The organism is Allobosea sp. (assembly GCF_030695125.1).
In the GTDB taxonomy this organism is placed as follows: Bacteria; Pseudomonadota; Alphaproteobacteria; order Rhizobiales; family Beijerinckiaceae; genus Allobosea.
This window is the reverse complement of sequence record NZ_JAUYTP010000022.1, coordinates 1-53,407: the sequence shown is the minus strand read 5'-3', so window position 1 is coordinate 53,407 and position 53,407 is coordinate 1. Positions and strand designations below refer to the sequence as shown.

The 53,407-nt window shown below is 67.0% G+C and carries 67 protein-coding genes and 1 tRNA gene (1 of these 68 cut by a window edge); 16 read left to right on the top strand and 52 right to left on the bottom strand.

Going from position 1 to position 53,407, the window contains the following annotated elements; genetic code table 11:
* Both Q8S38_RS06630 and Q8S38_RS06625 read right to left on the bottom strand, forming a co-directional pair.
* Positions 1–175, bottom strand: partial view of an SDR family oxidoreductase gene (locus tag Q8S38_RS06630; RefSeq protein ID WP_305679632.1) — the start only. It extends 602 nt beyond the left edge of the window; only the first 175 of its 777 coding nucleotides appear in the window; its start codon is at positions 173–175; its stop codon lies off the left edge, out of view.
* Positions 176–321: 146 nt separating this feature from the next.
* The gene (locus Q8S38_RS06625) at positions 322–2,205 is read right to left on the bottom strand and encodes a putative bifunctional diguanylate cyclase/phosphodiesterase (RefSeq protein ID WP_305679631.1); all 1,884 of its coding nucleotides are present in this window, start codon (positions 2,203–2,205) and stop codon (positions 322–324) included.
* Between the two features lie 328 nt (positions 2,206–2,533).
* On the opposite strand from Q8S38_RS06625, the gene Q8S38_RS06620 reads away from it, so the two are divergent.
* From Q8S38_RS06620 to Q8S38_RS06610, 3 genes are read left to right on the top strand one after another with little or no spacing between them, the layout of a single operon-like run.
* Positions 2,534–3,685 carry an N-6 DNA methylase gene (locus tag Q8S38_RS06620; protein ID WP_305679630.1) on the top strand — a complete coding sequence of 384 codons (1,152 nt, stop codon included), beginning with the start codon at positions 2,534–2,536 and terminating at the stop codon, positions 3,683–3,685.
* A gap of 26 nt (positions 3,686–3,711) precedes the next feature.
* Positions 3,712–5,709 (top strand): type ISP restriction/modification enzyme, encoded by a 1,998-nt coding sequence (locus tag Q8S38_RS06615; protein ID WP_305679629.1) that lies wholly within the window; start codon positions 3,712–3,714, stop codon positions 5,707–5,709.
* Between the two features lie 11 nt (positions 5,710–5,720).
* Positions 5,721–5,996 (top strand): hypothetical protein, encoded by a 276-nt coding sequence (locus Q8S38_RS06610; RefSeq protein WP_305679628.1) that lies wholly within the window; start codon positions 5,721–5,723, stop codon positions 5,994–5,996.
* Positions 5,997–6,007: 11 nt separating this feature from the next.
* On the opposite strand, the gene Q8S38_RS06605 is transcribed toward Q8S38_RS06610, so the two are convergent.
* Positions 6,008–6,394, bottom strand: a complete 387-nt coding sequence (locus Q8S38_RS06605) for a DUF2147 domain-containing protein (protein WP_305679627.1) — start codon at positions 6,392–6,394, stop codon at positions 6,008–6,010.
* 161 nt (positions 6,395–6,555) lie between these two features.
* Between Q8S38_RS06605 and Q8S38_RS06600 the strand changes: the two genes are divergently transcribed.
* The gene (locus Q8S38_RS06600; RefSeq protein ID WP_305679626.1) at positions 6,556–6,960 is read left to right on the top strand and encodes a DUF2177 family protein; all 405 of its coding nucleotides are present in this window, start codon (positions 6,556–6,558) and stop codon (positions 6,958–6,960) included.
* On the opposite strand, the gene Q8S38_RS06595 is transcribed toward Q8S38_RS06600, so the two are convergent.
* From Q8S38_RS06595 to lipB, 3 genes are all read right to left on the bottom strand, one after another.
* Positions 6,919–7,536, bottom strand: a complete 618-nt coding sequence (locus Q8S38_RS06595; RefSeq protein WP_305679625.1) for a hypothetical protein — start codon at positions 7,534–7,536, stop codon at positions 6,919–6,921. The two genes, Q8S38_RS06600 and Q8S38_RS06595, sit on opposite strands and share 42 nt — an antisense overlap.
* A 158-nt stretch (positions 7,537–7,694) precedes the next feature.
* Entirely contained in the window at positions 7,695–9,302 is a 1,608-nt protein-coding gene (locus tag Q8S38_RS06590) for a carboxyl transferase domain-containing protein (RefSeq protein ID WP_305679624.1), read from the bottom strand.
* Between the two features lie 112 nt (positions 9,303–9,414).
* Positions 9,415–10,125 (bottom strand): lipoyl(octanoyl) transferase LipB, encoded by a 711-nt coding sequence (gene lipB, locus Q8S38_RS06585; RefSeq protein WP_305679623.1) that lies wholly within the window; start codon positions 10,123–10,125, stop codon positions 9,415–9,417.
* 122 nt (positions 10,126–10,247) lie between these two features.
* Here lipB and Q8S38_RS06580 point away from each other — a divergent pair, with 122 nt between their 5' ends.
* From Q8S38_RS06580 to Q8S38_RS06545, 8 genes are all read left to right on the top strand, one after another.
* Positions 10,248–10,517 (top strand): FliM/FliN family flagellar motor switch protein, encoded by a 270-nt coding sequence (locus Q8S38_RS06580; RefSeq protein ID WP_305679622.1) that lies wholly within the window; start codon positions 10,248–10,250, stop codon positions 10,515–10,517.
* Between the two features lie 98 nt (positions 10,518–10,615).
* A tRNA-Leu gene (locus tag Q8S38_RS06575) sits at positions 10,616–10,700 on the top strand.
* Between the two features lie 200 nt (positions 10,701–10,900).
* Positions 10,901–12,307: a magnesium transporter gene (gene mgtE, locus Q8S38_RS06570; protein ID WP_305679621.1), complete on the top strand. Its 1,407-nt coding sequence runs from the start codon at positions 10,901–10,903 to the stop codon at positions 12,305–12,307.
* A gap of 95 nt (positions 12,308–12,402) precedes the next feature.
* Positions 12,403–13,341, top strand: a complete 939-nt coding sequence (locus Q8S38_RS06565; protein WP_371125843.1) for a glycoside hydrolase family 25 protein — start codon at positions 12,403–12,405, stop codon at positions 13,339–13,341.
* 138 nt (positions 13,342–13,479) lie between these two features.
* A complete protein-coding gene (locus tag Q8S38_RS06560; protein ID WP_305679620.1) occupies positions 13,480–14,406 on the top strand; it encodes a glycoside hydrolase family 25 protein in 927 nt (308 codons plus the stop codon).
* Between the two features lie 112 nt (positions 14,407–14,518).
* Positions 14,519–15,529: a CorA family divalent cation transporter gene (locus tag Q8S38_RS06555; protein ID WP_305679619.1), complete on the top strand. Its 1,011-nt coding sequence runs from the start codon at positions 14,519–14,521 to the stop codon at positions 15,527–15,529.
* A gap of 150 nt (positions 15,530–15,679) precedes the next feature.
* The gene (locus tag Q8S38_RS06550; protein WP_305679618.1) at positions 15,680–16,852 is read left to right on the top strand and encodes an isovaleryl-CoA dehydrogenase; all 1,173 of its coding nucleotides are present in this window, start codon (positions 15,680–15,682) and stop codon (positions 16,850–16,852) included.
* A gap of 206 nt (positions 16,853–17,058) precedes the next feature.
* A complete protein-coding gene (locus tag Q8S38_RS06545; RefSeq protein WP_305679617.1) occupies positions 17,059–17,574 on the top strand; it encodes a gamma-glutamylcyclotransferase family protein in 516 nt (171 codons plus the stop codon).
* A 24-nt stretch (positions 17,575–17,598) separates the two neighbouring features.
* Here Q8S38_RS06545 and Q8S38_RS06540 read toward each other — a convergent pair whose 3' ends face one another.
* The 3 genes from Q8S38_RS06540 to Q8S38_RS06530 all read right to left on the bottom strand — a co-directional run bounded on the left by Q8S38_RS06540 (position 17,599) and on the right by Q8S38_RS06530 (position 19,413).
* Positions 17,599–18,537 (bottom strand): sensor histidine kinase, encoded by a 939-nt coding sequence (locus Q8S38_RS06540; RefSeq protein WP_305679616.1) that lies wholly within the window; start codon positions 18,535–18,537, stop codon positions 17,599–17,601.
* 268 nt (positions 18,538–18,805) lie between these two features.
* Complete coding sequence (locus Q8S38_RS06535) at positions 18,806–18,988, bottom strand: hypothetical protein (RefSeq protein ID WP_305679615.1); 183 nt, start codon at positions 18,986–18,988, stop codon at positions 18,806–18,808.
* On the bottom strand, positions 18,985–19,413 hold the full coding sequence (locus tag Q8S38_RS06530; protein ID WP_305679614.1) for a rhodanese-like domain-containing protein: 429 nt from the start codon (positions 19,411–19,413) through the stop codon (positions 18,985–18,987). Before Q8S38_RS06530 ends, Q8S38_RS06535 begins: the two co-directional genes overlap by 4 nt.
* Before the next feature lie 109 nt (positions 19,414–19,522).
* On the opposite strand from Q8S38_RS06530, the gene Q8S38_RS06525 reads away from it, so the two are divergent.
* Positions 19,523–20,215: a DUF599 domain-containing protein gene (locus tag Q8S38_RS06525; protein ID WP_305679613.1), complete on the top strand. Its 693-nt coding sequence runs from the start codon at positions 19,523–19,525 to the stop codon at positions 20,213–20,215.
* Positions 20,212–20,517, top strand: coding sequence for a DUF3253 domain-containing protein (locus tag Q8S38_RS06520; RefSeq protein WP_305679612.1), 306 nt, complete (start codon positions 20,212–20,214; stop codon positions 20,515–20,517). The genes Q8S38_RS06525 and Q8S38_RS06520 overlap by 4 nt, the downstream gene beginning before the upstream one ends.
* 4 nt (positions 20,518–20,521) lie before the next feature.
* Here the strand turns inward: Q8S38_RS06520 and Q8S38_RS06515 are convergent, their stop codons facing one another.
* The 9 genes from Q8S38_RS06515 to crcB form a co-directional block, all read right to left on the bottom strand.
* Positions 20,522–21,310: a YdcF family protein gene (locus Q8S38_RS06515; protein ID WP_305679611.1), complete on the bottom strand. Its 789-nt coding sequence runs from the start codon at positions 21,308–21,310 to the stop codon at positions 20,522–20,524.
* Positions 21,311–21,378: 68 nt separating this feature from the next.
* Positions 21,379–21,909: a lysozyme inhibitor LprI family protein gene (locus Q8S38_RS06510; RefSeq protein WP_305679610.1), complete on the bottom strand. Its 531-nt coding sequence runs from the start codon at positions 21,907–21,909 to the stop codon at positions 21,379–21,381.
* A 52-nt stretch (positions 21,910–21,961) separates the two neighbouring features.
* Positions 21,962–22,582, bottom strand: a complete 621-nt coding sequence (locus tag Q8S38_RS06505) for a glutathione S-transferase family protein (RefSeq protein ID WP_305679609.1) — start codon at positions 22,580–22,582, stop codon at positions 21,962–21,964.
* Between the two features lie 204 nt (positions 22,583–22,786).
* Positions 22,787–24,787, bottom strand: coding sequence for an acetyl-CoA carboxylase biotin carboxylase subunit (locus tag Q8S38_RS06500; RefSeq protein ID WP_305679608.1), 2,001 nt, complete (start codon positions 24,785–24,787; stop codon positions 22,787–22,789).
* Positions 24,788–25,043: 256 nt separating this feature from the next.
* Positions 25,044–25,442: a hypothetical protein gene (locus tag Q8S38_RS06495; RefSeq protein ID WP_305679607.1), complete on the bottom strand. Its 399-nt coding sequence runs from the start codon at positions 25,440–25,442 to the stop codon at positions 25,044–25,046.
* Positions 25,443–25,767: 325 nt separating this feature from the next.
* Positions 25,768–26,493, bottom strand: coding sequence for an HAD-IA family hydrolase (locus tag Q8S38_RS06490; protein ID WP_305679606.1), 726 nt, complete (start codon positions 26,491–26,493; stop codon positions 25,768–25,770).
* Between the two features lie 43 nt (positions 26,494–26,536).
* Entirely contained in the window at positions 26,537–27,037 is a 501-nt protein-coding gene (locus tag Q8S38_RS06485) for a hypothetical protein (protein WP_305679605.1), read from the bottom strand.
* Between the two features lie 153 nt (positions 27,038–27,190).
* Positions 27,191–28,570, bottom strand: coding sequence for an RluA family pseudouridine synthase (locus tag Q8S38_RS06480; protein ID WP_305679604.1), 1,380 nt, complete (start codon positions 28,568–28,570; stop codon positions 27,191–27,193).
* Entirely contained in the window at positions 28,567–28,950 is a 384-nt protein-coding gene (gene crcB, locus Q8S38_RS06475) for a fluoride efflux transporter CrcB (RefSeq protein ID WP_305679603.1), read from the bottom strand. Before crcB ends, Q8S38_RS06480 begins: the two co-directional genes overlap by 4 nt.
* A gap of 123 nt (positions 28,951–29,073) precedes the next feature.
* Between crcB and Q8S38_RS06470 the strand changes: the two genes are divergently transcribed.
* Positions 29,074–30,408, top strand: coding sequence for a hypothetical protein (locus tag Q8S38_RS06470; protein WP_305679602.1), 1,335 nt, complete (start codon positions 29,074–29,076; stop codon positions 30,406–30,408).
* 178 nt (positions 30,409–30,586) lie between these two features.
* On the opposite strand, the gene Q8S38_RS06465 is transcribed toward Q8S38_RS06470, so the two are convergent.
* The 4 genes from Q8S38_RS06465 to Q8S38_RS06450 all read right to left on the bottom strand — a co-directional run bounded on the left by Q8S38_RS06465 (position 30,587) and on the right by Q8S38_RS06450 (position 35,973).
* Positions 30,587–30,769 carry a hypothetical protein gene (locus Q8S38_RS06465; protein WP_305679601.1) on the bottom strand — a complete coding sequence of 61 codons (183 nt, stop codon included), beginning with the start codon at positions 30,767–30,769 and terminating at the stop codon, positions 30,587–30,589.
* Between the two features lie 110 nt (positions 30,770–30,879).
* Entirely contained in the window at positions 30,880–32,943 is a 2,064-nt protein-coding gene (locus Q8S38_RS06460) for a hypothetical protein (protein WP_305679600.1), read from the bottom strand.
* A gap of 114 nt (positions 32,944–33,057) precedes the next feature.
* The gene (locus tag Q8S38_RS06455; protein WP_305679599.1) at positions 33,058–34,368 is read right to left on the bottom strand and encodes a replication-associated recombination protein A; all 1,311 of its coding nucleotides are present in this window, start codon (positions 34,366–34,368) and stop codon (positions 33,058–33,060) included.
* A 174-nt stretch (positions 34,369–34,542) separates the two neighbouring features.
* On the bottom strand, positions 34,543–35,973 hold the full coding sequence (locus tag Q8S38_RS06450) for a Do family serine endopeptidase (RefSeq protein WP_305679598.1): 1,431 nt from the start codon (positions 35,971–35,973) through the stop codon (positions 34,543–34,545).
* A gap of 139 nt (positions 35,974–36,112) precedes the next feature.
* Here Q8S38_RS06450 and Q8S38_RS06445 point away from each other — a divergent pair, with 139 nt between their 5' ends.
* Positions 36,113–36,532: a BLUF domain-containing protein gene (locus Q8S38_RS06445; RefSeq protein WP_305679597.1), complete on the top strand. Its 420-nt coding sequence runs from the start codon at positions 36,113–36,115 to the stop codon at positions 36,530–36,532.
* A gap of 17 nt (positions 36,533–36,549) precedes the next feature.
* Here Q8S38_RS06445 and Q8S38_RS06440 read toward each other — a convergent pair whose 3' ends face one another.
* The 30 genes from Q8S38_RS06440 to Q8S38_RS06295 all read right to left on the bottom strand — a co-directional run.
* Positions 36,550–37,515, bottom strand: a complete 966-nt coding sequence (locus Q8S38_RS06440; protein WP_305679596.1) for a tripartite tricarboxylate transporter substrate-binding protein — start codon at positions 37,513–37,515, stop codon at positions 36,550–36,552.
* Positions 37,516–37,673: 158 nt separating this feature from the next.
* Complete coding sequence (gene rplQ, locus Q8S38_RS06435; protein WP_069055524.1) at positions 37,674–38,090, bottom strand: 50S ribosomal protein L17; 417 nt, start codon at positions 38,088–38,090, stop codon at positions 37,674–37,676.
* A gap of 117 nt (positions 38,091–38,207) precedes the next feature.
* Positions 38,208–39,224, bottom strand: a complete 1,017-nt coding sequence (locus tag Q8S38_RS06430) for a DNA-directed RNA polymerase subunit alpha (RefSeq protein ID WP_305679595.1) — start codon at positions 39,222–39,224, stop codon at positions 38,208–38,210.
* 88 nt (positions 39,225–39,312) lie between these two features.
* Positions 39,313–39,702, bottom strand: coding sequence for a 30S ribosomal protein S11 (gene rpsK, locus Q8S38_RS06425; protein WP_054144247.1), 390 nt, complete (start codon positions 39,700–39,702; stop codon positions 39,313–39,315).
* A gap of 170 nt (positions 39,703–39,872) precedes the next feature.
* Positions 39,873–40,241: a 30S ribosomal protein S13 gene (gene rpsM / locus Q8S38_RS06420; protein ID WP_305679594.1), complete on the bottom strand. Its 369-nt coding sequence runs from the start codon at positions 40,239–40,241 to the stop codon at positions 39,873–39,875.
* 256 nt (positions 40,242–40,497) lie between these two features.
* Positions 40,498–41,208 (bottom strand): tetratricopeptide repeat protein, encoded by a 711-nt coding sequence (locus tag Q8S38_RS06415; RefSeq protein WP_305679593.1) that lies wholly within the window; start codon positions 41,206–41,208, stop codon positions 40,498–40,500.
* Entirely contained in the window at positions 41,208–41,789 is a 582-nt protein-coding gene (locus tag Q8S38_RS06410) for an adenylate kinase (protein WP_305679592.1), read from the bottom strand. The genes Q8S38_RS06415 and Q8S38_RS06410 overlap by 1 nt, the downstream gene beginning before the upstream one ends.
* Positions 41,789–43,126 carry a preprotein translocase subunit SecY gene (gene secY, locus Q8S38_RS06405; protein ID WP_305679591.1) on the bottom strand — a complete coding sequence of 446 codons (1,338 nt, stop codon included), beginning with the start codon at positions 43,124–43,126 and terminating at the stop codon, positions 41,789–41,791. Before secY ends, Q8S38_RS06410 begins: the two co-directional genes overlap by 1 nt.
* Positions 43,127–43,247: 121 nt before the next feature.
* Positions 43,248–43,727, bottom strand: coding sequence for a 50S ribosomal protein L15 (rplO, locus tag Q8S38_RS06400; protein ID WP_305679590.1), 480 nt, complete (start codon positions 43,725–43,727; stop codon positions 43,248–43,250).
* A gap of 13 nt (positions 43,728–43,740) precedes the next feature.
* Positions 43,741–43,938, bottom strand: a complete 198-nt coding sequence (gene rpmD, locus Q8S38_RS06395) for a 50S ribosomal protein L30 (RefSeq protein ID WP_305679589.1) — start codon at positions 43,936–43,938, stop codon at positions 43,741–43,743.
* Positions 43,939–43,948: 10 nt separating this feature from the next.
* Positions 43,949–44,509, bottom strand: coding sequence for a 30S ribosomal protein S5 (rpsE, locus tag Q8S38_RS06390; RefSeq protein WP_054211954.1), 561 nt, complete (start codon positions 44,507–44,509; stop codon positions 43,949–43,951).
* A 143-nt stretch (positions 44,510–44,652) separates the two neighbouring features.
* Positions 44,653–45,015: a 50S ribosomal protein L18 gene (rplR, locus tag Q8S38_RS06385; protein WP_305679588.1), complete on the bottom strand. Its 363-nt coding sequence runs from the start codon at positions 45,013–45,015 to the stop codon at positions 44,653–44,655.
* 5 nt (positions 45,016–45,020) lie between these two features.
* A complete protein-coding gene (gene rplF, locus Q8S38_RS06380; protein WP_305679587.1) occupies positions 45,021–45,554 on the bottom strand; it encodes a 50S ribosomal protein L6 in 534 nt (177 codons plus the stop codon).
* Between the two features lie 33 nt (positions 45,555–45,587).
* Positions 45,588–45,983 carry a 30S ribosomal protein S8 gene (gene rpsH / locus Q8S38_RS06375; protein WP_082359449.1) on the bottom strand — a complete coding sequence of 132 codons (396 nt, stop codon included), beginning with the start codon at positions 45,981–45,983 and terminating at the stop codon, positions 45,588–45,590.
* Between the two features lie 12 nt (positions 45,984–45,995).
* Positions 45,996–46,301: a 30S ribosomal protein S14 gene (gene rpsN / locus Q8S38_RS06370; RefSeq protein WP_054211870.1), complete on the bottom strand. Its 306-nt coding sequence runs from the start codon at positions 46,299–46,301 to the stop codon at positions 45,996–45,998.
* A 36-nt stretch (positions 46,302–46,337) separates the two neighbouring features.
* Entirely contained in the window at positions 46,338–46,904 is a 567-nt protein-coding gene (gene rplE / locus Q8S38_RS06365; RefSeq protein WP_054211871.1) for a 50S ribosomal protein L5, read from the bottom strand.
* Entirely contained in the window at positions 46,897–47,214 is a 318-nt protein-coding gene (rplX, locus tag Q8S38_RS06360; RefSeq protein WP_054144258.1) for a 50S ribosomal protein L24, read from the bottom strand. Before rplX ends, rplE begins: the two co-directional genes overlap by 8 nt.
* Positions 47,214–47,582 (bottom strand): 50S ribosomal protein L14, encoded by a 369-nt coding sequence (rplN, locus tag Q8S38_RS06355; protein WP_069692145.1) that lies wholly within the window; start codon positions 47,580–47,582, stop codon positions 47,214–47,216. Before rplN ends, rplX begins: the two co-directional genes overlap by 1 nt.
* Positions 47,583–47,791: 209 nt before the next feature.
* Positions 47,792–48,034 (bottom strand): 30S ribosomal protein S17, encoded by a 243-nt coding sequence (gene rpsQ / locus Q8S38_RS06350; RefSeq protein ID WP_305679586.1) that lies wholly within the window; start codon positions 48,032–48,034, stop codon positions 47,792–47,794.
* Between the two features lie 11 nt (positions 48,035–48,045).
* Complete coding sequence (rpmC, locus tag Q8S38_RS06345) at positions 48,046–48,258, bottom strand: 50S ribosomal protein L29 (RefSeq protein ID WP_305679585.1); 213 nt, start codon at positions 48,256–48,258, stop codon at positions 48,046–48,048.
* 13 nt (positions 48,259–48,271) lie between these two features.
* Positions 48,272–48,685 (bottom strand): 50S ribosomal protein L16, encoded by a 414-nt coding sequence (gene rplP / locus Q8S38_RS06340; RefSeq protein WP_069055533.1) that lies wholly within the window; start codon positions 48,683–48,685, stop codon positions 48,272–48,274.
* Between the two features lie 19 nt (positions 48,686–48,704).
* Positions 48,705–49,412, bottom strand: a complete 708-nt coding sequence (gene rpsC, locus Q8S38_RS06335) for a 30S ribosomal protein S3 (RefSeq protein WP_054144263.1) — start codon at positions 49,410–49,412, stop codon at positions 48,705–48,707.
* Between the two features lie 10 nt (positions 49,413–49,422).
* Positions 49,423–49,806, bottom strand: a complete 384-nt coding sequence (gene rplV / locus Q8S38_RS06330; RefSeq protein WP_305679584.1) for a 50S ribosomal protein L22 — start codon at positions 49,804–49,806, stop codon at positions 49,423–49,425.
* A 3-nt stretch (positions 49,807–49,809) separates the two neighbouring features.
* Entirely contained in the window at positions 49,810–50,088 is a 279-nt protein-coding gene (rpsS, locus tag Q8S38_RS06325) for a 30S ribosomal protein S19 (RefSeq protein ID WP_054144265.1), read from the bottom strand.
* 8 nt (positions 50,089–50,096) lie between these two features.
* Positions 50,097–50,939: a 50S ribosomal protein L2 gene (rplB, locus tag Q8S38_RS06320; protein WP_305679583.1), complete on the bottom strand. Its 843-nt coding sequence runs from the start codon at positions 50,937–50,939 to the stop codon at positions 50,097–50,099.
* A 15-nt stretch (positions 50,940–50,954) separates the two neighbouring features.
* The gene (locus Q8S38_RS06315) at positions 50,955–51,263 is read right to left on the bottom strand and encodes a 50S ribosomal protein L23 (RefSeq protein WP_056714531.1); all 309 of its coding nucleotides are present in this window, start codon (positions 51,261–51,263) and stop codon (positions 50,955–50,957) included.
* Positions 51,260–51,880 (bottom strand): 50S ribosomal protein L4, encoded by a 621-nt coding sequence (gene rplD, locus Q8S38_RS06310; protein WP_305679582.1) that lies wholly within the window; start codon positions 51,878–51,880, stop codon positions 51,260–51,262. Before rplD ends, Q8S38_RS06315 begins: the two co-directional genes overlap by 4 nt.
* A complete protein-coding gene (gene rplC, locus Q8S38_RS06305) occupies positions 51,880–52,605 on the bottom strand; it encodes a 50S ribosomal protein L3 (protein WP_305679581.1) in 726 nt (241 codons plus the stop codon). The genes rplD and rplC overlap by 1 nt, the downstream gene beginning before the upstream one ends.
* A 74-nt stretch (positions 52,606–52,679) precedes the next feature.
* Positions 52,680–52,988 (bottom strand): 30S ribosomal protein S10, encoded by a 309-nt coding sequence (rpsJ, locus tag Q8S38_RS06300; RefSeq protein ID WP_043237115.1) that lies wholly within the window; start codon positions 52,986–52,988, stop codon positions 52,680–52,682.
* Between the two features lie 82 nt (positions 52,989–53,070).
* A partial coding sequence (locus Q8S38_RS06295) for an EF-Tu C-terminal domain-related protein (protein ID WP_465247594.1) occupies positions 53,071–53,407 on the bottom strand: 337 nt, incomplete at its 5' end.

Here is a 53,407-nt window from a genome sequence, read left to right as displayed (position 1 = left end):
CCGGCGCGACGCCCGACAGCGCGATCGTCTCCTCCAGCGCATCGCTGCGGCGGCCCGCCAGCACGGTGCGGTAGCCGTCCTTCAGGAAGGCGAGCGCCACCGCCCGGCCGACGCCCGAGCCGGCTCCGGTGATGATGGCGACCTTGTCATGCGCGGCGGTGCTGTCGGAAGGCATGGCGTATCCTCTGGTTTCTTGGTTGTTCAACCGTTTCAGTCCGGTGCGCGCGAGCATAGCAGCGCGCTGCGCCGACGGAACAGGCTTTCGCGACGGCTGGATGCGCGCGGGTGGTCTGGCGCGGGCGGCGCCCTGCGGCAGCCGTCCTAAACCGCCGCCTTGGCGGGGCCGAGCCAGGGACAGCTGACGGCGGTCTGCGGCGTTGCGACGGGCCGCCCGACCAGAAAGCCCTGGAAGCAATCGATGCCCAGAGAGAGCAGCGCGGTCGCCTGTTCGAGGGTCTCGACCCCCTCGGCAACGATTTCGAGATCGAAGCGCCGCGCGATCAGGGCCGCGCCCTCGATCACCGACCGGGATTTCCCGTCGATGTCGGCGATGAAGGACTTGTCGATCTTGATCTGACGCATCGGGAAGTCGCGCAGCCGCGCCAGCGACGAGTAGCCGGTGCCGAAATCATCGACCGCCAGGCGAATGCCGAACCCGTCGAGCTGGCGCAGGACCTGCAGCATCTGGGCGTCGCTGGCCGGCAGGAAGACCGATTCGGTGACCTCGATATGCAGCCATTTGGCGGCGAGCCCATGACGCTCCAGCGCCGCGCGCACGATCCCCACGGCGTCGGGCTGCGCCAGTTGCCGGACCGAGCAGTTCACCGCCACGGCCGCCCGCAGGCCTGATTTGTGCCAGTTGGCCGCGGCCCGGCAGGCCCGATCGAGCACCCAGGCGCCGAGCACCGCGATATGGTTGCTCTCCTCGGCGATGGCGATGAACTCGTCGGGGGCGAGCACGCCCAGCGTCGGGTGGTCCCAGCGCAGCAGGGCCTCGAACGCCGTCAGATCACCCGACGCGGCATTCACGATCGGCTGGAACGCCAGCCAGAACTGCTCCTGCTCGACCCCGGCCACGATATCGTCGGCGATCTGCTCGCGCCGCTGCAGGGCCGCCGCGAGCGAGGGATCGTAGAGGCACGGCGCACCGGACTGCCGCCGCTTCGCCTCGTTGGCGGCGAGGTCGGCAGCCCAGATCAGCTCGTCGAGGCCCGGCCCGTCCTCCGGACAGCGCGCCACGCCGATGCTGGCGCTGATGTCGAGCGTCTGGCCGTAGAACAGGAAGGGCGCGTCGAACAGCGTCTCCAGTTCGCGAGCGACCGGGCAGACCGGGCCCGCGACCGGGACCACGACGACGAGCTCGTCGCCACCCCAGCGCGCGATCATCGCCTCGTTGTCGAGCGCCGCCAGAAGCCGCCGCGCGACCTCGCGCAGCACATAATCGCCGGCCTCGTGGCCGAGCGTGTCGTTGATCCGCTTGAAGCGATTCAGATCGAGGAAATAGACCAGCCCGTGCAGGCTGCCGGCCGCGCCCTGGACGAAGCGGTCGGTCAGGCCACGCCGGTTGAGCAGACCGGTCAGGAGATCATGCGTGGCCTGATGCTCGAGGGTTTCGGTGCGCTCTCTGACCTTGTTTTCCAGCGTCTGATTGGCGTCCAGAACCTCCGCCATCAACTCGCCATTGCGCTGCCCGAGCTCGACCGATTGGATCAGCAGGATCCGGTTGGCGCGGTGGCCGACCATCATCACGCCGGCGAAGATCAGCGCGAGCACCCCGATCACGGGCTCCGCGTTCGGCAGAAAGAGCAGTCGGATCGCGCCGGGTACCATCACCAGCGCGATGTAGAACGGCCCGACCCGCGGAAACGGCGCCAGGACGCCGGTGGCGCCGGCCGCCATGCCCGCCAGGATGATGCTGGTGCTGTACCGCAGCAGAGGATCGGCGTCGGCGAGCAGGATCCAGGCCAGGACGCACCAGCATGCGCCGCCCACGAGCATGCCCTGCCCGGCGATCCGAATCTGTCGCGCGGCCTCGGCTTCGGCCAAGGCAGGGTCGCCGGCCGGCAGGGGCGTTCGGCCCATCGCGTCATGGATCACGAACCGCACGACCGAGACGAGCGTGACGGCTCCCAGCCACCACCACACCCAGGTCACGCCCGACGAGAACGCGAGAAGGGCCACCGCCACCGAGGCCGCGAAATTCACGAACAGAGACGGCAGGTAATTGCGTCGAACGATCGGGAGCAGCGCCGCAGCGACCTGACTCGACTGACGCAGAGGCGCGTGGGGATGCGATATCAACCGGAACGTCCAGTTCGAGAGGCCCATTCTTGACGCGTCAACAATACAGGCCAATCCGTAGCCAAACGTAAAGACCCATCCCTGGAATTCGACGATCAGGCCCGCAGGAATGTCATGCGGTGTCTTGGCGGGGGACGGCGGCGGGGGGACGACGGCCATTCGAGACCGGACGCGACAGGGCGGCTGGCATTTCCCCACCCCTCACTTATGGTTGCGACAACGGGGGAATCGCATGGCCGGCCTGACATTGGAGAGCATCGTCTCCGCCTTCGGGCAGTCGGCGAAGGCCAAGCTGTCGAACCCCGCCATCACCGGCTCGCCCGAGGACCAATTGCGCGGCCCGCTGGAGGCGCTGGTCGCGGGGCTCGCCGCCCTGACCGGCCTGCCGCCGCAGGCTGTCCATCTCGTCGGCGAAACCCATATGGCCGATATCCGCACGCGGCCGGACTATGCCGTGACGCGGTCGGGCGCGCTGATCGGCTTCATCGAGCTCAAGGCGCCCGGCAAGGGCTGCGACCCCCGCCGCTTCACCGATCCGCACGACAAGGACCAATGGAACCGGCTGAAATCGCTGCCGAACCTGCTCTACACCGACGGCAACGGCTTCAGCCTCTGGCGTGACGGCGTCCTGGAGGGCGCCATCGTCCGGCTCGACGGCGACATCGAGAACGCCGGCGCCAGGCTCGCGGCGCCCGATACGCTGGTCGCGCTGCTCTCGGATTTCCTTGCCTGGGAGCCGATCCCGCCGAAATCGGCCCGCCGCCTCGCCGAGGTCAGCGCCAGGCTCTGCCGCCTGCTGCGCGACGAGGTCACCGAACAGCTCGCCCGCGAGAGCCCGGGCCTCACCGGCCTCGCCGAGGACTGGCGCAAGCTGCTGTTCCCGCAGGCCGACAACAAGCAGTTCGCCGATGGCTATGCCCAGGCCGTCACCTTCGGCCTGCTGATCGCCCGCACCCGCGACATTCCCTTGAAGGACGGCGTCGATCGCGCCGCCAACGAACTGCGCAAGACCAGCTCGCTGATCGGCACGGCGCTCGGCCTGCTCACCGACAGCGCCGACAACAAGGAGGCGCTGAAGACCTCGCTGGGCACCATGGCGCGCGTCTTCGACACGGTGAACTGGCACGATGTCAGCAAGGACGATCCCGAGGCCTGGCTCTATTTCTACGAGCACTTCCTCGAGATCTACGACAACACGCTGCGCAAGAGCACCGGCTCCTACTACACCCCGCCCGAGGTGGTGAATGCGATGGCCCGGCTCGTAGACGAGGTCCTGCGCGGCCCGCTCTTCGAGCGCCCGCTCGGCCTCGCCGCGACGGATGTGACGGTGGCCGATCCGGCGGTAGGCAGCGGCTGCGGCTGCTGGCCGAATTCCAGGCGCTGATGGGCTCAGGGAGCACGCCGCCTGTCTTGAAGCTCTTCATCACAGACACGCTCGGCAACCCCTTCGTCGAGGAGGACTGGCTGCCGCAGGTGATGCAGCCCGTGGCAAAATCGCGCCGCGACGCCAATGCGATCAAGAAGGGCCAGCCTATCACCGTCGTCATCGGCAACCCGCCCTACAAGGAAAAGGCGAAGGGGCGCGGCGGATGGATCGAGCAGGGCAGCGCAGGCTTCCAGCCGCCCATGGCGCGCTGGGAGGCGCCGCCGTCCTGGGGCGTCGGCGCCCACGGCAAGCATCTCAAGAACCTCTACGTCTATTTCTGGCGCTGGGCGACCTGGAAGGTCTTCGGCTCCGGCCAGCATGCCGCCACCGGCCTCCCCGACACTGACGAGGAAGGCATCATCTGCTACATCACGGTGGCGGGCTTCCTCAACGGGCCGGGCTTCCAGAAGATGCGCGCCGATCTGCGCGAAAGCTGCTCCGACATCTGGGTGATCGACTGTTCGCCGGAGGGGCACCAGCCCGAGGTCGCGACCCGCATCTTTCAGGGCGTGCAGCAGCCGGTCTGCATCGTCATCGCCGCGCGCCAGCGCGGCAACGACGACAAACGCCCGGCGCGGCTGCGCTACCGCGCTTTGCCCGAAGGCCGGCGCGAGCAGAAATTCGAAGCGCTGGCCGCGCTCTCGCTCGACGATGCCGGCTGGGTCGAGGGCGCCGATGGCTGGCGCGACTCGTTCTTGCCCGAGGCGACGGGCGCCTGGGCGGAGTTTCACGAGCTAAAGTCGATTTTTGTTTACAACGGCTCCGGCGTCCAACCTGGACGCACGTGGCCTATAGCACCCGATAAGACAACTCTCGAGCAACGGTGGCAGCGCCTAATTCGGGAACCAAATGACGTTGAAAAAGAACGTCTGTTTCATCCTCATCTGCGTGCCGGCCTACCTGGCGATCGGCATATTCGCAAACAGCTAGCAGCCGGATTACAAAATCAGGCGCAATCACTCACGCCGATCATAAATGAAAAGAACGATATCGTGCCGCCAATACGGTACTCGTTTAGAACGTTTGATCGTCAGTGGATTGTCCCGGATGCCCGACTGATCAGTCAACCAAATCCCGGCATGTGGGCCGCCCACTCTTCATCTCAGATTTATCTGACTGCTTTGGAACGGGCGTCACCATCCAGCGGACCTGCCCTGTCGATCGCGGGGAACATCCCAGACTACGATCACTACAAGGGCTCCTTCGGCGGTCGCGTTTACCCCCTTTGGCGCGACGCCGCCGCGACGCAGTCCAATATCCGCCCTACCGTCCTTGCCGCGCTGTCGGAAACCTATGGCATCGAGGTCGTGCCCGAGGATGTCCTGGCCTCTATCGCGGCGCTGCTCGCCCACCCTGCCTACACCGCCCGCTTCCAGCGCGATCTCGTCCAGCCCGGCCTGCGCCTGCCGCTGACGGCGGATGCCACGCTGTTTGCTGAGGCCGCGGCGCTCGGCCGCGAGGTGATCTGGCTCCACGCCTATGGCGAGCGCTTCGCAGATCCCGCCGCCGGCCGCCCAAAGACGCCGCCGCGTCTGCCCCCCGAGCAGGCGCCGCGCATTCCTGCCGGCGGCGCGATCCCGATGGCGCCCGCGCCCTTGCCGGAGGAGATGGCCTACGACCCCGCCACGCGGCGGCTGACGATCGGCGACGGCTTCGTAGACAACGTCATGCCGGAAATCTTCGCCTATGAGGTCTCGGGCAAGCCGGTGCTGCGGCAATGGTTCAGCTATCGCCGCCGCGACCGCACCCGCCCCGTCATCGGCGACCGGCGCCCGCCCTCCCCACTGGACGCGATCCAGCCAGAGAGCTGGCTGCCCGAATACACCACCGACCTGATGAACATGCTGCATGTGCTCGGCCGGCTCGTGCTGCTGGAGGACAGGCAGGCCGCGCTGCTGCAAAAGGTTCTGGACGGCATGCTGATCCCGGTTGAACGGCTCGGCGGCAGCGCCGATGATGGCGACGATTCCTCGCCCGCCTGATTTAAAAGCGCATGAGCAAAGCCCAGTTCGATCTCTTCGCCCGCCAGGGCGACCTGCTGCCTACGGAGCCGGCCTCCTACCGCCCGGACCCCGCGAAGGTGCGAATCAAGCTGTTGCGCCTGCTCGACCAGGCGCGCGCCGCCGACACCCTGCCCTGGGACCGCAAGACCACGCGCTACTGGCAGACGGTGTTTCCGCAGATGGCGAACTGGCTCCCCGAGGACGAGGCCAACCAGCTCCGCCTTGACTTCCGGCACGAATTGGAGCGGCTCGACCGCGCCGCCTGAGGCAGCGCCCCCTACTCCGCCGGCGTCCAGTTCACCGTCTTGCACAGCACGCCGATGATGCAGCCGCGCGTCGACAGCCCGTCGGGCTTGACCGTCAGCGTCATCGCGAAGCGGCGGTTGCGCTTGGGGTCGAAGGCCTCGCCGCTGAGCTTGTCGGCGCTCTCGGGCCTGAGCGTCAGCACCAGCCGGTCGCCGACCTCCTCCCCGCCGCTGCTGTCCCGGATCCAGAGATTCGTCGCGCAGATATTGCCGCCGCAGGGGGCGATCCGCACCCTGGCATTGCCGTCGTCGCGCATCCAGACCCCGCTGGGATCGGGGCTGTTGGCGCGCGCCGGCAAGGACGGCAGCGCCGCGGCGAGCGACAAGGCGAGGACGGCCACAGGCGTTTTGAACGTCATGAGCGGATCTCCTAATCTATCTGAGGGGCGATACGCCGCAGCACCGGGATCGGTTTCGCGATCACGCGCAATGTGATCGCCGGGCCCGATCGCGCCCCCCCGGTGATCCCGACTCACGCGCAGGGCGTAGGTTCCCGCAGACATTCACCCGGAGACGCGCCTTGAAAACCCTGCTCACAGCCTATGCCGCCGCCGCCCTCGCCTTCCTCGCTGTCGACGCGGTCTGGCTCTCGACCATGGCGGATCTGCTTTACCGCCCGCTTCTGGGCGATCTGCTGGCGCCGCAGTTCCGGCTGGGACCGGCGATCCTGTTCTATGTGATCTATATCGGCGGCATCGTTTTCTTCGCGGTCCGCCCGGCCCTGGCGACGGGGCGGCTGTCGACCGCAGCGCTGCAGGGCGCCGCGCTCGGCTTCGTCGCCTACGGCACCTATGATCTGACCAACCACGCCACGCTGCGCGACTGGCCGGCGATCATCACCGTCGCCGACATGATCTGGGGCACGCTGCTGACGGCGACCGCCTCAATCGCGGGCTATGCCGCCGCCCGGCGCGTTGCCGCCTGAGGCCGCCTCGGCGTCGGCCAGCAAGGTCGAGAAGACGAGCGCGGTGCAGGCGGTCAGCCCCGCCGCGCTCATCATGTTGAGCCGCAGCAGCGCGGCATATTCCGCAGCGCCATAGAGATGGGCCGGGGCGCCATAGGCGTCGTGGAACAGGAAATAAGCCAGGAAGCAGAAGCCAGCGAGCGGGAAGGCGGCGATCCAGCGCTCGCTCGGCCGGAAGATCAGCAGCGCCAGGACCGCGCAGGGGATCAGGAAAATCTCGACGCCGGAGGCCACGCCGAAGACCTTCGCGGAGAGCAGCGTGTTGGCGATGCCCGCGATCGGCAGCAGCGCCCGGCCCAGAACCGTGTTCCAGCGCGCGACCGCCGGAACGGCCAGGAAAAACGGCGTCGACAGGAAGGTCCAGACGGTGGGGCCGATCTCGGGACCGACCGTCCAGTAGAAATACAAGGGATAGAAGGGCTGGTTGGAGGCCACCAGCAGCGCGAAGAAATTCGCGGTGGCGACACGCGGATCGGGGTGGTGGGCATAGGCCTTGAGCGCGGCCATGCCGCTCTCGAGCCAGGCGGGAAGCGGCATGATGATCGGCCTCGTATGGTGGCGGCTGCGCATCATCTACGGCGCGAGGACGCGATCGGGTCACCCGGATGTCGTCATGGCGCGCGCAGCGAAGCCATCCGGAGCCACCTGCTCCAAGTCCTGGATGGCTTCGCTGCGCTCGCGATGACGGTGGGACGCTACATCCGGAACACGCCGAATTTCGTCTCCGGCACCGGGGCGTTGAGGCAGGCGGAGAAGGCCAGCGCCAGCACGCGGCGGGTCTCGGAGGGCAGGATGATGCCGTCGTCCCAGAGCCGGGCGGTGGCATAGTAGGGCGAGCCCTCGGCCTCGATCTTGTCTCGGATGGGCGCCTTGAAGGCCTCTTCCTCCTCCGCCGACCAGCTCTTCCCCTCCGCCTCGATGTTGTCGCGCCGGACCGTGCCGAGCACGCTCGCCGCCTGCTCGTGCCCCATCACCGAGACCCGCGAATTGGGCCAGGAGAACAGGAAGCGCGGCGAATAGGCCCGCCCGCACATGCCGTAATTGCCGGCCCCGAACGAGCCGCCGACCAGCACGGTGATCTTGGGCACGCGGGCCGAGGCGACCGCCGTGACGAGCTTGGCCCCGTCCTTGGCGATGCCGCGGGTCTCGACATCGCGGCCGACCATGAAGCCGGTGATGTTCTGCAGGAAGAGGAGCGGGATGCGCCGCTGGCAGCACAATTCGATGAAATGCGCGCCCTTCAGCGCGCTCTCCGAGAACAGGATGCCGTTATTGCCGATGATGCCGACGGGAATGCCGTGGATGCGGGCAAAGCCGGTGACCAGGGTCGTGCCATAGAGCTTCTTGAACTCGTCGAATTCCGAGCCGTCGACGAGCCGGGCGATGATCTCGCGGATGTCGTACTGCTTCTTGAGGTCGGTCGGGACGACGGCCTCGAGTTCGGCGGGGTCGTAGAGCGGCTCGACGGCTTCCGCGATGTCGATGTCGGGGCGCTTCAGGCTGTTGAGGTTGCCGGCGATGCGTCGTGCGATCGCCAGCGCATGGGTGTCGTCGCAGGCGTAATGGTCGGCGACCCCCGAGAGCCTCGCATGGACGTCGGCGCCGCCGAGGTCCTCGGCGCTCACGACCTCGCCGGTGGCCGCCTTCACCAGCGGCGGGCCGCCGAGGAAGATCGTGCCCTGCTGCTTCACGATCACCGTCTCGTCCGACATCGCCGGCACATAGGCGCCGCCGGCCGTGCAGGAGCCCATCACCACGGCGATCTGCGGAATGCCTTCGGCCGAGAGCGTCGCCTGGTTGTAGAAGATCCGGCCGAAATGCTCGCGATCGGGGAACACCTCGGTCTGGTGCGGCAGGTTGGCTCCTCCTGAATCGACCAGATAGATGCAGGGCAGCCGGTTCTCCCGAGCGATCTCCTGCGCCCGCAGATGCTTCTTCACCGTCATCGGGTAATAGGTGCCGCCCTTGATGGTGGCGTCGTTGCAGACGACCATCACCTCGCGCCCGGCGACACGGCCGATGCCCGCGATCATGCCGGCGCCATGGACGTCGCCCTCGTACAAGCCGTAAGCCGCGAGAGAGCCAATCTCGAGGAACGCCGAGCCCGGATCGAGCAGCCGCAGCACGCGCTCGCGGGGCAGAAGCTTGCCGCGGGCGGCATGGCGCTCGCGCGAGCGCTCGTTCCCGCCCAGCGCGGCGACCGCGCGCCGCGCCTCGAGCTCCGCGCGCAGACCCGCCCAGGCCTCGCGGTTGGCGCCAATCTCGGCCGCGTTCAGATCGACCTTGCTCTCGATGACCGGCACGGCGCGCTCCCAGGCAAACATCTCTCGTCGGGTTATGGCGCGGCCCGCCGCAAACGCCAACCGGCGGGGATGCTCACAAGGGGCAAGCAAAACTGCCCCGCTCGGCGCTGAGCTACACCGTCGGCCCGAAGATCCGCTCGAACTCGCGCCGCAGGGCGACATCGACATCCGCCATCGTCAGCGGCAGGCCGAGATCGACCAGCGAGGTCACGCCATGCTCGCTGACGCCGCAGGGCACGATGCCGTCGAAATGCGACAGCTCCGGCTCGACATTCAGCGAGATGCCGTGGAACGAGACCCAGCGACGCACGCGGATGCCGATGGCGGCGATCTTGTCCTCGGCCATGGCGTGTCCGCCACGGGTCGCCTTCTCCGGCCGGCGCACCCAGACGCCGACGCGGTCCTCGCGGCGCTCGGCCCGGACGTTGAAGCCGTCGAGCGTCGCGATCAGCCAGGATTCGAGCGCGGCGACGAAGCGCCGGAGGTCCGGCTCGCGCCGCTTCAGGTCGAGCATGACATAGGCCACGCGCTGGCCCGGTCCATGATAGGTGAACTGCCCCCCCCGGCCGCTGCGATGCACCGGGAAGCGTTCGGGCGCGATGAGATCGGCGTCCTTCGCCGAGGTGCCGGCGGTGTAGAGCGGCGGATGCTCGACCAGCCAGACGCGCTCGGGCGCCAGCCCGTCGGCGATCAGCGCGGCACGGCTCTCCATCTGCGCCACCGCGTCGTCATAGCCGACGAGGCCCTCCGCCACGACCCATTCGACCGGCGCGCAGCCAGCCTCGCTCCAGAACAATTCGGCGAGCGTCTCGCGCGTCTTCACTGCGCATTAACCCTGTTGCGACCAACCTCGGGACTGAGGCGACCGCCAGCCTCATGCTCCCCGTTGGGAGAACAGGCAAGTTTCGTCGGTCGGATTTTGAAGTAGGGTTTCGGAGGCACGACTTGAAGGCCGATCTCGACCACGTCCCCGTCGAACTGACCGTCGTTCTCGGCTCAGCCCGGATGCCGATCTACAAATTGCTGCGCATGGGCCGCGGCGCGATCATCGAGCTCAACGCCAGCGAGACCGACGAGGTCCAGATTCTCGCCAACAACCACCCTTTCGCCAAGGGAATCGTCGTCGTCAGCGGCACCAAGATCTCCGTCGAGATCACGCAGATGCTGAAACGGCCGACAGTCTACACCCTCCAGAGCGTGGCGGCGGCGGCCTGATCGCCTTTTCCTGCGCAGGGCCCCTTGTGGCGACGGATTCGATTTGCTAGACCCGCGCCGCTCCGGAGTTGCCCGCCACGGCGGAAAACTTCAGCGCCGCGGTCATGGCGGAATTGGTAGACGCACTACCTTGAGGTGGTAGCGGGGAGACCCGTGGAGGTTCGAGTCCTCTTGACCGCACCAGATTGAGGGCACCAGCCCGGCGAACGGCGACCCGCGAGGGTCGCCGTTCGCGTTTGGCGCCTGCGTGTCGCTTTTCGCCGCGAAAGCGCCTTGCTGCATTGCAACCGCCGGAACCCGCTGACACAAGGGCGGGCAGCACCGCGCCGAATCCCTTTCGGCCATCGCTATCCAGTCGACAGCGGCAACCACGGAGCGGGCCCATGACGGACACCGACAAGGCTCCGGTCGAGACGCTCGAGCGCCCGATTCGCGACGAGGACGGCGCGATCGACGCCGGCCTCGTCGAACAGGTCTCGCAGGCGCTGCTGCTCTCCGACCTGACGACGCTGCGCGCCGTCGTCTCGGACATGCACGCGGCCGATCTCGGCGCGCTGATCGAGGCGCTCGATGCCGAGGAGCGCACGCGGCTGATCTCGCAGCTCGGCCGCGACTTCGACTTCACCGCCCTGACCGAGGTCGACGATTCGATCCGCGAGGAGATTCTCGAGACGCTCTCGGCGCAGACGGTGGCCGAGGGCGTGCGCGATCTCGACACCGACGACGCCGTCTACATCCTCGAGGACCTCGACGAAGCCGACAAGAACGAGGTGCTCGACCGGCTGACCCCGGCCGAGCGGATCGTCCTGCAGCAGGGCCTGGATTATCCCGAGGGCAGCGCAGGCCGGCGCATGCAGAGCGAGATCCTCGCCGTCCCGGCCTTCTGGACCGTCGGCCAGACGATCGACCATCTGCGCCAGACCGACAATCTGCCGGAGCGCTTCTTCGAGATCCTGGTCGCCGACCCCGCCCATCATTTCGTCGGCTCGGTGCCGCTCGACCGGCTGCTGCGCACGCAGCGCCCGGTGGCGATCGCCACCCTCGTCGACGAGGACAGCCGCGCCGTGAAGGCGACCGACGACATCGAGGATGTGGCGCGGCTGTTCCAGCGCTACAACCTGATCGCGACGCCCGTGGTCGACGAGGCCGAGCGGCTCGTCGGCGTGATCACCATCGACGACATCGTCGATGTGATCGAGGACGCCGCCGACGACGACGTCAAGCAACTCGGCGGCGTCCGCGCCGACGAGGAGCTGTCCGACCCCGTCCGCCAGATCGCCCGCAGCCGCTTCAGCTGGCTCTTCATCAACCTCTTCACCTCGTTTCTCGCCGCGGCGGTGATGAGCCTGTTCGAGGCGCAGCTGTCCCAGGTCGTCGCACTCGCCATCCTCGCGCCGGTGGTGGCGAGCCAGGGCGGCAATGCCGCGACGCAGACGATGACCGTGGCGGTGCGGGCGCTCGCGACGCAGGAACTCGGCTCCTGGAACCTGCGCCGGTTCATCACCCGCGAGCTGATCGTCGGGCTGATCAACGGCGTCGGCTTCGCAGTGATCACCGGCTGCGTCGCGGCCTTGTGGTTCGGCAGCCAGGGCCTCGGCGTCGTCATCGCGATCGCGATGGTCGTCAACCTCATGGCAGCCGCGGTCGCCGGCGTGGCGATTCCCGTCATCCTCGATCGTTTCGAGGTCGATCCGGCCATCGCCTCGGGCACCTTCGTCACCACGGTGACCGATGTCGTCGGCTTCTTCTCGTTCCTCGGCGTCGCCGCGATCTGGCTGGCGCAGAGCTGAACGCCGCTGAGGCGAACCCGGGAGCGCGATTTTCGTTAGCGTAAACGGGCCGTCAAGTTTTCTCCACGATCTTGCGCGACATGGACCCTCGCCGCATGACATCCTTCAAGCCCGCATCCATTCTCGCCGCCGCCGCTGCGCTCGCCATGCTGGGCGGCTGCGTCGCGATGGAGGGTCATTACCCCGCCAAGGGCGATGCGCGCCCTCACCCGGGCGTGGCGGAGGCGCACCGCTATCCGATCCAGGGCATCGACATCTCGCGCTGGCAGGGCGAGATCGACTGGACCGCGGTCAAGGGCGCCGGCACCCGCTTCGTCTTCATGAAGGCGACCGAGGGCGGCGACCACATCGACCCCGCCTTCCAGCGCAACTGGGAGGGCGCGCGCCGCGCCGGCATTCCCCGTGGCGCCTACCATTTCGTCTATTGGTGCCGTCCGGCCCATGAACAGGCGATCTGGTTCAAGCAGCATATTCCCAATGATCCCGACGCGTTGCCGCCGGTTCTGGACGTCGAGTGGAACGGCCACTCGAAAAGCTGCCCCAAGAAGATCGCGCGCGACCTCGCCCTGGAGAAGATCCGGCTGATGCTGACCGAGCTCGAGCAGCTCACCGGCAAGAAGCCGATCATCTATACCGACATCACCTTCCACAAGGACGTGCTCGAGGGCGAGTTCGACGATTATCCCTACTGGATCCGCTCGACCGCCGGCCTGCCCGAGACGCGCTACGCCAACCGGCCCTGGGAGTTCTGGCAGTTCACCACGACGGGCCGGGTGCCCGGCATCAAGGGCGACGTCGACCGCAACGCCTTCTTCGGCAACGAGGGCGAATTCGTCGGCTGGCGCACCGGCGAGTTCGACATCGGAACACGGCGCTGGAGGCGCGAAAAGCCGGTGCCGCCGCAGCCGAGCCCAGGCCCCGAGCGCCCGGTGGCGGCCACGCCGGCGCCGATGGCCAGCCGCATCCCCGGCAGCGCCACGGCCATACCCTCCTCGTTCCAGCCGCCCGACGACGAGGTCGCCGAGCCGCTGTGAGCGATCCTCCGCCGCGGCGCGGCCGGCCCTGCCGGTTAACCAAAGCTGAAACAAGCCCCGCGCATTCGCGCCAAATCTAACCGGCTCTTAACCAGCGCCTCCCCATGTCGAAGAGCCATGCAGGAGAGGGAGACGCCGGTGCGATTGGGTTTTGTGAAGCGGGCGGCGCTGGGTGTCTTGACGCTCTGCGGCCTGCTGACCGGCCTGGCGGGCCCGGCTGCGGCGCTCTATCCCAAGAAGAGCGATTCGTCGCCCCATCACGGCGTCCGCGAGGCACGCCGCCAGGCGATCCAGGGCATCGATATCTCGCGCTGGCAGGGCGAGATCGACTGGGACAAGGTCAAGGACGCCGGTACCCGCTTCGTCTTCATGAAGGCGACCGAAGGCGGCGACCATCTCGATCCGAATTTCCGGCAGAACTGGGCCGGCGCGAAAAGGGCCGGCATCGCGCGCGGCGCCTATCACTTCGTCTGGTGGTGCCGCCCGGCACACGAGCAGGTGCGCTGGTTCAAGCGCCATATCCCGCGCGATCCAGACGCCCTGCCGCCCGTCCTCGATGTCGAGTGGCAGCATGGCTCGCAATGCAACCGCAAGGTCTCCCGCGCGCAAGTGCTGGAGAAGATGCGCATCATGCTCGCAGCCCTGCAGGAGCACACCGGCAAGAAGCCGATCATCTACACCGACATCAACTTCCACGAGGACATCCTCGAGGGCGAGTTCAACGACTATCCCTATTGGCTGCGCTCGACCGCAGCACCGCTGAAGCATCGCTACAAGCGCGAGCAATGGGAGTTCTGGCAGTTCACCACCACCGGCCGGGTGCCGGGCATCACCGGCGACGTCGACCGCAACGCCTTCTTCGGCAGCGAGAAGCAATTCGCCGCCTGGCGCGAGGGCCGCTTCGACATCGGCACGCGCCAATGGCTCGCCAGCGAACCGAGGGTCGCCGGCCGAAAACCGCCGACGACATCGGCCGGCTCGCGCGCGCCGAAAGCCGCCGGGGGAACGCCCCTGCGCATGGCGCCGCCGGCCAGGATCGGGCAGCGCACCGCCCACAGCGACTGAACGGGTCCGCAACGGGGCTGCCATCTCCCTGCCCCCGCAGCCGTCATCGAACTGTCATGCGGCGGGCGCAGGGCTCGCGGCGTCGCCAGCGAGTTCCCCGGCCAGCAACACGATGACCGCCCCGCATTCCATCACCGATGCGCAGTCCCGCATGGGCATCGTCTGGGCCTATCGCTTCGACGCCGCGGGTGTGCCCGGGCTGATCGACCGCGAGACCGTGCCCGGTGTCGCGCCGGAAGACGGTTTCGTCTGGCTCCATCTCGATCTCGTCCACAGCCGCGCCAAGGCCTGGATCGCCGAGCAGACCTGGCTGCCGGCCGGCGCCGAGGAAATGTTCATCTCGCCCGAGAGCCATCAGCGGCTCGACCATTCGGCCGATCTGGTCTGGGGCGTCTCGCACGACCTGATCCGCGACGTCGCCGCCGATTCCGACCTCGTCGGCCCGCTCTACTGGATCGTCGGCGAGCGCCTGCTGCTCACCGGCCGGCGCGACGCGCTGCAGTCGATCCGGCTGGCGGCCGACGCGCTCAACCGCGGCGAGGCCGTCGAGGGGCCCGCCGGGCTGTTCGAGCAGATCATCGAGCACATCGTCGACGACGTCACCCGTGCGGTGGTCCGGCTGATGGACGAGACCGACAGCGTCGAGGACCATATCCTCGCCGACCGTTTCGACGACGCGCCCGCCCGCGTCGGCGCGGTCAGGCGCATGGCGGTCCGGCTGCATCGCCAGCTCGGCGGCCTGCATCTGCTGTTCCGGCGCTTCGCCGAGACCCATTCCGGCCGCAAGGCACCCGAGGAGGTCAAGGCCGCCGCCGCCCGGCTGCTGCAGCGCATCGACGGGCCCCATTCCGATGTCCAGTCGGTGCAGGACCGCGCCAGGCTGCTGCAGGACGAGATGACCGCCCGCACCGCCAGCCAGACCAACCGCCAGCTCTATGCGCTCTCGATCCTGACGGCGCTGTTCATGCCGGCGACCTTCATCACCGGCTTGTTCGGCATCAATGTGAAGGGCCTGCCCTGGATGGAGCACGATTTCGGCGCGTTCTTCGTCGCTCTGGCCTGCCTCTGCGCCGCGCTTCTGACGCTCGTGCTGCTGCGGCGTCGGGGCGTGATCGGCGGCTGAAGGTCAGGCGCGGATCGACCAGCGCGCAGCCTCCCCGCATCGATGCCCAACCGCCTGCGCGCCCGCGCGCACTGACTTGCCCGTGATCCGCGCTATAAGTCGGGGAAACGCCAGGCGCCTTCGCCGCGCCGGCTCCTCGGGAGGTCCACCATGCTCGCCAACGCGCCCCGCCCCTTCAATTTCGACCTCGGCGAGACCGCCGACGCCATCCGCGACACGGTCCATGCCTTCGCGCAGGAGAAGATCGCCCCGCGCGCCCAGGAGATCGACCAGACGAACCAGTTCCCGCGCGATCTCTGGCCGCAGATGGGCGCGCTCGGCCTGCACGGCATCACGGTGAAGGAAGAGGATGGCGGCGCGGGCCTTGGCTATCTCGAGCATGTCGTGGCGATCGAGGAGGTCAGCCGCGCCTCGGCCTCGGTCGGCCTCTCCTACGGCGCCCACTCGAACCTCTGCGTCAACCAGATCGCCCGCAACGGCAACGCGGCCCAGAAGGCGAAATACCTGCCGAAGCTGATCTCGGGCGAGCATGTCGGTGCGCTCGCCATGTCGGAGCCCGGCGCGGGCTCCGACGTCGTCTCGATGAAGACGAAGGCTGTGAAGACGGGCGACCGCTATGTCCTCACCGGCAACAAGATGTGGATCACCAACGGGCCGATCGCCGAGACGCTGGTGGTCTACGCCAAGACCGACCCCGAGGCCGGCTCGAAGGGCATCACCGCCTTCCTGATAGAGAAGGGCATGAAGGGCTTCTCGACCCACCAGAAGCTCGACAAGCTCGGCATGCGCGGCTCCGACACCTGCGAGCTCGTCTTCGAGGACTGCGAGGTGCCCGAGGAGAACGTGCTCGGCGCGGTCGGTCGCGGCGTCAACGTCCTCATGAGCGGGCTCGACTATGAGCGCGTCGTGCTGGCGGCCGGGCCGCTCGGCATCATGCAGGCGGCGCTCGACGTGGTCATGCCCTATGTCCACGAGCGCAAGCAGTTCGGCCAGGCGATCGGCGAGTTCCAGCTCGTCCAGGGCAAGATCGCCGACATGTATGTGATGATGAACGCCTGCAAGGCCTATGTGTACGCTGTGGCCAAGGCCTGCGACCGCGGCGAGACCACCCGCGAGGACGCCGCCGGCGCGATCCTGATCGCAGCCGAGAAGGCCACCCAGATCGCGCTCGACGCCATCCAGCTGCTCGGCGGCAACGGCTACATCAACGACTATCCGACCGGGCGCTTGCTCAGAGATGCCAAGCTCTACGAGATCGGCGCCGGCACCAGCGAGATCCGGCGCATGCTGATCGGGCGGGAGCTGTTCCAGAAGACGAAGTGAGGTCGAAAGCAGTGAGGCCAGGCGAAAGGCGCGGGGAACCCCTCTCCTGTAAGGAGAGGGGCAGGGGTGAGGTGTCGGCCCCTGGACACCGCTGCCGTAACCTCACCGCGGCCTGACCCGCGCCCCACGGGTCGAACGGCCTACACCTCACCCTACCCTCTCCTTACAGGAGAGGGTTCCGCGTCGCGGTTCCGGAGCGCGTCTGAATGCCCCTCTACTTCGCCTACGGCCTCAACATGGACCCCGCCGGCATGGCGCAGCGCTGCCCGCGCTCCAAGGCGCTCGGGCTCGCCCGCCTGCCGCGGCACCGCTTCCTCGTCACGACGGATGGCTACGCCTCGGTCGTCCGCGACCCGCGCGAAGAGGTTCATGGCGTGCTCTGGGATTGTTCGCTTGGCGATATCCGCACGCTCGACAAGTTCGAGGACCTCTCCAGCGGGCTCTACGTCAAGATCAGCCAGCCGGTGATCGTGCCCGGCGGCGCCAAGCGCGCGCTCGTCTATATCGGCCGCTCGGGCGACCCGGGCCGGCCCAAGCCCGGCTATATGGAAGCCGTCATCGCCAGCGCGAAACACTGGGCCCTGCCAGAGAGTTACGTCGCCGGCCTGAATCGGTTTCTGAGCAAGCCGAATCTGGATCTGAAGGCGCCGCCGGCAGCGGCCGAGGAACTGCCGCCCGGACCGGTGCCGGGCGTGCGGCCGCGCGCGCTGGCGCCGAAGTGACGCCCTTGCAGGGCCCCGTGCTGGTCAGTCGGCCGTCAGCGCCTCGACGGGGCCGCGAAGCGTGAAGACGATGCCGGTCACGGCATAGTCGACCGATGTGGTGCCTTGGAAGTAGCCCGCCATGGCGCGCTCGATCATGCGCGAGCCGAAGCCGAGACGGGTCGGTGGCTGGACAGGCGGCCCGCCACTTTCCCGCCACTCAAACGCAAACGCTCCGTCCATCACCGACCAGGCGATGTCGATGCGCCCGCTTTCCTGCGCGAGCGCCCCATACTTGATCGCGTTCGTCGCCAGTTCGTGCAGGGCCAGCGCCATCGCGAGCGCGGTCCTTGATGACAGCTCGACCGTCGGGCCCTCGCTCCGAAAGCGGGACATGTCGCTATGGCCCTTCAGCGATTCCCCGATCAGGTGAGCGAGGCTTGCCTTCGCCCAGACCGTTTGCGTCAGGATATCCTGCGCGATCGCCATGGTGGCGAGCCGCGCCGTGAACGCCTCCTTGATGGCCGCGACCTCCGGCCCGCCGCGAATCGTCTGGTTCGCGATCGACTGGATCATCGCGAATGTATTTTTCATCCGGTGTTTCAGCTCCAGCGCGAGCAGATGCTGCCGCTGCTCGGCTTCCTTGATCAGCGTGATGTCGCGCGACACTGAGAGGATGGCCTCGGGCTGGCCATCCGCGCCGATGATGGGACCGACCTGGACATCCCAGTAGCGCGGATTGCCCGCGAAGGTGTTGGCAGCCCCCTGAAATCGAGCGCTGCGGCCCTGTCTGGCGGCCTCGATCGCGGATCTGGCCTCGGCGTTGCCTTCGCCTTGCCAAAAGTCCGGCCACGGGCAGCCCTTGACCGCGTTGAAGTCGCTGACTTCCATGACGCGCTGGCCGCCCTCGCTCATGAAGGCCAGCTTGCCGTCAAGATCGATCACCTTGATGCAGTCATCTGACGCCGCCAGAAGGCTGCGCATAAAGCGAGCGTCACGAAATTCCGGGGTCACGGTGGTTCCCACGATGATAGCATCCATTGCGACAGCTTATCGCATGGCCCAATCACGCGACCAACCGGATGTCCCTGTCTTTTGATGGTCCATGAGAACATTGCAGGTCCGGCCCGGATCGGCCGAGCAGGCAAGCGTCACGGTCGAAGCTGGGTGGAACCGCGCCTTGCGACGCGCCCCGAGACCACGAGCCCGCCAGTCCGGCGCGGCTTCCTCGGGCAGCCGCGCACGGATCGCTTCACTTCCACAGCAGCGCCGCTAGCCGGATCGCGATCACCAGCGCAAAGCCCGCGATGATCGTGCCGATGATGCGGTGACGCTTCGCCCGGTCGGGAAACTGCCGGTTGAACAGCCGCCCCAATGGCTTGCGAAACAGGAAGGCGACGACCAGCAGGACGACGACGACATTGACCGGGCTCACGCGGTCGCCTTCGACGCCGGATCGCGAGGCTCGGCGGCGTCGAACGGCGCGCCGGCCTTCTTCCAGGCGCCGAAGCCGCCGGCCATGTGCGCCACGGGCTTCAGCCCCATCTCCTGCGCCACCTTGGCCGCCAGCGCCGAGCGCCAGCCGCCCGCGCAGAAGAACACGAACTGCTTGTCCTCCTGGAAGACCGGCTTGGCATAGGGGCTCTCGGGGTCGATCCAGAACTCAAGCATGCCGCGCGGGCAATGGAACGCCTCGGGCATCCGCCCTTCCCGCTCCAGTTCGCGCGGATCGCGCAGATCGACGAAGACGACGTCGTCGCGCCCGAGCAGCGCCTGCGCCTCCGCGACGCTCAGCGTCGTCACCACAGCCTCGGCTTCCGCCAGCAGCGCCTTGTAGCCCTTGGTGATGGTCTGCGGCATCGCGGCCTCCTCTCGAAACGGACGGCACCGTGGCCAGAGTTGCGCCTTGCGTCAATCGCGCCTTGCCGCTGGCACCGCAGCGCAGCACTGTGCGCGCCGGAGGCAAGGCATGATCGGATTCGGCACCCTCGACATCATTGGCGCAGCCTTCTTCGCCGCCGCCTGGATCGGCTATCATTTCGCCGTCGAGATGGGCCCCCATGCCGGCAAGAGCCTGAACATGAAGATGAATCTGCGTCGCGCCCGCTGGATTCGCGAGGCGATGTCGCGCGACAACCGGATCGTCGACACGCAGATCATGAACGGCCTGCAGAACGGCACGGCCTTCTTCGCCTCGACCTCGCTGATCGCCATCGGCGGCACGCTGACCCTGCTGCAATCGACCGACCGCGTCGTGGCGCTGTTCTCCGATCTGCCCTTCGGCACGGCCCCCACCCGCGCCGCCTGGGAACTCAAGGTGATCGGGCTGGCCCTGATCTTCGGCTATGCCTTCTTCAAATTCGCCTGGAGCTACCGGCTGTTCAACTACTGCGTCATCCTGCTCGGCTCGCTGCCGGCCGCCAAGAACCACGACCCGGACGACGCGCAGCGCGCGGTGCATGAAGCGACCGAGATGAACATCGCCGGCGGACGGCATTTCAACCGCGGGCAGCGCGCCTTCTTCTTCGCGCTCGCCTATATGGGCTGGTTCCTCGGGCCCACCACCTTCATCCTGTTCACCGGCGCCGTCCTCGTGGCGATGTACCGGCGCCAGTTCGCCTCCGACGCCGCCCGCGTCTTTCGCTATCCGGACGCATCATGACCCATCAGCCAGACGCCACGCCCGCAACGAGCAAGCCCAAGCCTCACGACGACGATCTCGCCGCGACGATCCTGAAACTGGCGGGCGAGCGCGGTGAAGGCCGCACGATCTGCCCCTCGGAAGCCGCGCGCGCGCTCGGCGGCGACCATCCCGATGGCTGGGGCCCGCTGATGCAGCCGATCCGCCGCGTCGCGGTGCGGCTGATGAAGGAAGGCAAGGTCGTCATCACCCGCAAGGGCCGCCCCGTCGACCCCGACGATTTCCGTGGCGTCTACCGGCTCAGGCTGCCGGAGGGAGAATAACCCCTCACGGCCCCGGAAACAGCGCGTCGGTATAGCCGGCCAGGCGATAGGCCACGAGCCCGACCCATTCCTTGAAGCCGTCATCGGCGATCATCAGACCGCGTGGCGCGCGCCCCGAAACGCGCACGAATTCCGACGCATTCTCCTCGGTGAGATAGTCCACCGGGAAGGCCTCGACCGCGAAGCCAGCCTTGCGGAACACGCCCATCGAGCGCGGCATGTGCCAGGCGGAGGTCACCAGCAGCCAGCGCTCGCCCGGCTTGGGATCGACCAGGAGCTTGGTCAGAACCGCATTCTCGCGCGTGTTGCGGGATTTGTCCTCGAGCACGATCCGCTCGCGCGGCAGGCCCAGCCCCTCGAACAGCACGCTGGCACCGTCCGATTCGGTCTTGGTCACCGGCGAGATCAGATTGGCGGCGCCCCCGGTGAAGACGATCTTCGCCTGCGGATGCAGCCGCGCCAGTTCGACCGCCTTGGTCATGCGCGCGGCGGCGCTGGTCAGAACCACGTCGCCGCGGGCGACCCCGATCGCCCCGCCCAGCACGATGATCCCGGCGACGGGGCCCTTTTCGGCCGGCTGCTGCGGAAAGCGGTTCTCCAGCGGCCACATCACCAGCCGTGGCAGCGGGCTGAAGGCCATCAGCGCCAGGAACGACAACGCCACCACGCCGAGCCAGCGCGCCGCCCGCGCAAAGCGCGTGAAGGCGAGCAGCGCCGCCAGCAGCGCCAGCAGGATGGCCAGGTTCACCGGCGACAGGACGAACCAGACCACCTTGGAGAGGACGAAGAACATGGGCGGCTTTCCGGCTGCGGCGACGGACCGCTTCTAGCCGACGAAAGCTGACGGCGCGTGAACGCCGCTCACCGGATGATCTGCGGCGGTTGCGAGGGACGCCGCGCCGGGGCCTGCGGCGCCGCCGCACGTTCCAGTTCGAGCGTCCGTGTCGCCACCTCCCGCAACTCGCAGCCGGCCTGGCGCCCGAGTTGGAAACCCTCCCGCTGCGTCGCACCGTAGAACGCGCATTTCTGGGCGATGAACCCTTCCCAGGAGAGCTGCAGCGCAATCAGGCGACTGCGCTGGCCGGCGTCGAGCGTCCGGCCGCTCTGCTGGACCGCCTGGATCAACCGCTCGCGCCAGACCGCCTCTTCGCGACGGGCACAGCCGATCTCGGCGCCGCGCCGGTCGGCGCTGGCGGTGCCGACGCAGGCCACCGCGATCGACCCGATGCAGGCGGAAGCCGCGGCGCGGTTGTCGCGCAGACAGGCCGACAGCTGCGCCCGGTCGGCCACCAGCGGCGCCGGAGCAGGCGCCTGTGCCCAGACCGTTCCAGCGCCCCCCAACGATGCGAGGCAGCAGACCCATGACAGCAGCGCGAAACGAAGGATCATCATGCTGCCCATCTTGGCACCGATCGCAGGCGGATCAAGGCACCTCGCGATCATGTCAGGCGACCGGCAGGACCAGCGCGGGCTTGGCGGCCGGGCGGGCGTAGATCGCCTCGTACCAGCGCTGGACATGAGGCCGTGCGATGCGCTCGACCGGCATGTGGAGCCAGCGATGCGCTCCGCAGCCGACGACGATGTCGGCCATGCCGAAGCGCTCCCCGCCGAGGAAGCTGCGCTCCGCGAGATGCTGGTCGAGGATCGCCATCAGCGCCTCGGCCTTGGCGACGCCGGCCGCAACCGTTTCGGGCGCGGTGTATTCGGGAACCTTGCGCACCAGCCCCCACAGCACGGGCATCAGCGCCGGCTGCAGGGAGGACTGCATCCAGTCGAGCCATCGGTCGGAATCGGCCCGGCGCGCCGGGTCCTCCTCCCAGATCCAGCCCGCGCCATAGCGCGCCGCGAGATAGCGCACGATGCTGTTGGACTCCCAGATGCAGACCTCGCCGTCTTCCAGCACGGGGATCTGGGCATTGGGGTTCTTCGCCAGGAACATCGGCTCGCGCAGCCCGCCGAACGGCCCGCCGCAATCGATGCGCTCGAAGCTCTGGCCGACTTCGCCGGCGGCCCAGACCACCTTCTGGACATTGATGGAGCTGATGCGCCCCCAGATCGTCAGCATGTCAGATCGTCTCCATCTCGGTCTCTGGCAGCAGCTTGCCCACACAGCGTCATTCCGGACAAGCCGCGCCAGCGGCGCCGCTCCGGAATCCATCGGAGGGCCTTGTCTGGGACGGAGGCGCCCTGCGATGGATTCCGGGTCTTCGCTGCGCTCGCCCGGAATGACGGTGCGGGAGCGGACGACGGTTGGCTTGTCCGATGCGCCTTAGGCGAATTCCATGATCACCGCGTCGACCGCGAGCGATTCGCCCTCCTTCGCCAGGATCTTGGCGACGGTGGCGTCCTTCTCGGCGCGCAGCACGTTTTCCATCTTCATCGCCTCGACCATGCACAAAGCCTCGCCGGCCTTGACCTCCTGGCCAACGGCAACCGAGATCGCCTTGACCACGCCGGGCATCGGGCAGAGCAGCACTTTGCCGGTGTCGGCGGCGACCTTCTCGGGCATCAGCGCGGCGAGTTCGGCCTCGCGCGGCGTACGGACGATGGCGTCGGCATAGGCGCCGGCATGGCCAAGCGCGAAGCCGTTCAGGATCGCGCGCACCTGCGCCGCCACCGCAACGCCGTCCAGCGTGCCGCGCCAGACCGGCTCGCCCGGGCGCCAGTCGCTGACGACGGAGAGGGTGCGGGGACCGAAGCCGATCATCACCGCCTCGCCCTGCTCGCTGACCTCGCCCTCGAACCGCTCCCCGCCGAGCACGACGACGCGGGTGCGCTCGAATGACACCCGGCGCCAGCCCTCCATCTGCGCGCTGACATGGCGCTTGCGCTGGTTCAGCCGGTGGTCGCAGGCGATCGCGATCGCCGCCATGCGCAAGGCGACCTCGCCCTGCGGGACCGGCAGCGAAAAGCCCTCGGGAAACTCCTCGGCGATGAAGCCGGTGGAGAGATCGCCCGCGATCCAGCGCGGATGATGCATCAGCGCCGAGACAAAGGGGATGTTGTGGCGGATGCCGTCGATCGCAAAGGCATCGAGCGCGCGGCCCTGCGCCTCGATGGCGGCCAGCCGCGTCGGCGCATGGGTGACGAGCTTGGCGATCATCGGGTCATAATGGATCGAGATCTCGCCACCCTCGAACACGCCGGTGTCGTTGCGCACGATGGCGTCGCCGTCTGGCCCCTCGGCCGGGGGTCGATAGGTCACCAGCCGCCCCGTCGAGGGCAGGAAATTGCGCGTCGGGTCCTCGGCATAGACGCGGCTTTCCACCGCCCAGCCGTTCAGCTTCACATCGGCCTGGGTGAGCCGCAGCTGCTCGCCATAGGCGACGCGGATCATCTCCTCGACCAGGTCGACGCCGGTGATCATCTCCGTCACCGGATGCTCGACCTGAAGCCGCGTGTTCATCTCGAGGAAATAGAAGGATTTGTCCTGGCCGGCGACGAACTCGACCGTGCCGGCGGAATCGTAGTTCACGGCCCGGGCCAGCGCGACCGCCTGCTCGCCCATCTTGCGGCGCGTCGCCTCGTCCAGCAGCGGCGACGGCGCCTCCTCGACGACCTTCTGGTTGCGGCGCTGGATCGAGCATTCGCGCTCGCCGAGATAGATGACGTTGCCGTGCTTGTCGCCCAGCACCTGGATCTCGATATGGCGGGGGTCGACGATGAATTTCTCGACGAAGACGCGATCGTCGCCGAAGGAGGACGCCGCTTCGGACTTCGCCCGCGCGAAACCCTCGGCGACCTCCCCGGCGGAATGGGCGATGCGCATGCCCTTGCCGCCGCCGCCGGCGGAAGCCTTGATCATGACGGGATAGCCGATCGCATCGGCGATGGTCACCGCATGCTCGGGGCTCTCGATGATGCCGAGATGGCCCGGCACGGTCGAGACGTTGGCAGCCGCGGCCGCCTTCTTCGATTCGATCTTGTCGCCCATCGCCGCGATCGCCCCGGGATTGGGACCGATGAAAACGATGCCGTTGTCCTTCAACGCCTGGGCGAAGGCCTCGCGCTCGGACAGGAAGCCATAGCCGGGATGCACGGCCTGAGCGCCGGTCGCCTTGCAGGCGGCGATGATCTTGTCGATGACGAGATAGGACTGGGCGGCGGCGGGCGGGCCGATCAGAACGGCCTCGTCGGCCATCTCGACATGCAGCGCGTCCCGATCGGCTTCGGAATAGACCGCCACCGTCTTGATGCCCATGCGCCGCGCCGTCTTGATGACCCGGCAGGCGATCTCGCCGCGGTTCGCGATCAGGATTTTCGAGAACATGCGTGGCGCCTCCCCGGCCGTCGACGAGCCCGAAGCATGCCGGGGTCCGCTGCAGGACCCGGTTCTGGCGGCACGCTTGCAAGCCCAGTTAGAGCATGTCCGGCAAAACCGGCTACCGGTTTTTCGCACAGCCCCAAATGGCGAAACCCGAACCGATGCGCCTGTAGGCGTGTCGATCCGGGTCTGGGGTGTAGGGGACACCGTGGGCGGCGTCCACCGATGCGAAAGTCGGTGATCGAGGGGCGCCGCCGCGCCGTCAGCTGGCGAGCAGCACCCGCTCGGGCCAGAAGCGCGCAGGCTTGGCATGGCCCTTGTCGAGCGCGAAGCCGATCAGCGCCTCGTCGCAGCGCTCCGCCTCGCGCACGATCTCGAAGGCGATGCGGCGGGCGGTGACGGTGGGCCCCTCGCCGGCCGACAGCGTCGTCACCAGCCAATGCGCCTTGTCGCGATCGATGACGCCGGTCGGCCGGTTCTGCCAGACCGCGAAATCGACGACCAGCGCGACCAGATAGTCGCCGAAGGCCTCGCAGCGCTGCGGCACGGCCCGGTCGAGCGCCACCAGCACATCGATGACATCGCGCGTGACAACCGCCTCGTCCAGAATGTCACGCTGAAGACAATTGACGTCTTCAGCATCGATGACCAGACGATCCATCACACGATCGACGAATTCGCGAAGTTCATGACCAATCATTGTTCGACCCCTGTCCGGCGTTGTTTTGTGCCGGTACGTTCCTGCTGTAGGAACACCATGGATCGGGACCCGCCATCAGGTGGTTAACAGCCAAATCTGAACGCATGTTCAGGTTAAACGGCCCTGAGCGGACGTGGTTGCGAGGATGTTACTGGGGGCGGCCCATCCGGCACCGACCCGCATAGCGGGCCGTCATTCTCCAGCGAAGCGCAGACCCGAGAATCTCGCCACGGAAGAGCGCTGGTTTTCGAGATGCGCGGGACAAGCCCGAGCATGACGCTCTAGGTCACACCGCCTCGTCGGCAGCGACGGCCTCCGGCAGCCCCAGCACACCCGGAAGATCGGTCGAGCGCGCGAGCACATGGCGCGCGCCGAGCGCCACCAGCGTCGCGACCGGCTGGAACCCCCAGGACACGGCAACCGGGATCACGCCGGCGGCCACCGCCATCTCGATATCGAACGAGGCATCACCGACCATCGCGGTCCGCCCCGGTGCCGCGCCGGTTTCCGCCAGCGCCCGCAGGATCATCTCGGGATGCGGCTTGGAGGGCGCGTCGTCGGCAGTCTGCACGGTCGCAAACAGCCCCTCCCAACCATGGCGCTCGATGATGTACTCGGCGCCGCGGCGCGATTTGCCGGTGGCGATGCCGAGCTGGACGCCCGGCATGCCCGCCAGCGCGGCCAGCGTCTCGGCGACGCCGGGAAACAGCGGCTCGTCGAGAGCTGCGTCCGTCTGCGCCTGACGGCGCATCGCCCCGAAGACATCCTTGTAGGTCTCGGCCAGGGCGGCGTCCGGCGCGGGCAGCCCGCCGAGCCGCATCAGCGCGATGTCGAGCGTCAGCCCGACGACGCCGAGCCCCGCCTCGCGGCCGGGATGGGCGAGCCCATGCCGCGCGAAGGTCTCGTGCTGCGCGGCGAGCAGGATCGCCTCGGAATTGATCAGCGTGCCGTCGAGATCGAAGATGATGAGGTCCATGGCCGCGCTGTAGCCCGGATCGCGGGCGCGATCCACTGCGCTGCGGTCATGGCCCGTCACCGCCAGCCCGACCCTCTGTTCAGCTGCGCGCCTCGCGCGCGCAGGCATCCACCGCCTTGCGCAAATCGTCGCCATCGAGCCCCTTGCCGCGCGCATCCTTCCGGCATTCGGCGCGCTGGGCGAGGTCGGGGCGCCTGGCGTTGAAGCAGGCGACGAGCGCAGCCGTCCGGGCCGAGCCCGCCAGACCCTGCGCGTCGATCTCGGTCTTGCAGGCCGCCCGCGTCGCCACCGCCGTCGGCTTGCCGTCGCGGGTCACGCCATCGCGGGCATAAAGCTGCACGTCGGGGAACTTTGCCTGGATGCAGTCGCGCATCGCGGCGCGCAGATCGTCGCCCGACAGCGCGACATGCTCGGCGATACAGTCCTGCCGGGCTTTCGCGCGCTGCGCGCGCGGCACGGGCTCGTCGGCGGGGGCGACGGCGACGCGCGCCGGCGCGGGGCCCGGGCTCTGCGCCAGGGCAGGAACGGAAACGGAAGCGGTGAGAACGAGGCCAGCCAGCAGGAAAGCGCAACGGATCATCGGAGCACCAGCGTCAGAGGGATGGGAACAAAACAAAAACACAATTCTGTTTGTTCCGCAATCGTTCTCTTTCGTCCTTCTCGGGCGAAGCGAAGCGCAGACCCGAGAATCTCCCGCAGGAGATGCTCGGATCGGGCCCGAGCCTGACGAACCTTACTCGTCGGGCGCGTCCACGATCGGATCGTAATGCGCGTCCTCGAAGCCGAGCAGGTTCCAGGACTGGCGCATATGCGGGGGCAGCGGCGCGCTGACGTCGATCGTGCCCTTGCCGCGCGGATGCGGCAGCACGATGCGCCGCGCCAGCAGATGCAGCTTGTTCTGGATGCCGCCGGGCAGCTCCCAGTTCTTGATGTTGAAATATTTCGGATCGCCCACGATGGGATGGCCGATATGGGCCGCGTGCGCGCGCAATTGGTGGGTGCGCCCGGTCACGGGCTTCAGCGAGAGCCAGCCGAGCTTCTGCGCGGCGGTCTCGACCACCGCGTAATAGGTCACGGCATGCATCGCGCCGTCCTCGCCATGCTGGGCGACCGCCATGCGCTGGTCGCCATCATAGGCCTCCTCGCGGGCGAGATAAGTCGAGATCCGGCCCTGGCGCACGCGCGGCACGCCCGCCACCAGCGCCCAGTAGACCTTGCGGGCCGAGCGCGAACGGAAGGTCTTGGCGAGCGTGGCCGCCGCAAAACGCGATTTGGCGATGACGAGGCAGCCGGCCGTGTCCTTGTCGAGGCGGTGGACGAGGCGCGGCTTCTGCCCGCTCTTGTCGGTCAGTACGTCGAGCATCTGGTCGACATGGCGCGTCGTACCCGAGCCGCCCTGGACGGCCAGCCCCGCCGGCTTGTTCAGGACGATGACGTCGTCATCCTCATAGAGCGTGATCGAGCGCAGGAACCCCAGCGTGTCGTCATCGGCCTTGAGCGAGCGCGGCCGGCTTTCCTGCGGCTCCAGCTTGAGCGGCGGGATGCGCACGGTCTGGCCCTCTTCGAGCCGGTCCTTGCTGTCGGCGCGCTTGCCGTTGACGCGCAATTCGCCCTTCCGGACGATGCGCTGGATATGGCTGAAGGAGAGCTGCGGGAAGCGGTTCTCGAGAAAGCGGTCGATCCGCATCTCGTTTTCGTCGGCGGTGACCACGAGTTGCTGCACGCCGGTGGCGAGCACCTGCGCCGTCTCCGCCTTGACCTCGGCCCGCGTCGGCCCCTCGGTCACCGGCGCCCGGCGAGCCGCGACCGGCTTCCCGGCCGGCCTGGTGGCTGGCTTGGGCGCAGGCTGCCGCGGCCCCGCCCCGCGCGGCACGGGATGGTGCGGCGCCGGGTTGCGCGTCGGCTCGGTGCGGATCTCCGCCTCCTCGCGCTCAGGGCGAGCGCGGGCCGAGCGGCGCGCGTCATGGCTCGGACGCTTGGCCTTGCCGGCCGGCCCGCGCGGTGCGCCCGCGGCCGGCGGCCGACCGCCGCGCCGGGGGCCTGCTCCCGCCCCCTTGCCGCCTGTTCCTTTGCCGCCAGCTCCTGGGCCGCCCGCTTTACCACCGGTTCTCATGACAGGCTCCGGACGAGTGCGAGGCCGGCGAGCAGGGCCGCCAGCGAGAGGATGACCGAGCCGAGCACATAGGCTGCTGCAAGCCCGGTCTCGCCGCGCTCCCAGAGCAGCACAGCGTCGAGCGAGAAGGCCGAGAAGGTGGTGAAGCCGCCGAGCACGCCGGTGGTCAGGAACAGCCTGGCATGCTGCGACCAGCCGGCCTGCGTCTTGAAGGCGAGCCAGCCGGCGATCACGCCCATCAGGGCCGATCCGAGCACGTTGATCAGCAGCGTTCCGGCGGGAAAGCCGGTGCCGAACCAGCGCGGCGAGACGAGATTGACGCCATGCCGCAGCATGCCGCCGATGCCGGCGCCGAAAAAGACAAGGAGCGTGGAGGTCATCGCCCTGCAATAGCCAGCCCGTCGCCCCCACACAAACGAAATCGGGCCCTTGCCGCGGGAGCGCCAAGCTGAGAGGTGTAGCGGCAGCGTCTTGACGCTGGGGCCGGGGGGCGACGGAACGACATGCGGGAGGGGGTGCGGGAAACCGCCTGTGGTCGTGACGCCCGGGCAGGACATGCCGGGCGCGCGCTCCTGCTGGCGCTCAGCACGTCCTGCGCCGCTCTCGGGGTCGCGCAGGCCGCCACACCCCGCCCGCTCCCGGCCAGCGCCCCGCAATTCGCCCGCAGCTGCCTCATCAAGCCACCCGACATCGCCCCGCTCTTTCCCGCCGCCGAGGAGGCCAGCGCGGCAGCCGCGCCGAACGCCGACGACGCGGAAGACGACGATGACGACACCGATGACGACGCGGAGGATGACGACGACGACGACGACGTCCCGGGGCTGATCCTGCCGGGCTCGAGCACCTGCCTCGCCGTCTCCGGCAGCGTCACCGCCGGGCTGCAATTCGACAGCTACCGCATTCCCAAGGCCGGCAATGCGGCGCCCCCGCCCGCCTATTCCTGGCCGACCAGCACCTCGCTGCGGATCGAGACCGCCCATGACCTCGCCTCGGGCCTGCGCATCGGCTCCGCCTTCGAGATGTCGCTGCGGCCGGCCACCGACCAGCCCGAAAGCATGACGGTCGACGAGGCCACCGTCACGGTGGGGACGATGACCTTCGGGTTGACCGGCACGTTCTTCAGCTTCTGGACCGGCGAGGAGTTCGCCTTCAGCGCCCGCCTGCCCGGCCGCAATGTCGGGCTGATCGGCTGGGAGCGCGATCTGACCGAGCGCTGGAACCTGGCGCTCTCGGCCGAGGACACGACGCTGGGGACGACCTCGACCATCCCCGTGGTCAAGGGGCGCGTGCCCGATGGCGTCGCGCGCCTGACCTACACCCAGGGCGGGCTGACGCTGCACATGGCCGGCGCACTGCGCGACGTGCCGGGCTCGGTGCCCAAGCTCGGCCGCGCCGGCATCATCGGCGCGACCTATGAGCTGCCGATCCTCGGCCGGCCCGGCGAGATCACGGCGCAGCTCTCCGGCGCGGTCGACGCCCCCGCCTATATCGGCTCCTCGCTCGACGCGACCATCGTCAGCCAGGTTCTGACCAGCGCCGATTCCAGCCGCGGCTTCTCGGGCGTGCTGGCCGCGCGCCGCGAATGGACCGACGAGCTCGCCAGCAACCTCTATGTCAGCCGCTACCAGCTCACCCTGCCGCTGGCCAACCAGGCCACCGGCAAGCTCAAGATCGACCGCGCCAGCGCCAATCTGGTCTGGACGCCGGTGGACGGCCTCAAGGCCGGGATCGAGGGATCGGTCGCCTGGACCCGCGTCGCCATCGCCAACCGCGTCCTGCCGCTGACGCTGGGCGGCCGCCAGCTCTCGGCCCAGCTCTTCATCGAGCGGTCGTTCTGAGGGGTGCCTGAACGAGCTCTACAGCGCCGCTCGCAGACGCCAGCCCTCATCCTGAGGAGCCGCGAAGCGGCGTCTCGAAGGATGCGCCAGGAGGCTCCGGAACCCGCTGGACCCTCCTTCGAGACGCGCTCTCCGAGCGCTCCTCAGGATGAGGGCTGAGGCTGGCTTGCACCCGCCCCTACCCCTCCCGCCCGCGCCGCAGCAGCGGATGCACATAGAGCTCGAAGGCGATGGTCAGCAGGATGAAGACCAGCCCGATCGCGAAGGCGACGATCCAGTAGGCGACATCGTCATGCGAAACGAACCAGCCCGCGATCAGCGAGGGCACGATCAGGAGAGCGCGAGCGATAAGCGAGATCATGAGGCAGGCACCGGCACGGCCCGGGGGTGGGCGCGAGGGGCAGGATAAGCCGCTGCGGGTGGGCGGCTTTGTTTTCGATCAAGGCGGGCCAGGTCCGGCGCGTGATTGCGCTATTCCTCCTCATCCCCTTCATCGGTATCGGATTCGGTTTCTTCCGATTTTTGAGAGCCCTTTTTCGACCCAGGCTTCTTGTGAGCAGGCTTCTTCTGCACAGGCTTCTTGCGCGCGGGTGACTTGCGGGCTGCCTTATTGGCGGGAGCTTCGGCCCGCTTGGACGGATCAGGCTGGACATCCGGCTCCGGCTCGCTCGCCTTGGTCAGGCGATCGACGAGCCCAGACAGCGACTTCAATCCCTGCGCTGCGCCGGCCAGCAAAGCGAGCTCTTTCGAAATCATCGCGAGCAACAGCAGGAGCAGAACGGGTGGCAGAATCTTGCCTGCACTCTCGCTTCCCTTCTCCAACCCTTTCGGGAAGCCTTTCCGGACCGCCGCCCAGCTATCGGCTCCGAGCCCGCCGGCTTCCGCGGCAGCGGTGCGGACCCCGCGAACGATCGCGTTGACGGCCGGCGTCGAACCATCGCGGGCCGAGGCAGCGAGCCGACGCACGAAGTTGGCGGTGTCGAGCGCACGGTCAGCCAAGACGGCAGCGACCACATCGACATCGCGTTCCTCGGCCAGCGCCGCATCGTAAGCGTGCAGCGCCGCCTGCGCCGTATCATCGACGAACGGCGCTTCGTCGGCCTGCGCGGCGATGGCGTCGAGACTGTCCGCGACCTCGCGTCGACGCGCCGGGTCAGCCACCAGATCGAGAGCGACCCGGCCAGCCTCAATCTGGCGGGCCGCCGGAAACGCGGCCAAGAGATCGGCCGTCGACTCCGCGACGTCTTCGATGGCCGCGAGCGCGCCGGGGAACAGAAGGTCGCGCCCCTCCTCGCTGTCATAGGCCTTTCGATCCGCCTCGATGCTACGCCGGCGCGACAGGAGCAAACCGACATTGATTGCATCCGGCGGACAATCCAGCACCTCGATCAGTCGGTCTAGGGATTCGACCGGACGCAGTTCGGCCCCACGCTGGGCCAAGCGCTCGCGCAGGGCTTTCGCCTTGGCCAGAACTTCCGCCTGGAGTGCCGCAGCCGTCGCTGCGTCCGCTGGCGTGGACGGGAGCGGCCGCGCGACAATGCTTCCGCCCTGCTCTACGAAGACATGCGCCGCCGGCCGCTGCACGACGATGGCGTTCACCTCGTCTTCCGACAGCGCTTCCGGCGGCTTTGGGATTTTCGCCCGCGCCGCCTCGATCAACCCCGCGATCCGCCGGTTGATGTGGAGTGCGCCCTTGTCCCACTCCTCTTGCGGCCAGAGCATCGCCTCGACCAGTATCTGCTCGCCCGTTTCGCGCGGCAGGCCCCAGGGCGCGCGTCCGTCGCGGATCGCCTCGTACCAGTCGATCCAGACCAGGCTCCAGTCGGACGCGCCATCAGCTCGTCGCAGTGCAGCGGTCATCGTGATCCAGCTATCTGAGATCCGCTGTGGAACGTCGATTGCACGCCAAAGCGGTACATCACGCAGAGCATCGACCTTGTTGTGCGCGGCGATGTCTGCTGCGTCCTGCGAGAACATCAAATAAGCGGATTTGACGTTAGCGGCGGCATTTGCGGCGGATTCGGCGTAGGCGGCACGGGCAGCGGCATTAGCCGCTTCATAAGCAGCGGCGCGGGCCGCGTCGGCGGCAGAAGCAGCAGTGGCGGCATGCTCAAGTGCGGCGGCGGCAAAACGCACGTTCACGGCGAATATGGAGTTGGAACAGACGCGGGCGGCATTGAACGCCGCATTGGCAGCGGTGACAGTAGTGGCAGAGCGAGCGTCCATGTCGCGTTCAACAATGTTCGCGACAAAGCGGACGGCAGGGGTGTGATTTCGCAGATTCAAACTGCGGGTCGGCACCACAGCGACAAGCCAAGGCAGAGTTGCAGCACGAACAAGCGCCAAAAGACTGTCTGATGGCAGGTAACGTGGTGGACCTGGCGGAAGTGTCGCAACCAACGAAGCCAGCAACGGAACGACGCGTAAAGCCGCCCGCGCCGCCAATATCTCCGCCCACTCCCGCGGCTTGTCCGCGAGGAACCGCTCGACATCCTCGCCTGAGCGCAACTCGATCCTGCCGCTATCCGCCTCCACTCTTGCGCTCCCTGCCCCGACCGCACTGTGGAAGAGCGCCCCCAGCGTGGCAAGACGTGGATGGTCGGGACAAACCCGACCACGACGGGCGCACTTATTGCTATCGGCCGCCGCTCACCCCTCCCCGCGCTCCAGCCTCAGCTTCTCCCAATACTCCAGGCGCTTGCGGATCTCGCGCTCGAAGCCGCGCTCCGGCGGGTCGTAGAACAGCTGCCGCCCGAGCGCGTCGGGCCAGTAATCCTGGCCGGAGAAGGCGTCGGGCGCGTCGTGGTCGTAAGCGTAGTCGGCGCCATAGCCCTCCTGCTTCATCAGCTTGGTCGGCGCGTTCAGGATCGTCTTGGGCGGCATCAGCGAGCCGCGCTCGGCGGCGACCCGGCGCGCCGCCTTGTAGGCCTTGTAGGCGGCGTTCGATTTGGGCGCGGTGGCGAGATAGATGACCGCATTGGCGAGCGCGAGCTCGCCTTCCGGCGAGCCGAGCTGCTCATAGGTCTCGGCGGCGGCGCGGGCATGGACCAGCGCCTGCGGATCGGCGAGCCCGATATCCTCGACCGCCATCCGCACCAGCCGCCGCGCCAGGAAGCGCGGGTCCTCGCCGGCATCGAGCATGCGGGCGAAATAGTAGAGCGCCGCATCCGGATCCGAGCCGCGGATCGTCTTGTGCAGGGCCGAGATCAGGTTGTAGTGGCCGTCCTGCGCCTTGTCGTAGATCGGCGCGCGGCGCTGGATCACCTCGGCCAGCCCCGCCTCGTCGAAGATCTCGCCCGGCCGCGCCGCGCGCCAGAGTTCCTCCGCCAGCGTCAGCACGGCGCGCCCGTCGCCATCCGCGAAGCGGGCGAGTGCGAGCTTCGCCTCCGGCGTCAGCGGCAGATCGCGCTTTTCCAGATGCTCGGCCCGGCCGAGCAGGAACAGCAGCGAGCCCTCGTCGAGCGACTTGAAGGTCAGCACCCGGGCGCGCGAGAGCAGCGCGGCGTTGAGCGCGAAGGACGGGTTCTCGGTCGTTGCGCCGACCAGCGTGATCGTGCCGTCCTCCATGACGGGCAGGAAAGCGTCGAGCTGCGCCCGGTTGAAGCGGTGGATCTCGTCGACGAAGAGCAGCGTGCCCTTGCCGCCGAGCCTGTGGCCGCGCGCCTGCTCGAAGACCTTCTTGAGGTCGGCAATGCCGGAGAAGATCGCGCTGATCTGCTCGAAGCCGAGATCGACCTGCCCTGCCAGCAGCCGCGCCACAGTGGTCTTTCCCGTGCCGGGCGGGCCCCAGAAGATCAGGCTGCCGAGCGAGCCGGACTGCACCAGCCGCGTCAGCGCGCCCTCGGGCCCGGTCAGATGCTCCTGGCCGGCGACCTCGCCAAGCGTCGTCGGGCGCAGGCGGTCGGCCAGCGGGCGCGGGCCGGATTTGTCGAGCCCCGAGGCGGCAAAGAGATCGCTCATGACCTGCTCATCCTGTCATTCCGGGGCGCCGCGAAGCGGCGATCCCGGAACCCACGACCGGGCTGGACCTGCCGATGCGCATAAGAACGCTCCCCCGGTCATGGGTTCCGGGTTCAGGCCTCCGGCCTGCCCCGGAATGACAGAGATTGTACCTCACCCCGGGAGGAGCTTCGCTCATCCCGGGAAGACCGAGGTCACGCTCTGGCCGCCGCGCGAGATCGTCACCTCCCAGGCGCGCTTGCGCTCTTTGAGCGCGGTCTCGACGTCGCGCGAATTGACCATGCGCTCGCCGTTCAGCGCCTGGATGATGTCGCCCTTCTGGAAGCCGACGCGGGCGGCCGTGCTGCCCTCCTCGATCGCGGCGACGACGACGCCCTCGGTGCCGGCGTCGATCGCGAGTTCCTCGGCGAGCGCCGGCGAGAGATTCATCACGGTGATGCCCGAGAGCGGCGTGCGCCCCGCCAGCGTCACCGGCTCGCGCGGGCGCAGTTCGGGCGCCGGCACGAGCTTCACCGGCAAAACGACCCGCTTGCCGCCGCGCAGCACGGTCAGCGAGGCGACGCCGCCGAGCGGGCGCGTCGCGAAGCGGTAGCCGAAGGATTCGGGATCGTCGACGCCAAACCCGTCGACCGCCAGGATCACGTCGGAGCGGCGCAGGCCCCCCTCCGCCGCCGGGCCCTTGTCGACGACACCCGCCACGACCGAGCCGGCCGGCCGGTCGAGCCCGAGTCCGTCGGCGACATCGGGCGTCAGCGCCTGCAGCCGCGCGCCGAACCAGGGCCGGCGCACGGTCGTGGCGCCTGTCCGGGCGCTCTCGACGACCACCCGCACCATCGCGGCGGGAATGGCGAAGCCGATGCCGTGGCTGCCGCCCGAGCGCGAGAAGATCGCCGTGTTGATGCCGATGACGCGGCCCTGCATGTCGACGAGCGCACCGCCGGAGTTACCCGGATTGATCGCGGCGTCGGTCTGGATGAAGGACTGCGCGTCGCCGACGCCGATCTGCGTGCGCGCCAGGGCCGAGACGATCCCCTGTGTCACCGTCTGGCCGACGCCGAAGGGGTTGCCGATGGCGAGCACGATGTCGCCGATCTCGACCTTGTCGGAATCGGCGAGTTCGATCGGGACAAGATCCTTGGCGTTCTTGAGCTTGAGCACGGCCAGATCGGTACGCGGATCGCGCAGCAGGATCGTCGCCTCGACCTCGCGCTTGTCGGCGAAGGCGACCTTGACCTCGCTCATGCCCTCGATGACGTGGTTGTTGGTGACGACCAGCCCGCTCGCATCGACCACCACGCCCGAGCCGAGCGAACGCTGCACCCGCTCCTGCGGCACGCCGAAGCCTCGATCACCGAAGAAGCGCCGGAAGAACGGATCGTCCATGAAGGGGTTGCGCGGCTGCTTCTCGACGCGCGCGCCATAGACGTTGACGACGGCGCCGGCGCTCTTCTTCACCACGCCGGAGAAGGACAGCGAGATCTCCTGGCGGGTCTCCGGCACCTGCCGGACCTGCGCGGCGGCGGGCATCATCGACAGACCTGCGGCGGCTGCGAGCAGGAACGCGCCAGCGGCGCAGGAGCCGATCCTCACGAAAGCTGCGGTCATTCCGGTCCTCACAATGAAACAATGATATCGCGGCAACGTTTCAAAGCCGGCATCGATCCACCGATGCTGCCCATCACCGCCCGGTGGAGAGGGCGTGACACCTCGACCACCACGACACTGCACGCTGAAGGGAGCGGCCATGGGATTGATGCGACTGGTGTATGCCAGCGAAAGCCGGCTCGTCGAGGCCAATCGTCACCTCGAGATCGACCGGATCGTCGAAAGCGCCCGCCGCCTCAACGCCGGCAACGACATCACCGGATTCCTGCTCGCCACGACCGGCGCCTTTGCGCAGGTCCTGGAAGGCGATGACGGAGCCGTCTTTGAAACCTATACCCGGATTGCCGCCGATCCACGCCATGGGGCCATCCAGCTCCTGGCGAAGGCTCCCATCGACCGGCGCAGATTTCCGCGATGGTCGATGGGACTGGCCGAGCGCGACGAAACGACCAGCTTCATCTTCGGGCTCTACGGCGTGACGCCCGAAGCCGACCTGCCGCGACAGGAGGCCGACGTCCTCGTCGACCTCTCCGAAGAACTGGCGCGTCAGCGGGCCTGAGCGCCGGCCCGACGACCTTACTTGTCGGTCAGCAACAACCGGTACTTCTCGATTTCGGCCGGGACCAGCGTGGCAACGAAGGCCGGTGTGATTTCGTCCGCGTTCGGCACGACCGAGGACAGTTCCTTGAACCGGCCCTGCAGGTTGGGGCTGGCGAGAGCCGTCTTCAGCGCCGCGGTGAGCTTCGCGACCACAGGCTGCGGTGTGTTCTTGGGAACGAAAATCGCATTCCAGCCCTGCGCCTGAAACGCCGGCAGCCCTGCTTCCGCCGACGTCGGAACGTCGGGCAGGCTGGCCAGCCGCGACGGGGTCGCGACCACCAATGCCCTCACCTTCTCGCCCATGACAGCGCCCGACAGCGATGTGGCGGCGTCGCAGACGCCGTCGATCTGCCCTCCCATCAGGTCGTTGAGCGCCGGCCCCGCACCCCGATAGCTGACCAGCGCGACATCGACGCCCGACGCCTTGATGAAGGTCCGGCAGATCAGATAGTTCGACGAGCCGACGCCCGCATGGCCGAGGCTGATCTTGCCGGGATTGGCCTTCGCATAAGCGACGAACTCGGCCAGCGTCTTGGCCGGGAAATCGAGCTTCAGCGCGATCATCGGCGAGGTCTTGGCGACGAGGCCGACCGGCGCGAAATCCGCATGGGTGTATTTCAGGTCCGGATAGATGGTGTAGGAGGCGGCGTTGGTGCCGCTGTTGCCGATCACGATGGTGTAGCCGTCGGGCTCGGCCCGCGAGGCCCGCGACAGGGCGGTCGCACCGCCCGCCCCGCCCATGTTCTCCATCACGATGCGCTGGCCGAGCACGCGCCCCATCTCGTCGCCGACGAGCCGCGCGATGACGTCGGACGAACCACCGGCCGCGAAGGGCACGATCATGGTGATCGTCTTGGCGGGGTAGTTGTCCTGGGCGATGGCGGGCTGGGCAAGCCCGAGGGCCGCCGCCAGGATCAGGCCGGCTTTGGTGTTTGTCTTCATGTGCTGTTCCCCCCGCGGCGACCCGACGCCGTCTTGATGTGTTGCGCCAAGCCTAGTCGCGCGGCGATGCGCGGCCAAGCGGGATGACAGCCGTCCGGACAACGAAAAAGGGCGACCCGCGAGGGCCGCCCTTTCGAAACATGGCAACCGAGGAAACCTCAGGCTGCCTCGTCGTCCGCCGTGAAGACCGGGCCGGAATCCTTGCCCTTGGCCTCGACGTCGCGATCGACGAACTCGATCACCGCCAGCGGGGCGTTGTCGCCGAAGCGGAAGCCCGCCTTCATGATGCGCAGATAGCCGCCATTGCGCTCCTTGTAGCGGGGCCCGAGCACCGCGAAGAGCTTGCCGACCAGGGCGACGTCCTTGATCTGCGCGATCGCCTGGCGGCGGGCATGCAGGTCGCCGCGCTTGGCGAGCGTGATCAGCTTCTCGACGACCGGACGCAGGTCCTTGGCCTTCGGCAGCGTGGTGGTGATCTGCTCGTGCTTGATCAGGGCCTGGGACATGTTGGCGAACATCGCCTTGCGATGCTCGACCGAGCGGTTGAAACGACGACCGCGAAAACCGTGACGCATAAGGTGGCTCCTTCGTGATTACGGCCGCCGTGCCACGGTACGGCCGTTCTTTATGCTCCGACGCTCATGCGCCGGGCGGGGTAAGGCTGGCGCGGGGTCAAGCCCGCGCCGGCTGGATCAATAGTGCTCCTCGAAGCGCTTCGCGAGCTCTTCGATGTTCTCCGGCGGCCAGCCGGTGACGTCCATGCCGAGGTGGAGGCCCATGGTGGCGAGCACTTCCTTGATCTCGTTCAGCGACTTGCGGCCGAAGTTCGGGGTGCGAAGCATCTCGCCTTCCGACTTCTGGATGAGGTCGCCGATATAGACGATGTTGTCGTTCTTCAGGCAGTTCGCCGAACGCACCGAAAGCTCGAGCTCGTCGACCTTCTTGAGCAGCGCCGGGTTGAAGGGCAGCTGCGGCGCGGTCGAGACGGCCTCTTCCTTGCGCGGCTCCTCGAAGGTGATGAAGACGGCGAGCTGGTCCTGCAGGATGCGGGCAGCGAGCGCCAGCGCGTCCTCGGGCGTCACCGAGCCGTTGGTCTCGATGTTCAGCGTCAGCATGTCGCGATCGAGATTCTGGCCCTCGCGGGTGTTCTCGACGCGGTAGGAGACCTTCTTGACCGGCGAATACAGGCTGTCGACCGGGATCAGGCCGATCGGCGCGTCTTCCGGACGGTTCTGCTCGGAGGGGATGTAGCCCTTGCCGGTGTTGACCGTGAACTCCATGCGGATCTCGGAGCCCTCGTCCAGCGTGCAGAGCACGAGGTCGGGGTTCAGGATCGAGACGTCGCCGATGGTGTTGATGTCGCCGGCGGTGACCGTGCCGGGGCCGGTCTTGCGCAGGGTCATGCGCTTGGGGCCCTCGCCCTGCATCTTGACCGCGATGGCCTTGATGTTGAGGACGATGTCGGTGACGTCCTCGCGGACGCCCGGGATCGACGAGAATTCATGCAGCACGCCGTCGATCTGGACGGCGGTGACGGCCGCGCCCTGGAGCGAGGAGAGCAGAACGCGACGCAGCGCGTTGCCGAGCGTCATGCCGAAGCCGCGCTCCAGCGGCCGGGCGATGACCGTCGCCTGACGCTTCGGGTCGTCGCCGACCTTGACCTCGAGTTTGTTGGGCTTGGACAAATCCTGCCAATTCTTGCTGATCACGACCGCACTCCTGGTGCTTGAATTCAATGGCGGCGGCGGGCCGCCCCGGACCGGCGCCCGCCGGTGCGGGCGCCTCGAAGCTCAGACGTCAGACGCGACGGCGCTTGCGCGGACGGCAGCCGTTATGCGGGATCGGCGTCACGTCGCGGATCGAGGTCACGGTGAAGCCGGCGGCCTGCAGCGCGCGGAGAGCCGATTCACGACCCGAACCCGGGCCGGTGACCTCGACTTCGAGCGTGCGCATGCCGTGCTCGGCGGCCTTGCGGGCGGCGTCTTCGGCGGCGACCTGAGCGGCATAGGGGGTCGACTTGCGCGAACCCTTGAAGCCCATCGTGCCGGCAGACGACCACGAGATCGTGTTGCCCTGCGCGTCGGTGATGGTGATCATGGTGTTGTTGAACGAGGCGTTCACATGGGCGACGCCAGAGACGATGTTCTTGCGTTCGCGGCGCTTCACGCGCTGTGCTTCTTTAGCCATAGGTCTTTCATCCTTCGAGCGCGCCCGTGATGCCAGGCGCTGGGGAGAGGTAGTCCGCCGTCATGCTCGGGCTTGACCCGAGCATCTCAGGCAGGAGAAGGCGCACTGTGGCGCCCTCGTCGCGAGATCCTCGGGTCAGGCCCGAGGATGACGAACGCCTGCGGCGATCGTCACTTCTTCTTGCCGGCGATCGCCTTCGGCTTGCCCTTGCGGGTGCGGGCATTGGTGTGCGTGCGCTGACCGCGAACCGGCAGGCCACGGCGATGGCGCAGGCCGCGATAGCAGCCGAGATCCATCAGGCGCTTGATGTTCATCGAGACTTCGCGGCGCAGGTCGCCCTCGACGAGATAGTCGCGATCGATCGCCTCGCGGATCTGGAGAACCTCTGCGTCGGTCAGCTGGTTGACGCGGCGCTCGTCGGCGATGCCGACCTTGGTGCAGATTTCCTTGGCCTTGGCCAGGCCGATGCCGTGGATGTACTGCAGGCCGATGACGACGCGCTTGTTGGTGGGAATGTTGACGCCGGCGATACGAGCCATGACGATCTCTCCATGTCGGCCGGCAGACGCCCAATGGCGCACCAGCGGTTTAAAGATGCTCCGCGCCGGTGGAGGCCGGCCTCTGCGAAACGTTGAACCCATCGCATGCGGGAAAGCGACGTCGTCCCTTCTCTCGAAGGCAACGGCATCGCTGGCATGCAACCGGAAGTCGGGTCGTTAGCCGCTGCGCCGCGACGAGTCAACCCGCCGTGGTCAAGAAACATGCCAGGCCGCCAAGGGCCTCGCCGCAACCGCATCAACAGGCGACGAGCCTCGACAGCGTCGTCAGATCGCTTGGCGGTGCCACCGGCGGCGGCGCGCGCCTCGCCATCGCCAGGGCGTCGCAGGCTTTCGCAGCCTGTCCGCTCTGGGCATAGGCGAAGCCGAGATGGCTCCAGTGCAGGGCGCCGGCCTGCGGATCGCGCACCACGCTCTCGAGCAGGGGAACAGCCTCGGCCGGCCGCCCGAGCATCAGGAACAGCCGCGCCTGGTCGGCGAGAATCGCGGGATCGCCGGGCCTCAGCCGCGCCGCCGTGGCAAACAGCTCCTCGGCATAGGCTGCATCCTTGAACCGCCCGACAACGATGATGGCGAAGCCGTGATAAATCTCGGGAGCGTTCGGGATCAGCAGAAAGGCCTGATTGTAGCGCCGCGCCGCGCCGGCGAGATCGTTTGCGGCGAGCGCCTGCTGCGCGAGTTCGAGAGCCCGGCGATAACCGACCTCGCGACCGCCTGCAGCCTCAACCGCCGCTATGAATGCCCGGTCGGCGGCCAGTTGATCGACGGTCTTGTCGCGAAAGCCGAAGAACGGCAGCTCGCTGAGCGGCGCATCATAGCTGCGGCGCGTCACCGAGACGCCCGGCGCGACAACCACGCTGTCGGCCGAGGCCGGCGCCGATGCCAGAGGCGCCACGGCGACGAGCCAGGCCAGACAGCAGAGCCCGAGCCGGACTCTGCGCCGACGCATCAGCCCGCCAGCGCCCGCTCGATCACCGCCGTGACGTCGTCGACCGGCTGCATGCCGTCGATTTCGATCACCTGACCGCGAGCCGCATAATAGGGCGAGACCACGGCAGTGTCGCGGTTGTAGGCGTCGAGCCGGGTCTTGAAGACCTCGGGATCGTCGTCCTTGCGGACCGGCTGCCCGGCCGCCCTCGCCTCTTCGGCGCGCTTGATGATGCGATCGACCAGCTTCGACTGATCGACCTTCAGCTCCAGCACCGTGTCGAGATCGAGCCCCTTCGAGGCCAGCATCGCGTCCAGCGCCTCGGCCTGCGCCAGCGTCCGCGGGAAGCCGTCGAGGATGAAGCCCTTCTTGCAGTCGGGCTCCTCGATCCTGTCCGCGACGATGCCGATGACGATCTCGTCGGAGACCAGCCCGCCGGCATCCATCACCGCCTTCGCCTTGACGCCGACCGGCGTTCCGGCCGCAACCGCGGCGCGCAGCATGTCCCCCGTCGAAAGCTGCGGGATGCCGTGCTTCGCGACGATGCGCGCAGCCTGAGTGCCCTTGCCCGCCCCCGGCGGCCCCAGGAAGATCAGTCGCATCAGCGTTTCGCCCCTCGCAATTTAGACTTCTTGACCAGCCCCTCATACTGATGGGCCAGCAGATGTCCGTGAACCTGCGCCACGGTATCCATCGTCGTCGTCACCACGATGAGCAGCGACGTGCCGCCCAGCAGGATGATCGGTATCTGGGCATAGGTGATCATGAACTCGGGGATAAGGCAGACGATAGTCAAATAGCCGGCGCCGAGCACGGTGATGCGGGTCAGCACGCGGTCGATATGCTCCGCCGTCCGCTCGCCGGGGCGGATGCCCGGCATGAAGCCGCCATGCTTCTTGAGGTTGTCGGCCGTCTCCGTCGGATTGAACACGATCGCGGTGTAGAAGAAGCAGAAGAAGATGATCAGCGCCGCATAGAGGATCATGAACAGCGGCCGGCCATGGGCCAGATAGGTTGCCATCGTCGCCATGAAGCCGGTGCCGCCGGCGGCCTGCGAGAAGCTCGCGATCGTCGTCGGCAGCAGCAGCAGCGACGAGGCAAAGATGGGCGGAATCACGCCCGCCGTGTTCAGCTTGAGCGGCAAGAACGAGGTCTGCCCCTCATACATCCGGTTGCCGACCTGGCGCTTGGGATAATTGATCAGCAGCCGGCGCTGGGCGCGCTCCATGAACACACAGAACGCGATGACGCAGATCGCCATCACCAGGATCAGCAGCAAAAGCCCTGTCGAGATCGCGCCCTGGCGGCCGAGCTCGAGCGTCTGCGCGAGCTGGGACGGAAACTCCGCGATGATGCCCGCGAAGATGATCATCGAGGTCCCGTTGCCGATGCCGCGGCTGGTGATCTGCTCACCCAGCCAGAGCAGGAACATCGTGCCGCCGACGAGCGTAATCGTCGTCGAGAGCAGGAAGAACGGACCCGGCTCCAGCACGAGATTGCCCGAGCCCTGCAGGCCGACACCGATGCCATAGGCCTGGAACACAGCGAGCACGAGCGTCAGATAGCGCGTGTACTGGTTCAGGACCTTGCGGCCCTGCTCGCCTTCCTTCTTCAGCGCCTCGAAGGTCGGCACGACGCTCGACAGCAGCTGGATGATGATCGAGGCCGAGATATACGGCATGATCGCCAGCGCGAAGATCGCCAACCGGCCGACCGCGCCGCCCGAGAACATGTTGAACAGCCCGAGCACACCGGTCTGGGTCTGCTTGAACAGATCGGCGACCGCGTCAGGGTTCATGCCCGGCAGCGGGATATAGGTGCCGAGCCGGTAAATGATCAGCGCGCCCAGCGTGAACCAGATCCGCTTCTTCAGCTCGTCCGCCTTGGCGAACGCCCCGAAGTTCAGGTTTGAAGCAAGCTGTTCAGCCGCCGATGCCATGCGTCCGGTCCTTGGTCTTCAGATCCATGGGTACATTCGTCTGCACCCGGTCAAACAGTCAAACGGCGGCCAGGGCTTCTGGCCCGGCCGCCGTTCGCGAGTCGTCATGTAAGCTCTTGGCTCACGCCTGTGAAGCGGCAGCCGCCAGGATCGTGACGGAACCACCAGCCTTTTCGATCGCCTCGACGGCCGACTTCGACGCGCCATAGACTTCGAAGGCGAGCTTGGTCTTGAGTTCGCCGACGCCGAGGATCTTGACGCCGTCCTTGGCCTGCCGGGTGATCACGCCCGCGGCGACGAGCGCCTCGATCGTGACGGTGCCCTTCGCATCGAGCTTGCCGGCCTCGACCGCCTGCTGGATGCGACCGAGGTTCACCTCGTTCAGATCCTTGGCGAAGAGGTTGTGGAAGCCGCGCTTGGGCAGGCGACGATACAGCGGCATCTGGCCGCCCTCGAAGCCCTTGACCGCCACGCCGGAGCGGGCCTTCTGACCCTTGACGCCACGGCCGCCGGTCTTGCCCTTGCCGGAGCCGATGCCCCGGCCGACACGGATGCGCGACTTGTGCGCGCCTTCATTGTCACGGATGTCGTTGAGTTTCATCGAACGATACCCCTCACTTCGCGTCGACGACGCGCACGAGGTGCCTGACCTTATCGATCATGCCCCGCACGGACGGCGTGTCGACCAGGGTCGACTGCCTGCGAATCTTGTTGAGGCCGAGACCGATCAGGGTCTGGCGCTGCGAAGCCTCGCGGCGGATCGGGCTACCGATCTGCTCGACGACGACCATCTTGGTGTCTGACGTTGCCATGGTTGCCACCTCACGCTTCGACAGCGGCGTCGGTGCCGGCATCGCGGCGACGCGTCTGCAGGGCCGAGACCTTGAGGTTGCGGCGCGCGGCGACACCGCGCGGGCTGTCTTCGTTCTTCAACGCATCGAAGGTCGCGCGAACGAGGTTGTAGGGGTTCGAAGAGCCGAGCGACTTCGACACCACGTCCTGCATGCCGACCGCCTCGAAGACGGCGCGCATCGGGCCGCCGGCGATGATGCCGGTACCGGCCGGAGCGGCGCGCAGCACAACCTTGCCCGCGCCGTGACGGCCCTGGACGTCGTGATGGAGCGTACGACCCTCGCGCAGCGGGATCCGGACCAGGCCGCGCTTGGCAGCTTCCGTCGCCTTGCGGATGGCCTCGGGCACTTCACGGGCCTTGCCGTGGCCGAAGCCGACGCGGCCCTTCTGGTCGCCGACGACGACGAGCGCGGCGAAGCCGAAGCGACGACCACCCTTCACCACCTTGGCGACGCGGTTGATGTGGACCAGACGGTCCACGAATTCCGAATCGCGCTCTTCGCGATCGCGGTCACGAGGCTCTCTCGCCATTGTCTTTCCTCTTACTTGCGCGGCCGCCGGGTCCAGGCCCTGCGCCGCTCGCTCGAGCGTTCCTGGTGGAACGACGTCTCAAAAGATGAAGCCCGGGCCGCCACCGCGCCCAAAAGCGCGGTGGCGGCCCGGGGGAACCGAACTCAGAAGTTCAGGCCGGCTTCGCGAGCCGCATCGGCCAGCGCCTTGACGCGGCCGTGATACATGTAGGAGCCGCGGTCGAAGACCACGTCCTTCACGCCCGCCTTGACGGCGCGCTCGGCGATCAGCTTGCCGATCGTGGCAGCCGCCTCGACATTCGCGCCCGACTTGATGTCGGTGCGGATGTCCTTGTCCAGGCTCGACGCCGAAGCGAGGGTGACCCCCTTCACGTCGTCGATGACCTGAGCATAGATCTGCTTGCCGGTGCGATGCACCGACAGGCGGGCGCGGCCATTCGCAACGGCCTTGATCGCGCGGCGGACGCGGGCCTTGCGGCGCGCAGTGTTGTCTGTCTGCTTGCTCATGGCGGTTACTTCTTCTTCCCTTCCTTGCGGAAGATGAATTCGCCGGCATACTTGACGCCCTTGCCCTTGTAAGGCTCAGGCCCGCGGTAATCGCGGATTTCAGCGGCGGTCTGACCGACCACCTGCTTGTCGATGCCGGTGATGACGATTTCGGTCGGCTTCGGCGTCACGATGGCCACCCCTTCCGGGATCGCATAGTCGATATCGTGGCTGTAGCCCAGCGACAGCTTGAGAACCTTGCCGTTGACGGCGGCCTTGTAGCCGACGCCGTTGATCTCGAGCTTCTTCTCGAAGCCGGCGGTGGTGCCGACGACGAGATTGGCGATGCGGGCGCGCGAGGTGCCCCAGAGCGAGCGCGCACGCTTGCTCTGCGAACGCGGCTGAACCGCGATCTCGCCATTTTCCATGGCGACCGAAACGTCATCGGGAACCAGGAAGGAGAGCTCCCCCTTGGCGCCTTTGACCTTGACGAGCTGGCCGGCGACGTTGGCGGTGACGCCAGCGGGAACCGGAACAGGCTTCTTACCGATACGAGACATTGGATTTCTCCTGAAAACGAGCGGCGCGAAAGGTCAGAAGACCTTGCAAAGCACTTCGCCGCCCACGTTCTGCTCGCGGGCAAGGTGATCGGGCATCACACCCTTCGGGGTCGAGATGATGGTCACGCCAAGGCCATCGGCCACGCGCGGCATCGTCTCCACCGAAGAATAGACGCGGCGGCCGGGCTTGGACACACGCGAGATCGACCGGATCACCGGCAGTCCCTCATGATACTTCAGCTCGATGTCGAATTCCGTCCGGCCATTGCCGAATTCGGTCTGGGTGTAGCCGCGGATGTAACCCTCGGACTGAAGCACGTCGAGCACGCGGGCCCGAAGCTTCGAACCGGGGGTCGAAACGCGCGACTTGCGCCGCATCTGCGCATTGCGGATGCGGGTCAGCATATCTCCAAGCGGATCAATGATCACGATGCGTACTCCTCACCAGCTCGACTTGACGAGGCCGGGAACCAGCCCCTTGTTGCCGAGCTCGCGCAGCGCAATGCGCGACATCTTCAGCTTGCGGTAGACGGCGCGCGGGCGCCCCGTGACTTCGCAGCGGTTGCGCACCCGGTTAGGCGCCGAGTTGCGCGGCAGTTCGGCCAGCTTGAGGCGAGCGAGGAACCGCTCGTCCATGGACTGGCTTTCGTCATTGGCGATCGCGAGAAGCCGCGCGCGCTTGCCGGCGAATTTCTTCACCAGAGCCTTGCGGTGGTTGTTGTTCTCGACGGAGCTTTTCTTAGCCATCGATCTCTCCTGGTTTCCGCGTATGAACGCTTGAGTTCACTGCCGGAACGGGAAGTTGAAGTGCTTGAGCAAGGCGCGCGCCTCGTCGTCCGACTTCGCAGTCGTGCAGACGATCACGTCCATACCCCAGACCTGGTCGACCTTGTCGTAGTTGATCTCGGGGAACACGATGTGCTCCTTGATCCCGAGCGCGAAGTTGCCGCGCCCGTCGAACGACTTCGGGTTGAGGCCGCGGAAGTCTCGCACCCGCGGCAAGGCGATGGTGACGAGGCGATCGACGAACTCGAACATCTTGGTCTTGCGCAGCGTCACCTTGCAGCCGACCGCCATGTTCTCGCGCAGCTTGAAGCCGGCGATGGCAAGACGGGACTTGGTGATGACCGGCTTCTGGCCGGCGATCAGCGCGAGGTCGCCGGCGGCGTTGTCGACCTTCTTGCGGTCCGCGGTCGCTTCGCCAACGCCCATGTTGATGACGACCTTCTCGATGGTCGGCACTTCCATGACGTTCTTGTAGCCGAACTCGGCGATCATCGCCGGACGAACGACGTCCTCATAGTGCTGCTTCATACGCGGCGTGAGCGCCGCCTGCTGATTCTCAGCCATCGATCAGATCCCCCGAACGCTTGGCGAAACGGACCTTGCGGCCATCATCCAGGACCTTGAAGCCGACGCGGGTCGGCTTGCCATCCTTGGGGTCGGCCACGGCGAGATTCGACAGGTCGATGGTGGCCTCCTTGGAGATGATGCCACCCTCGGACTGAGCCGAAGCCTTGGTGTGCTTCTTGACCATCATGACGCCGCGCACGATGGCGCGGGCATCCTTCGGGATGACCTGGAGCACTTCGCCGGCCTTGCCCTTGTCACGACCGGCCAGCACGACGACCTTGTCGCCCTTCTTGATTTTCGCAGCCATCACAGCACCTCTGGCGCAAGCGAAATGATCTTCATGTGGTTCTTGGCGCGCAGCTCGCGCGGAACCGGTCCGAAGATGCGGGTGCCGACAGGCTCCTTCTGGTTGTTGATCAGAACGGCCGCATTGCGGTCGAACCGGATCACCGAACCATCGGCGCGCTTGACGTCCTTGGCGGTGCGAACGACGACCGCCTTCATGACGTCGCCCTTCTTCACCCGGCCGCGGGGAATGGCTTCCTTGATCGAAACGACAATGATGTCGCCAACGCGGGCATAGCGCCGCTTCGACCCGCCGAGAACCTTGATGCACATCACGCGACGGGCGCCGGAATTATCCGCGACCTCGAGATTCGTCTGCACCTGGATCATGGCCTTGATCCTTCCAGTGTGTATCAGCGCGGTTTCCCGAAAGCATCAGTGCCTCCGGGACTACGACTGACGGGGGTCGATCGCCCCCTGGCCTCAAAACAAAGCACGAACCGCAAAAGTGCCACGCACTCTTGCGGCGAAACATGCCCGACTTCTATTCCGCCCTCCCCGCTGCCCGACCAAAATCGGGCGACGGAGACCGCGTTGACTTACGCCTTGGGGGCGCCGTCGAGCAAAATCCAGCTTTTCAGCTTGGAAATGGGCTTGGACTCCTCAATCCAGACCTGATCCCCGACCTTGACCACCTGCGCCTCGTCATGGGCGTGATAGTTCTTGGAACGGCGAACCGTCTTCTTGAGGAGAGGGTGCGTATAGCGCCGCTCGACCTTGACCACAACAGTTTTGTTCTGCTTGTCGCTGACGACGACGCCCTGCAGCACGCGCTTCGGCATTGTCTGACTCCTCAGGCGCTCGCCGCGACGGTCTTGGACCGCTGCAGCGTCTTGATACGGGCGATGTCCTTGCGGACTTCGGTCACCCGGGCGGTGTTGTCGAGCTGGCCGGTGGCCTTCTGAAAGCGCAGGTTGAACTGCTCCTTCTTGAGCTTCAGGAGTTCGTCCTGGAGCAGGTCCACGCTCATGGCGTTCAGGTCGGACAGGCGTTGCGAAGCTTTCATCTCGTCCTCCCTCTTACTCGGCGATGCGCTGGATGAAGCGCGTCTTGATCGGCAGCTTGGCCGCGCCGAGGCGCATGGCCTCGCGAGCGGTCTCTTCGGGCACGCCGTCGATCTCGAACATGATCCGGCCCGGCTTGACCTTGGCTGCCCAGAATTCAGGCGCGCCCTTGCCCTTGCCCATGCGGACTTCGGTCGGCTTCTTCGACACCGGCACGTCCGGGAAGATGCGGATCCAGACACGGCCGGCACGCTTCATCGCACGGGTGATCGCGCGGCGGGCCGCCTCGATCTGCCGGGCGGTGACCCGCTCCGGCTCCTGGGCTTTGAGGCCGAACTGGCCGAAGTTCAAATCCGTGCCGCCCTTGGCGACGCCCGAAATGCGCCCCTTGAACTGCTTGCGGAACTTCGTCTTCTTTGGTTGCAACATGGCTTTTCTCGATCAGCCTTTATGCATGCTCGCGACGATGGCCACCGCCGGAACGGCTGCCCTCATCTGCCATGCGCTTGTCCTGGGCCATCGGGTCGTGCTCGAGGATCTCGCCCTTGAAGATCCAGACCTTGATGCCGCACGTGCCGTAGGTGGTGAAGGCGGTGCCCACACCGTAATCGACATCGGCGCGCAGCGTGTGAAGCGGAACGCGGCCCTCGCGATACCATTCCAGCCGCGCGATCTCCGCGCCGCCGAGACGGCCCGAGCAGTTGATGCGGATGCCCTCGGCGCCCAGACGCATGGCCGACTGAACGGCCCGCTTCATGGCGCGACGGAAGGCGACGCGACGCTCGAGCTGCTGGGCGATCGAGTCGGCGACGAGCGTCGCGTCGATCTCGGGCTTGCGCACCTCGACGATGTTGATCGTCACATCCGCCTTGGTCAGCTTCATCACCGACTTGCGGAGCTTCTCGATATCGGCGCCCTTCTTGCCGATCACCACACCCGGACGCGCCGAGTGAATGGTGACGCGGCACTTCTTGTGCGGGCGCTCGATGATGATCTTGGAGATCGCGGCCTGCTTCAGCATCTTCATGAGGGAGGCGCGGATCGCCATGTCCTCATGCAGAAGCTTGCCGTACTCGCCCTTCTGCGCGAACCAGCGCGAATCCCAGGTGCGATTGATGCCGAGGCGAAGCCCGATCGGATTGATTTTCTGACCCATCGTTCTCTCCTCAGGCCTTGGCCGCGGCGACTTCGCGCACGATGATCGTGATGTTCGCGAACGGCTTCAGGATGCGGGCGCCACGACCGCGGGCGCGGGCATGGAAGCGCTTCATCACGAGGGCCTTGCCGACGAAGGCCTGGGCCACGACGAGATCGTCGACGTCGAGATCGTGATTGTTCTCGGCGTTGGCGATCGCGCTCTGCAGGCACTTGCGCACATCCAGCGAGATCCGCTTGCGCGAGAACTCGAGATCGGCAAGTGCGGTCGAGACCTTCTTGCCGCGGATGAGCTGGGCGAGGAGGTTGAGCTTCTGCGGCGAGACGCGAAGGTTGCGGGCGACCGCGACGGCTTCGTTCTCAGGCAGCGCACGGGGGGCTGATGCTTTTCCCATGGCTTACTTCCTCTTCGCCTTCTTGTCGGCAGCGTGGCCGTGGAAGGTGCGCGTCGGCGAGAACTCGCCGAACTTGTGGCCCACCATTTCCTCGGACACGTTCACCGGCACATGCTTGTGGCCGTTGTAGACGCCGAACGTCAGACCGACGAACTGCGGGAGGATCGTGGAGCGACGGCTCCAGATCTTGATGACCTCTGACCGAGCCGCCGAACGGGCAACCTCGGCCTTTTTCAGAAGGTATCCGTCGACAAACGGACCTTTCCAAAGCGAACGCGCCATGACGGACCTCAGTTCTTCTTCTTGCGGGCGTGACGGCTCGACACGATGAACGTATCGGTCCGCTTGTTCGAGCGGGTCTTCTTGCCCTTGGTCGGAAGACCCCAGGGCGTGACCGGATGACGGCCACCCGAGGTGCGGCCTTCGCCGCCGCCATGGGGATGGTCGACCGGGTTCATCGAGACACCGCGGTTATGCGGACGACGGCCGAGCCAGCGCGAGCGACCCGCCTTGCCGTCGTTCCTGTTCATGTGGTCGGGGTTCGAAACCGCGCCCACCGTAGCATAGCACAGGCCGCTGATCAGGCGCTGCTCGCCAGAATTCAGGCGGACGATGACATAGCCCTGATCGCGACCGACGATCTGGGCGTAGTTGCCGGCCGAACGCGCCAGCTGGCCACCCTTGCCGATCTTCAGCTCGACATTGTGGACGATCGTGCCGATCGGCAGCGAGCCCATCGGGCCGGCATTGCCGGGCTTCACGTCGACCGAGGGACCCGACACGACGCTGTCGCCGACGGCGAGGCGCTGCGGGGCCAGGATATAGGCCTGCTCGCCGTCGCTGTACTTGATCAGCGCGATGAACGCGGTGCGGTTGGGATCATACTCCAGCCGCTCGACGACGGCGGGAATGCCATCCTTGCCGCGGCGCTTGAAATCGATCAGGCGCAGCGTCCGCTTGTGTCCACCGCCGCGGAAGCGGACGGTGATGCGGCCGAGATTGTTACGGCCGCCGGAGGACGACTTGCCCTCCGTCAGCACCTTGAGCGGCTTGCCCTTGTAGAGCTCGCTGCGGTCGACGATCACGAGCTGGCGAAGGCTCGGCGTGACCGGCTTGAAATGCTTCAAAGCCATGTTTGCGATCCTTCCTTACAGGCCCGTGGTCACGTCGATGGAGTGACCTTCTTCGAGGGTCACGACCGCCTTCTTGACGTCGGCGCGCTGGCCCAGACGACCGCGGAAGACTTTCATCTTGCCCTCGGTGACCAGCGTGTTGACGCTCTTCACCTTGACGTCGAAGAGCTTCTCGATCGCGGCCTTGATCTGCGGCTTGGTCGCGGTCTTGGCGACCTTGAAGACGACCTTGTTGTGCTCGGAGAGCATCGTCGCCTTCTCGGTGATCACCGGCCCACGAATGACGTCGTAATGGCGCGGGTCCATGGTTTTGGCCTGGCTCATGAGAAGCGCGCCTCCAGCGCATCGACAGCCGCGCGCGTCAGGACGAGCTTGTCGCGACGCAGGATGTCATAGACGTTGATGCCCTGGATCGGCAGGACGTCGACATTCGGGATCGAACGCGCAGCCAGGCCGAAATTCGTGTCGATCTCGGCACCGCCGATCACGAGCGCGCTGGACAGCTCCATCTTGCCGAAATGGCCGAGCAGGAGCTTGGTCTTCGGCTCGGCCAGCTTGGCGTCATCGATGATGATGATGCCGCCGGTCTTGGCCTTCGACGAGAGCGCATGGCGCAGAGCCAAGGCGCGGACCTTCTTGGGCAGATCGTGAGCATGGTCGCGCACGATCGGACCGAAGGCCTTGCCGCCGCCGCGGAACTGCGGAGCCGACGCTGCACCGTGACGGGCGCCGCCGGTGCCCTTCTGCTTGTAGATCTTCTTGCGGGTACGGTCGACTTCCGACCGGCCCTTCGACTTGTGCGTGCCGGCGCGGCGCTTGGCGAGCTGGTAGCGCACCATGCGGGCCAGGATGTCGGCGCGCGGCTCGAGGCCGAAGATCGCATCCGAGAGCTCGACCGAACCGGCCGAGCCACCTTCGAGGGTGGTGATATCAAGCTTCATCACGCGTTCTCCTCAACCGTCTCGGCTGCGGGAGCCGGCGCATCGCCGCCATTCAGCTTGAACTTGCCCGGAAGCGGAGCATCCTTGGGCAGGGCGCGCTTGATGGCGTCGCGCACATGGATCCAGCCGCCGGCATGGCCGGGAACGGCGCCTTCGACCAGAATCAGGCCACGCTCGACATCCGTCTGGACGACGCGCAGGTTCTGCGTGGTCACGCGCTCCGCACCGAGATGGCCGGGCATCTTCTTGTTCTTGAAGGTCTTGCCAGGATCCTGACGACCGCCGGTCGAACCGATCGAACGGTGCGAGACCGAGACGCCGTGGGTGGCGCGCAGACCGCCGAAGTTCCAGCGCTTCATGCCGCCGGCAAAACCCTTGCCGAGCGTCGTGCCGCTGACGTCGACGAACTGGCCGACGACGAAGTGGTCCGCCGTCAGCTCGGCGCCGACCGGGATCAGGGCATCGTCGCTCACGCGGAATTCGACGACCTTGCGCTTGGGCTCGACCTTGGCGACGGCGAAGTGGCCGCGCTCAGCCTTCGAGACATTCTTGACCTTGGCCAAGCCTGTGCCGAGCTGCACGGCGACGTAGCCGTTCTTCTCGATCGTGCGATGAGCGACGACCTGGCAGTTATCGAGCTTCAGCACGGTGACCGGGATATGTTCGCCGGCATCGGTGAAGATGCGGGTCATCCCGACTTTCTGTGCAATCACACCGGAACGCATCGGTGCATACCTTCCCTTGGGGTCATACTCACCCAGCCAAAACGCTGGAGGCAGAGGACCCGGCTAAAAACAAATCAGAGCTTGATTTCGACGTCGACGCCGGCGGCGAGATCGAGCTTCATGAGGGCGTCGACCGTCTGCGGGGTCGGGTCGACGATATCGAGAACCCGCTTGTGGGTCCGCATTTCGAACTGCTCGCGCGACTTCTTGTCGATGTGGGGCGAGCGGTTGACCGTGAACTTCTCGATGAGCGTGGGCAGCGGGATGGGCCCGCGGACCTGGGCGCCCGTCCTCTTAGCGGTCGACACGATCTCGCGCGTCGAAGCGTCGAGAATGCGGTGGTCGAACGCCTTGAGGCGGATCCGGATGTTCTGACCGTTCATGGTACTTTTCTTCCTGAGGCGAATGGCGAGTGGCGAGTGGCGAAAAGCGTGGGACGCCTCTCGCCAGCCGCTATTGGCCTCTTCAAGCGATGATCGAAGCGACGACGCCGGCGCCGACGGTGCGGCCGCCTTCGCGGATGGCGAAGCGCAGCTTCTCTTCCATCGCGATCGGCACGATCAGGTGAACTTCCATAGCGATGTTGTCGCCCGGCATCACCATCTCCGTGCCCTCGGGCAGGTGCACCACGCCGGTCACGTCCGTCGTGCGGAAGTAGAACTGCGGGCGGTAGTTCGTGAAGAACGGGGTGTGGCGACCGCCCTCCTCCTTGGTCAGGATGTAGGCCTCGGCCTTGAACTTGGTGTGCGGCTTGACCGAGCCCGGCTTGCACAGGATCTGCCCGCGCTCGACGTCCTCGCGC

Bases quoted from the DNA above. Each gene is read 5' to 3' on its own strand.
- Q8S38_RS06485 (WP_305679605.1), bottom strand. From the start codon at position 27,037: ATGATCCGTTGCGCTTTCCTGCTGGCTGGCCTCGTTCTCACCGCTTCC.
- secY (WP_305679591.1), bottom strand. From the start codon at position 43,126: ATGGCATCGGCGGCTGAACAGCTTGCTTCAAACCTGAACTTCGGGGCG.
- rpsK (WP_054144247.1), bottom strand. From the start codon at position 39,702: ATGGCTAAAGAAGCACAGCGCGTGAAGCGCCGCGAACGCAAGAACATC.
- rplV (WP_305679584.1), bottom strand. From the start codon at position 49,806: ATGGGAAAAGCATCAGCCCCCCGTGCGCTGCCTGAGAACGAAGCCGTC.
- rplR (WP_305679588.1), bottom strand. From the start codon at position 45,015: ATGAGCAAGCAGACAGACAACACTGCGCGCCGCAAGGCCCGCGTCCGC.
- rplX (WP_054144258.1), bottom strand. From the start codon at position 47,214: ATGGCTGCGAAAATCAAGAAGGGCGACAAGGTCGTCGTGCTGGCCGGT.
- rpsN (WP_054211870.1), bottom strand. From the start codon at position 46,301: ATGGCTAAGAAAAGCTCCGTCGAGAACAACAACCACCGCAAGGCTCTG.
- crcB (WP_305679603.1), bottom strand. From the start codon at position 28,950: ATGACCTCCACGCTCCTTGTCTTTTTCGGCGCCGGCATCGGCGGCATG.
- Q8S38_RS06565 (WP_371125843.1), top strand. From the start codon at position 12,403: ATGACATCCTTCAAGCCCGCATCCATTCTCGCCGCCGCCGCTGCGCTC.
- Q8S38_RS06550 (WP_305679618.1), top strand. From the start codon at position 15,680: ATGCTCGCCAACGCGCCCCGCCCCTTCAATTTCGACCTCGGCGAGACC.
- rpmD (WP_305679589.1), bottom strand. From the start codon at position 43,938: ATGGCAACGTCAGACACCAAGATGGTCGTCGTCGAGCAGATCGGTAGC.
- rplP (WP_069055533.1), bottom strand. From the start codon at position 48,685: ATGTTGCAACCAAAGAAGACGAAGTTCCGCAAGCAGTTCAAGGGGCGC.
- Q8S38_RS06505 (WP_305679609.1), bottom strand. From the start codon at position 22,582: ATGCTGACGATCTGGGGGCGCATCAGCTCCATCAATGTCCAGAAGGTG.
- Q8S38_RS06610 (WP_305679628.1), top strand. From the start codon at position 5,721: ATGAGCAAAGCCCAGTTCGATCTCTTCGCCCGCCAGGGCGACCTGCTG.
- Q8S38_RS06530 (WP_305679614.1), bottom strand. From the start codon at position 19,413: ATGCCGCAGACCATCACCAAGGGCTACAAGGCGCTGCTGGCGGAAGCC.
- Q8S38_RS06515 (WP_305679611.1), bottom strand. From the start codon at position 21,310: ATGTTCTTCGTCCTCTCCAAGGTGGTCTGGTTCGTCCTGTCGCCGGTG.
- rpsQ (WP_305679586.1), bottom strand. From the start codon at position 48,034: ATGCCGAAGCGCGTGCTGCAGGGCGTCGTCGTCAGCGACAAGCAGAAC.
- rplQ (WP_069055524.1), bottom strand. From the start codon at position 38,090: ATGCGTCACGGTTTTCGCGGTCGTCGTTTCAACCGCTCGGTCGAGCAT.
- Q8S38_RS06415 (WP_305679593.1), bottom strand. From the start codon at position 41,208: ATGCGTCGGCGCAGAGTCCGGCTCGGGCTCTGCTGTCTGGCCTGGCTC.
- Q8S38_RS06450 (WP_305679598.1), bottom strand. From the start codon at position 35,973: ATGACCGCAGCTTTCGTGAGGATCGGCTCCTGCGCCGCTGGCGCGTTC.
- Q8S38_RS06540 (WP_305679616.1), bottom strand. From the start codon at position 18,537: ATGCGCAGCCTTCTGGCGGCGTCAGATGACTGCATCAAGGTGATCGAT.
- Q8S38_RS06510 (WP_305679610.1), bottom strand. From the start codon at position 21,909: ATGATGATCCTTCGTTTCGCGCTGCTGTCATGGGTCTGCTGCCTCGCA.
- rplD (WP_305679582.1), bottom strand. From the start codon at position 51,880: ATGAAGCTTGATATCACCACCCTCGAAGGTGGCTCGGCCGGTTCGGTC.
- Q8S38_RS06545 (WP_305679617.1), top strand. From the start codon at position 17,059: ATGCCCCTCTACTTCGCCTACGGCCTCAACATGGACCCCGCCGGCATG.
- Q8S38_RS06410 (WP_305679592.1), bottom strand. From the start codon at position 41,789: ATGCGACTGATCTTCCTGGGGCCGCCGGGGGCGGGCAAGGGCACTCAG.
- Q8S38_RS06495 (WP_305679607.1), bottom strand. From the start codon at position 25,442: ATGGATCGTCTGGTCATCGATGCTGAAGACGTCAATTGTCTTCAGCGT.
- rplN (WP_069692145.1), bottom strand. From the start codon at position 47,582: ATGATCCAGGTGCAGACGAATCTCGAGGTCGCGGATAATTCCGGCGCC.
- rpsM (WP_305679594.1), bottom strand. From the start codon at position 40,241: ATGGCTCGTATCGCCGGCGTCAACATTCCCACCAACAAGCGCGTCGTC.
- rplC (WP_305679581.1), bottom strand. From the start codon at position 52,605: ATGCGTTCCGGTGTGATTGCACAGAAAGTCGGGATGACCCGCATCTTC.
- rpsC (WP_054144263.1), bottom strand. From the start codon at position 49,412: ATGGGTCAGAAAATCAATCCGATCGGGCTTCGCCTCGGCATCAATCGC.
- Q8S38_RS06455 (WP_305679599.1), bottom strand. From the start codon at position 34,368: ATGAGCGATCTCTTTGCCGCCTCGGGGCTCGACAAATCCGGCCCGCGC.
- Q8S38_RS06520 (WP_305679612.1), top strand. From the start codon at position 20,212: ATGACCCATCAGCCAGACGCCACGCCCGCAACGAGCAAGCCCAAGCCT.
- Q8S38_RS06605 (WP_305679627.1), bottom strand. From the start codon at position 6,394: ATGACGTTCAAAACGCCTGTGGCCGTCCTCGCCTTGTCGCTCGCCGCG.
- rpmC (WP_305679585.1), bottom strand. From the start codon at position 48,258: ATGAAAGCTTCGCAACGCCTGTCCGACCTGAACGCCATGAGCGTGGAC.
- rpsE (WP_054211954.1), bottom strand. From the start codon at position 44,509: ATGGCGAGAGAGCCTCGTGACCGCGATCGCGAAGAGCGCGATTCGGAA.
- mgtE (WP_305679621.1), top strand. From the start codon at position 10,901: ATGACGGACACCGACAAGGCTCCGGTCGAGACGCTCGAGCGCCCGATT.
- Q8S38_RS06470 (WP_305679602.1), top strand. From the start codon at position 29,074: ATGCGGGAGGGGGTGCGGGAAACCGCCTGTGGTCGTGACGCCCGGGCA.
- Q8S38_RS06445 (WP_305679597.1), top strand. From the start codon at position 36,113: ATGGGATTGATGCGACTGGTGTATGCCAGCGAAAGCCGGCTCGTCGAG.
- Q8S38_RS06315 (WP_056714531.1), bottom strand. From the start codon at position 51,263: ATGAGCCAGGCCAAAACCATGGACCCGCGCCATTACGACGTCATTCGT.
- rplE (WP_054211871.1), bottom strand. From the start codon at position 46,904: ATGGCTGAGAATCAGCAGGCGGCGCTCACGCCGCGTATGAAGCAGCAC.
- Q8S38_RS06595 (WP_305679625.1), bottom strand. From the start codon at position 7,536: ATGCCGCTTCCCGCCTGGCTCGAGAGCGGCATGGCCGCGCTCAAGGCC.
- Q8S38_RS06440 (WP_305679596.1), bottom strand. From the start codon at position 37,515: ATGAAGACAAACACCAAAGCCGGCCTGATCCTGGCGGCGGCCCTCGGG.
- Q8S38_RS06525 (WP_305679613.1), top strand. From the start codon at position 19,523: ATGATCGGATTCGGCACCCTCGACATCATTGGCGCAGCCTTCTTCGCC.
- rpsS (WP_054144265.1), bottom strand. From the start codon at position 50,088: ATGGCGCGTTCGCTTTGGAAAGGTCCGTTTGTCGACGGATACCTTCTG.
- Q8S38_RS06555 (WP_305679619.1), top strand. From the start codon at position 14,519: ATGACCGCCCCGCATTCCATCACCGATGCGCAGTCCCGCATGGGCATC.
- rplO (WP_305679590.1), bottom strand. From the start codon at position 43,727: ATGAAACTCAACGACATCCGTGACAATGAAGGCGCGCACAAGTCGCGC.
- rplB (WP_305679583.1), bottom strand. From the start codon at position 50,939: ATGGCTTTGAAGCATTTCAAGCCGGTCACGCCGAGCCTTCGCCAGCTC.
- rplF (WP_305679587.1), bottom strand. From the start codon at position 45,554: ATGTCTCGTATCGGTAAGAAGCCTGTTCCGGTTCCCGCTGGCGTCACC.
- Q8S38_RS06480 (WP_305679604.1), bottom strand. From the start codon at position 28,570: ATGAGAACCGGTGGTAAAGCGGGCGGCCCAGGAGCTGGCGGCAAAGGA.
- Q8S38_RS06465 (WP_305679601.1), bottom strand. From the start codon at position 30,769: ATGATCTCGCTTATCGCTCGCGCTCTCCTGATCGTGCCCTCGCTGATC.
- Q8S38_RS06500 (WP_305679608.1), bottom strand. From the start codon at position 24,787: ATGTTCTCGAAAATCCTGATCGCGAACCGCGGCGAGATCGCCTGCCGG.
- rpsJ (WP_043237115.1), bottom strand. From the start codon at position 52,988: ATGAACGGTCAGAACATCCGGATCCGCCTCAAGGCGTTCGACCACCGC.
- Q8S38_RS06620 (WP_305679630.1), top strand. From the start codon at position 2,534: ATGGCCGGCCTGACATTGGAGAGCATCGTCTCCGCCTTCGGGCAGTCG.